This is a genomic window from Shewanella sp. SM95 (assembly GCF_025653595.1).
GTDB classification, from domain to species: Bacteria; Pseudomonadota; Gammaproteobacteria; order Enterobacterales; family Shewanellaceae; genus Shewanella; species Shewanella oncorhynchi.
On sequence record NZ_JAKKSE010000026.1, the window covers coordinates 1 to 57,671 of the forward strand.

The window sequence follows — 57,671 nt, forward strand, 5'->3', positions numbered from 1 at the left end:
CGCTGTTAAGCCATTCAAACTCAGTTTGCTTCTTGAGTTCGGTCAGCTTAGAGCTTGCCGTGTTGTAGTTAACCTTTTTGCTTTCGTTGTAGAAAGCGTCGGTACGCCATTTAAGGATCGCGTTGTAAACGAAACGCACACAGCCGAAAGTCTGCGCAAGCAATTGAGCCTGTTCAGTCGTTGGGTAAAAGCGTTGTTTAATAGCGATCTCTTTCATAGTTCACAAGAATACAGTTGTTTTTGTGAAAGTAAATATTAACATTAACCAATCGGGTAGTTTTTGCTCCTTCGGAGCAACCGCTATCCCTCCTCGCCCTAAAGGACGGGGTTTCTCGCGGGATTTAGATGAAAGTAAGAGATTAAATAATTTAGACTGAAGACGTGATGTGATGCAGGCTATTTACTAAGTTAGTGATTAAAAATTTCAATTTTAGCAGACTTGCCCCACCCCAGAAATCAGCACAACTTGCGCACGTTACGACACCAGTGGCGAGTGATACACGAATAGAATCACGAATGTGCTTAGCTTTGAAATTCACCATTGCATTCCATTCCGGCGTACATTTCACCGAATCCGAGCTAAACATTAACGCTAAACGTAGCTCAGCCGCAGGGTATTCATCGTTCCAAAATTTTTCGTTGAAGTAATTACCGTTAACCCCGACTTCTAATCGAGTGTCACCGGCGACAAACTCAAGATGCGAGTCGTGCTGAATTACAAAGACTGAGCGATTCAGTAGTTGCTCCAACACAACAGTGATCATAGCTTTGACATCTTTTGGCGTCGCAGAATCAACAATCTCAGAAAATCTTGAATCTCTGAGAGTTTTCTCTTCGCGAGCTCTAAACATCATCACTACGTTTTGCGCACCAGAACTTCCCATCTTCAATACATCCATCTTAAAAATAAAATAATACCAACACTTGCTACTACTGCATGATTTAGCCCAATTCGTTGCGCTCTACCCAATGGCCAAAATGGTCTAATTCCGGCCGGAGTCACCGCGTCCCCAAGTAAATGACTTAAATAGCCAATGACTAGGGCTTGCGATGCGATAGAGTCAGCTTGATGGCTGGCTAAAAGCCAGACCATTAGCCCAACAGCCCACAATGAGTGAGTGATACCACGATGTGAGAAGAGCGAAAGAATCGTTGATATTGGTTTAATCCTTCTTCCCAATTTCGACTCAGGATGATCTATGTCAGGTAATAACGACGCTATCGCCACCACGGGTAACATCAAACACGCATCTACAACACCGATTACTGTCTCAGGGGCATAGGAGTTGACGATAGCAGCGTAAACGCCCCAACAACCCACTCCTAGGCCCACATGAGCAGCATATCTCATCGGGTCACAACTTCCGCAGCTGTCACATTTCCCACAGTCGGAGAAGGTTTCACTAACGCTTCAACTTCTGAATAGGCCTTTTGCGAGCGCTCGTCAAAGCTGCGCTCGTTTAGTTCAATCATACGCTCCAGCTTGTCGTAAGGCAGGTGTAACAGCATATACACTACGTACAGCCCGTTATCGACGCGAACTTGGGTGTTAACGTGGTTATAGCCAACGACTTTTGCACGATTTACTAGCTTAACAATTGTTTCATCATTCAACTGATTAGTGCGACCATTGCGCACTTCAGTGTTTTGACGCTCACGACCAGAAACTTCCTGCGATACTGTCTTAGCAATCGCGTATTCCGCATTTAAGTTCGCAATATTGCGAGCGGCCATCAAGTTATCAGCACGGCCCATTGCCGTCGCGTAAACGCCATCACCATTCGAAGCAGGAGGGTTTAAGAACCACTCAGGCGCCTCTTCAATAGCGTCGTTCATTTGTTCATTTTTTTGTTCTACTAGCTCTTGTTGTGCTTCGACATAATCAGAAACAGGGTTTGAGCTGCAAGCAGACAGAGCTAAAACAGATAATGCTACGGTTGTTAATTTGTGTTGAGTTTTCATCTAGTAATTCCTTGTTTGTTAAAGTTTACGACCAGAATCATTTCATCACAGTTCTAAAACGTGGCAAATTTGCTGCATTATCTTGCTAAATCAGTTGGTTATAATATTATTTTAACAAACTTGGTGACGTGCTTCTCAAAAGTATCTACCCAATAACGAGAATAATACAGGATAACAAAAAATTGGGTCGATATTTTTTTTAAAACTTGGTCTGAGCTCCTAAATTTGCGAAAAAAATTTTCTGTGAGATAAAGTTCACATAACAAATTTACATCTTGAGGTAAGCATGTCGCGCATTTCGATTCACCCACTATTTTCCGAATTGGCAGTGGAGTTAGGCTGCAACAGTGCGCCGAGTCGTTTGGTGTTCTTGGAGGTACATTTAAGATTAATTGGTCTCGCGCCAGAACAGGTCAATAAAGAGCATTTAAAGCAACTGATTAAGCTCCTATTTGACGAAGAGATTAACCTGCACCCTCATCATTCAGACTTGGCCTTAGTCTCAATACCAGGCATTGCAGAGCCATACCCAATACTCACTGCCCGAGGCTACAACCGGTTGTATAAATCGGATAAAGCTGGGGAATTCCGCGTCAAAGCCATTTCCAAAGGGGAAGAGTTCACTACAGCTAACATTGATGCCATGAGCAAGCCTGAGCAATATCACGTTGCGCACAATGCGGAACTGGAAGGGTTTGCCGCCGTGTACAGTGATAATAGCAATCTGCTGTTAACGGGGGTTATTTCAGTGGATGAAGTAGAAGATGTGCTCCACCGATTCCACCGCTGCAGTTTGTCGTTGGCAGAAGTCGGCGCAGGCCTCGCGTTTAATCGCTTATTCAAGGTCAATCGTGCATTTAAAATGTCACCCGCCACCAGCGCCTTTGCGGGTTGGTTTTCGATGGCAAGAGCCGCGTTAAAGACCGTTTATTCAAATTAACTAGCCAAAAAATCCAAAAAAAAACGACGAAGGGATGCCTTAGCATTCCAACGTCGTTTTACACTTTAGTGCAGATCTTGCTTGATTAAATCCACCATCAGTTTATTGCCTGCATACTGAAAATAATCGAGCCAACCTGCCACTGAAAACGATTCAAAACTGGGAGTGTTCCATAGTCCCCAGATATTTAAATCGCATCCACGCTTAATAATATCCTCCAACTGACCGTGCGGTTTCCGGTGAACAATATTAAGCATTTTTTCAATTGAGATCGGTTCTATCGATGATTTCCCGTCATCAATTGAGATTAAATAAGGGCTTGTGGGGTAACCTGCATTGTGCCAAAAGCTCACATATACAGGGTTTACGCCAAGTCCCACAGGGATTAACACCGAACCGCCTTCGCGCAGCTGCCACAAGAACTGCTTGATACCTTTGTCAGCAAACCTTGTAAGCGTTTCGAGATCGACCTTTAAATCATCTTTATAGACAATCGGCAGGTTTAATCGATTCGATTCAGATGTCATAGAAGCGAAAACAGTATTAATTTCTGATTCGTAATTCATGGTGCTCACTCCAAAATTTAAATGGGTGAACGCCCTAGGGTCGTTTCACCCTAGGGTCTTTGTAACGGCGTAACCGTTTTACATTGTTAAGTTAAAAAATCGAGATTATCGAGATTGCAAAACCTATGGTGCCAAGAACAAGACCTATTGCGCCCATTCGCATAGAAATACGAATGTTTAAGTCTTGATGATCCCAAAAATGTTTGAAAATCTCTAACTGCGTCGAATCAGTCACCTTTAAATTGACAGGATTAGTATGCAGCTTTAATCCCAACTGCTGAATCCCGTCGTAATCTATCGCTATCTGATTCTTCGTTAGTGAAAGATTTCCCGAATTACCCATTGCATAGCGCAGGATCCAGAACCCATTGTCGAGGTTTTGGATCGTAACTGGCTTTTTACGCATAAATCGCTTAGTAAGCACTTGACGGCGAGAAGGACTACTGACGATGTTATAATTGCACATTCGAACAATCCCCATACCACCTTCGTCTTCCTCTGTTAATCGAATAACTTTATCTACTTGCATAACTCACTCCGAATGGATTAAGAGTGAGCAACCCACAAGGGTGATTGCTCACCCAAGGGGTAATAGAAATTAAACTTCTAAGGTCACGTCAGTATGTGCTATTGCACAACACACAAGCACATGACCGGCTTTGACGCTAACTGGCTCTTCTTTATAGCTTACAACTCCATTAACTAATTTGGTGCTGCAAGCCCCGCAGTAACCGCTTCGGCATTCAGTAAAAACAGAAATACCTTTAACTTCAAGCTGCAAAAGAAGAGTGGAGTTATTATCTGACTCAATTGATATAAGCATGACTTGCTCCTTTTAAAGTAAGCCACACCCGTCGGGTAAGGTCTTACCCGATAGTTATTAATCGTGACTAAAGATCGTTGATGAAACAGATGTGCCGGTTGTATTCCGATTGGTACGTAAGCTCGTCAGGGGCGTTGACGTAAACCACGTCCCCTTCGGTGTAAGTGCATAACATGAGAGATTGAGGGTTAACCCATAATCCTTGGTACTCGTCGCAATACTTCCGCTCCCATCCACTCTTAAGTGAGGACTCAAAGTTTAATGAGCCGCCGAACGGCCAGAAATCTCTGACCATCGTAGACCCATACATACTTAACTCCGGTTTTGCTCTGCCCTTTTGGATACGCTTCTTAATGAGTCGGCGTAACCATCGTTTCTGAGCAATCTCCTTACTTGAGATATATTTCTGACCTGTTTTTCTGAACCAATACAGGTCGCCATCGATACTTTTTAACGACTCATTCAGTTCGTTAATGTTTAACAATGACGTTTTCTTGTTTGCATGAGAGTTATTAAACATGTGCTAATCTCCCTGCGTTTTGACCGAAGCTCACAATCCCGTTCCAGCTAACTTCTTCAGTGAGTGGCAATGGAATGGCTTGAGGTTTCGAAGACATTGCATAGCAGAACTCAATAAGCCCGATGTCATCACGGCTAATTGACTTCAATGACGTTGGTTTTGCTTTCGCAATACGGAAGCCCCAGAAGCACAAATTCATGAGTTCTAGTTCATCCTGAATCTCAAACGGAAGTAGGTTCCCTTCGAGTTTCACGGTCTCAACAGCTGCAAGTCTCACGTCGCCTGATTGTTTTATCACATATAAACCAATGTGATAAACATAGAGCTTAGGGCGACGGTCAATTTCAATCCCCTGTAAAGTGGCATAGGCCACGATTTTTTTAGTGCTTGTTTCCCAGGCACCTACTACTAAATTTTCCATATCTCACTCCAAATTTAAAAAATGCCCGTAAGGCATAAACAAAAAAAGGGGGAGTTATGGCCCGGAGGGGCAAACTCACCCCCAAGGGTTAAATTTTGATGTTAAGCTGCAACTGCAGTATTAACGGTATTGGTTAAAAGCGTTGTTCCTACTGATTGCATCAAGTCTTTAAAAGCTGGGTATATCACCGATTGCCCAAGGATTTGATGCGCCAGTGTGTCAGACAATCCCTGAATGACTTCAACGGGGATCCCCTTCACGCGGCAATGCTCAACCGGTGTGAACAATCTTGATAACGCGGAGTCAACTGGATTGATGATGAATGGCTCAGTGCTACGGCATTTCGCGTAGTCCTTGCCTATCACACCACAGCCATCGGAATCTGCTGTCAATAACTGACGAGCAAACCCCTTACCTGCCGCTTTATCGCGCTCTTCCTTCGCCGCCAGATAATCAAACGGCTTGTACCTGTCGCTATCGTCCGGCACCGCATCCAAAATATGCCCTAGACTGGGCTCTGGAAAGCGAGAAGGCATAAGTGAATAGATGTCAAACTCTGACATATCAATTCCCGACGACAGAGCGACAACGGCTAAGCGTTTACGACGTTCTAAAACCCAGCGGCCACCATCTAATGTGGTTTCGTGGAGGTTGTACCCCAACGAACCCAGCACAGACCTGATGACTGTCATTGATGAAGTATTGGCGTATTCGACCACATTTTCTATCAAGATAATCGCCGGATTTAACACTTGCGCGAACTGAAGAAACGAGAAGAACAAAGCGCCTGCCGAATCGTGAGATTCTGCGAACTGGAGCTTCAGTTTACTTCGACCGCTTTTTGATGCGCCGACGCAAGGGATACCTCCTACTAGCACATCGACCTCCATATTGCATTGCTGCAAGTTCACATCTTGAACCGGAGACTCAATCACAATAGAACTGCTATCCCACAACTCTGGATTGTTGGTCAGGCTCGAATCGAGGTACTGGGACTCTAGCTCAACAGCGACAGCTATTTTGCTGGAGATCCCCGCCGACTCTAATCCATGATGGACAGCCTTATCTAACACGCCACCGCCATGGAATAACGAGGCCACTTTCAATGACTCACCATTTTGCAGGCGTGACATTAATCGTGATTCCCGACTCTTAACCCGCTCAGATTGATGATGCGCTGAGATAATGATTACCCCTGCTTTAATCAACACTCTGAGTTTGCTAATGCCTTCAAAAACCTCTGTAATCGCTTTACAGGTTAAATCGATAATGGGTGTGATATTACCGTTTTTACTGCGACGGCTTACGGTGTACTTACCCTGTTCATCTGCCGCTAAGCGGATTTCATTTCCGTTTGCGTGAATAGTGTAATTTCGACCTGCATCCCACCCTTCTCGTGATAGCTTGGAACCCTCGACCCACACGCGAGCGCGGCCTTTGGAATCTCCAATTTTAGTATTAATGATTGTTGCCATGTGACTCACTCCATAAATGCCCGTAAGGCATAAAACAAAAAAGGGTGAGCTATGGCCCTAGGGGACATTACTCACCCCAAGGGTTAAATTTTGATGTTAAGCTGCAATGGCAGCATTAACTGTCTAGGTTAAATTGCTAGTGAAGCTAAAAAGCGGTATATCGCGCTAAAGACGATAGATATAACTGCCACTTTGAGGATGTAATTGAAGTTGAAACTTGCCTTAACAAGCTGATTCAATAGCACATACGAATTAACGACCCCAATTAAAACGATTAAATCCTCTTTGGTTGCATTAAAAAGCAGTACATATCCAAAAAGCCCAGTTATTAAAAAAGAAGCATCGAGAATCGCAAAAAAACGCTGCTCTCGACGATCTATAATCTCGCTTTTACTGCCACCTTCTAATTTACTCATAGCGTGTCCTCACTACTGATTAAAGGTACACGCAGCCCAAAGGCACTTGTGTACCCTTGGGGGTTAAATATCGACTACAAAGGCTCTTTCACTAAGCGGCGCTGGGCTCGCTTGAAAGGTGTCAAACCATTGTTGTTTCGAATTTACGCATTTCGGCTTGAATCAATTTAAGATTTTCATAAATCGAAGCGGCTAATAATGCAGTGCGGGAGGCATTCTGATGAAACTCCAATATCCTGTCTTGATTGACCACCTTCTCTGCATCTTGAAGATGCTCCGAAGATGCCCAATTCATAAGGGATATGTAATCATCAAAGTCTGCTCTCATTATGATGTTGTTCAGGTTCTGGATTGAATTAACTAATCCAAAACCTGTCAGGTTTTCTATATCATCTACAACGATGACTTGAGACCCTTTTACATAAAGGATGTCTTCCATCCCCTTGTAAAACAGCACGATTGTTTGACGCTTTTGGTTTATCAATACGTCCAAATGTGGTGCCGTCAAAGCCACAAGTTGTTTTGCTTCTTTGAAACTGATTTTCTGTAATTGCATGACTCACTCCAAAATTTTAGAAATGCCCGTAAGGCATTAAAATAAAAGGGTGAGTCTGCCCCATGGGGACAAAACTCACCCCCAAGGGTTTAAAAATCAAATTCGATAAGGTTACAGCACTTCCTGTACTCGCAAATAGAGGTCTCTAACGCGATTTTTAGGTATGGTACCGATGATCACTTGTTTGCCATCTTTGACAAAGTATTCCGGTGTCACAGGAACCCAGCGAGTTCTTCCGAGGCAAAATTTTGTATCTTTGTCTAATTTTTCCATCTCGTGACTTCTAAAAGTGAGCTCTCCCCGGTGGTTTTCGTCCACTCGTTGACTTGTGCCGTAAGCCAAGCGCAACTGTGTACCAGACGGGTCTGCATCAACAACTAAAACAGGACGGAATTTGGGGCCTGGCCGATTAGGATGTTCATCCGAAGGGAACCAGGCAAATAGAATGACCCCAACTAGGGCCGTAGGGTTACTCATAGGAACCTCGACCTAGTTGTAGGAAATAATTTGATTGAATTATGGTTTGCTGAATACCCCATTTCTCGCTAAGAAATCCTCAATGGACTCTCCTGCGATCGATGGCGAACAGTCACTCTGCATTCCTGCTGAAACGAAACGTAGAACCAATTGCTCAGTTGTAATACCGAGCTGAGAAGCTTTGGCCTCCAATTCTGCAAGAAGAGTGTCACGATCATCAAATCGAATTGTGATTGATGGCATGTTAGATACTCGTATAAAAAGTTTACTTGAGCATCGTAGCACGTTCTGTTGTAACATGAATATTCTCCTGTGGAACAACTAAACATAATTAGCTAACTCAAAAGATTCTTGAGCCATTTTCAGTGAAGTGGCATCAATCACCCTTGCTGAGTTCTCACCATCACAAATGAATTTTTTCATAGCGGATACCTATAAAGTTAATTAAAGGGAATCCGCCCTAGGGCAAAATTCCCTAGGGATGGTTAATCTATGTTGATTTATATTTATGCGGCTTCTCGAATGTAAGCACCAGAAGTCCAAGCGCTTGTCGCGATTCGGACTTCATATTGCTCACTTAACTCATCGAAAAGTTTTGTACTTGCAGAAGCATGATGGAAAAGAGCCAAAGGATTAAATTCCCAAGGTTCTGACCAATTCGCTTCTTTGATTTGTACGCTGATAGCGATGTAGCTACACCAGCTGGTTAACAGCACTTTATAAAAGCCGTTTTCAGCGATAATTTCTCCATCTCTAGTGCGAACATTAAATGTTGGCTCAGTGAATGATTTCGGTAAAAGAGACTGAACTGTCTTTTTTACGTTCTCAATAAACCACTGAGTCTCGTCGTGCAACTCCCAAGGTTCCCAAGCTTCATCAAATGGTAATTCGATATGTACGGTACTTGCGTTTGCTAGACAAAAATGACCTGCGCCCATAACTCACTCCTAAAAATTAATTAGTAAAAAAGTAAAATGGTGCGCAGGCCTTGAGGCTATGCACACCTCAAGGGTTTTGGCTTTAAGCGGTACTTAAAGCATTGTTAGACCTTAACGTAGGTTCGACGGGCTTTCGCCAATACATGACCGCAGTACAAGAATCATCAAGTACATTAGTCATGCAAAATCCAACTGTATTTAAAGTAGTCGATTTACGACGGTCTTAAACAAGGTTGGAAGGGTTGCTCGGTTAGCAGTGAGGCCGTTACCGAGTAGTCATCAAAGTTGGCCACTCGGTAACGGCCCCGCGTTGGCAGGGCTTTGGAATTAACTATCAAAGGGAACCCTGATAGTGATACCTGCGGGGGGTGACTTCCGGCTAAGAACGTATCCAAGCACTTCACCGCAATCGGTGTGAGAGCTTGTGATCATTCGCTCACCGTCTGTCTCAATGAACCGCCATACGCTACAGGATTCCTCCTTTTTCACGCTGGGGTGCAGGTAGTTTTTTCCGTTGATGTGGATTTCTTCTCCTGTAGATTTCTTGCTCGGTTTCGGCTGAAACTCAAGGAAAAAGCTCACTTCATCAACGTAGTTCGTTGGGCAGTTTGGAAAGCCGTTTTGACTCATATTCACTCCATTAGTTTATAGAGTGAGGGCTTCCCATTGAGGGCTTTCGCCCTCGCTGTGTGTGGTATTTAGGTGTTCATCTCAAAGTAGACTGTTATTAATCCACTTTAAAATGAACACCTTTTGTAAGGTATTCATTTACGACTCAAGCCGCTGTCGGTTTTGATAGTTGATTGTATTCATCAAGCCAATCAATGCCTTTCGAACCCGCTGGTATTGCTTGCTTGGGGAAAAATACCCGAGCCTCAACACCATGCGATTCTAACCGCTTCCTGAGATTTTCCGCTGCCGCCTGACCTGCGCCAGAAACGTCTTTATCAGCAAAAATGCTGACTCGTTTTACACTCGATGGAATGTGAACAGCTTCTAACAATCTATCGCTGTAACACGCCCACGTCGGTAAACCGGACATCTCTCGCACTGCCAGAGCAGTCTCAATGCCTTCAGCAACAGCCAAGTGTTCCCCAGGATGATAATCAAGGCGGATAGCTCCACCTCTTATATCACCTGGTGGCGACATAATTTTTTTTACGTCTTCCACATTGGCCTTATTACCTTCGGGTGTCAGGTAGATCCGGTGCAATGTCAGGGGCTTGCCTTCTTTATCGAAATAAACGCCTAACATCGCTGGAGTCCAGCTTTTCACCAATTTCCCATCGACATTGCTGACGTTCAGACACGATTTAATTCCGCGCAGTGTATTGGGTAAGTCAGATACATCTAAACCGCGTTTAGACAGATAAGCCTTCACATAATCAGCTTCCATTGCGTGAACGGATTTTGACCACACCTTGCGTAATGACTCGGTACGTTTTGCAACATCTTCCGGAGGTAATGTGTACTCGGCAGGTTTGCTAGAACCCGATGCCACGTACTCAGAATCTAATTTCAGATTAGCCAAACGACTGATTTCATCGCAGGCCTTCATCTTCGGTAGATCAAGTACGTATGCCACCGTATCTATCACATCCATGTAACCAACCCCGTTGAGGTAAGTTGAACCATTGGATGCAATTCGAAACACGGTTGTCCCACTCCCCGTCCGAGGATCAGGTACTTGAGATGGTTTCTTGCGTAGCGCTTCGCTGAGCGCCGGAATTTTGCCGTAAATATCTAACGGATTAACGCTAGACCGAATAGCTTGGATTTTTTGTATTGCGTCCATAAATGCTCCTTTACTCAGGGGATCTTTGATACCCACTAACTAGAGAACGCATCAAAGATCCCCCGAGGGAAATCTAGGACGAACACACAGAGAGAGCGATTGCAGGGAAGCAATCAAACTGCGTATTCATGCGCTAAATGGCGCACTTCTCCCTAGAGGGGAAGTACGCCCCTCTAGGGATTTAAAGTGTTAAATGTGTTGCTTAAGCAACTGCATTAACTGTTTCGGTAACTCGTTGACGTGGTCGATACAGGCTACTTTAAGGTCTTTAAAACCAGTAAACCTTACGTCCACCTGACCAATGATGACAGGCAAAACCACAACGCCATGCTGAGCTAACCAATCGAGAGAACCAACCACTTCCTGCGGAACGTCCGGTTGACCATCGGTAATCACAAACATCACCTTTTTTTGCGATGACTGTAAAATGAGCTTGCTGCCCATTTCCATCATCGCACTTCCAGTACTTGTGCCGCCGAGCTCTACATATGGCAAAACCGAAGGTGTCTTCTTCAGAGCAAAACCTTTTAGCTCCAGATAAAAATCACCAAACAACGATAATGACGTCAAAACACCACTCTGTTTTTCAAGAGCCTGTGTCATTGCCATTGCCGCCTTTGTTGCTACATAAGAGCGGTATGTGTCGTCCCACGGATACCCCATAGAACCTGAAGCATCAAGCAACACACCAACTGAAAGGTTTGCCGCAATATCACGACGGATATTTTTAGCGCCAGGATTCCCCAGAAAAGCATCGACCAACCGATCCTCGTCTAACTCCCCAAACTGTGTCACGCCGGATAATTTCATGTTTCGTTGTCGGAACATGACCTTAACAGCATTGGCGACAGCGCCATTCACCTGCAGATTTGCCGCAGGGAAAACATTGCTTGGATTACCACGCAGCAACTCTTGCACTGTGTAAGGAACGACTTTGATTGGTTCAGGAACACGAGAATAGTTACTCATATCTTGCTGATATCGGTGAGCCTCTAACAGTTTGCCAACGTCCAAGTCCTCGAAGGATTGCTCCAAATCGATTTCATTGAACCCTTTGCTATTGCTAAGAGCCTTCCCGCTAGTATTGCCGTTGCTTTTACCTTCAGCATCACCTTCAGCATCACCTTCAGCATCACCTTCAGCATCACCTTCAGCATCACCTTCAGCATCACCTTCAGCATCACCTTCAGCTTCACCTTCAGCTTCACCTTCAGCATCACCTTCAGCTTCAGCTTCAGCTTCAGCTTCAGCTTCAGCTTCAGCTTCAGCTTCAGCTTCACCTTCACCTTCAGCTTCACCTTCAGCTTCACCTTCAGCTTCACCTTCAGCTTCACCTTCAGCTTCACCTTCAGCTTCTTGCTGATTAGCCTGTTGCATTGCCGCAAGCTCTAACAGAAGGTTTTCTGCCAACTCACGCACTTCTAAGGTGTCTTTCGCCGTTTGTGCAAGCTGTGCGTATTTCAAACACAACTTATCAAGCTCCAGTGTTACCCAATCAAATCCAGCTAATGCTGGTTTGATCGCAGTAATCCCGTTTTCAAGGTTTCCGACTAGAAGTACGTAATACAAAATGTCGTCGAGACAGTTTGTAAACTCACGCTTGGTAATGATGTCTACCAATATTCTTCGGCTTGATTGATAAGACTGTATTGCGCCAGGAAATTCCCTGATATTGCGCAAGTCGATTCTTATGTCCTCAAGCACGTTGATTGCGTTTTTCAACGCTGTACTGGTCTGCTGCATGACGTTTCCGATTGCACTGAAGTTGGTGTGATTGAGATGGGCCGACTCGTGAAGTAACGAGCAAACCATCTGATCCCACGGGCCAACCCCAATGACAATTCTTTTACCGTTGGTGTAAGAACTGCCACCAGCAATCGTGACGTTAACGCCTTTGCGAGTTAACGCATTCGACAGCATCGAGAATGACGCTTGTTCAGTATTTCTTTTCATTTCTCACTCCAATTGCACCCGTAAGGTACAAAAAAATGGGGTGAGAAAGCCCTTGGGGGCGTACTCACCCCCAAGGGTTAAATTAAGCATTCGCAGCTGTTAGCGATTGCGTAAACATTTCAGCTAAATGCAGCTTGCCCAACTCATTAAGCGCTAGACGCTCTTCAGGAGTTGAAGCGGCTGTAAACACAATCTCAAACACCTCCTGCATCGTGAAGTCAGGCAACAACTCCCACATTACCGCCCAATCAACTAAAACACGAGTTGATAGTGCTGATTGAATGCAGTGCTGAGAATTGCCGTTGACAGCATCGGTGTTCATCGCATCACGTACCGTTTTGGCAAATTTCGCCATCGCAAGACGAATACGATAAGACAGCTTAGTCATATCACCGAGAATATCTGTATCCACAGAAATTGCTGGATATTCAAAGCCAATCCAAAGGAAGCGACGTTTAACCGCCTCGTCCATATCGGATGAAATAGAACCGTAACGGCCAGACATGTCGGCTATACCTGGGGTCTGACACGTTGCAATTACTCTAAAGAGCGGGTGAGGATTTACCACCTCGCCAGTTTTCTCAATCGCAAGAGGTTTGCCCTCGAGGATTGGGTGAAGACTAGCTAGCAGGTCGAATGAGCCTTTATCCAGCTCGTCCAGCAACAGAATACCGCCTTCGCGATACGCTTTGACCACCACGCTCTCTTCAAAAACGGTTTCACCATTTTTGATACCAATGTTGCCCTTCAGCGTTTCGGGGCGCATGGTTTCACTCACGGATACTCGGTGCAGAGATAAGCCAAGAGAAGCCGCAAGAAACGCGACAAACTCCGTTTTACCCGTACCTGTTTCGCCATAACAAGCCAGTGACATGTTACGACTCTTTCCGAACATCCAAGTCAGCGCAATGAGCAAATTACGCTCGTTTGGTCTGTACTTGGGGTTCACTTTTGGCACGTTAGCCATACCTTCAAAAACAGCGACCATTTTACCGCTTAAAGTTGGGCATAATGGGAATACTGTTGCACCGGATACTTGTTTAGCTTTAATAGACATAACTCACTCCAAAATTTTAGAAATGCCCGTAAGGCATTAAAATAAAAGGGTGAGTCTGCCCCATGGGGACAAAACTCACCCCCAAGGGTTTAAAAATTAATTAAAAAACGCAGCAAAAGCGGCATCTAACTCGGCACTTAATTCCGAGTGCTCCACTTCTTCAGTCACTTTTGCCGTTGTAACTTCCGTTTCACCACTGTCTTCTGTGGATCCGCGTAACGCATGTAGCAACTGAGCGACATCTTCATCAATCTCAGCCATAGGCTCGTTAACAATTTCAGGCTCAACCATCGCTTCCAAGCCTAGTTCGTCGTATGACGTTAACAGAGTTTCAAGCGCGGTTTTGTTGCTTAATGACGTTAGTAACAGCCGTAACAAACCTAACGATTTGCTATCCAGTTGCCCATTCTTAGGGAACGAGTTGCGCATCTCATTGAGACATGCCGCAAGTCCGACCCAAGTATCAGAAAGAAAACTGAAGTTCGCCGCCTTTGCTTCCATATCAGCAAGGAATGAAATTGCCTTTTGACCAATCACGTCGCCGCGACCAATCTTATTCAACACATCCTCTGACAAATCCGCAAATTCTTGAAGCAGCTTTTTATCCAAGTGAGTATCAGCAGCAGCCGATTCATCATCGGACATAGAACCGATAACGATAGACATTGGTGGGCTCATGCTCATATAGAAGCGTGATTCCACGTCACTGACAGTAGGCGCATCACGGCGAATGAATCTTGCCGCTTCAGGATGTGCCGCACACTGGTTATCCAGCAGCTCTTCGTAATCTTTCACGAAGGCTTCTGCTTCCTCATTAAAAGCACGCTGAATTGCTTCAAAGCGAATTTTTAAGGTATCGAACTCACTCTCAGGGACTAACCACCCACCCCAAACAGGAATGCCAGCAGTATCCATGAGTCGCTTAGCTCTCATGTAATATTTACTGACGAATTTGAGGGCTGATTTATCAACCAAGAACTTACGAGGCTTCTCTGTGACTTCTGACACGTCCCCACCTTGATCATCAAATACCTTTGATGATTTCTCTGACTTCTTGCCCGAAAAGGACGAGAAATCTAAAGACAGATGGAGACCTTTTTGGCCTTGCAATGAAGCAATTTTGGCCTGACGTGCAGCGATGTTACCTGCGGTATTAAATTTCATGACTCACTCCAAATATGCCCGTTAGGCATAAAAAAAGGGTGAGTCTGCCCCGGGGGGACAAAACTCACCCCAAGGGTTAATAAATTGATTTGTTCACCAGCTGCAGCAGTCAAACTCCGTTAGCGTTTTATGGCTCGGATTCTACTGATGCAATTGGATATGCTGGAGCGATACTGACTCAAAATAGTGCCAATGATTCGCCCCAAGAAATAGTCTGCCAAACGCCTTCGCCATTTCGCAATTGCGATTGCTGCTTAGTGCGTTTTTTAGACCAAGTTTCGTTGTTGAGCTTTATTCTGGCATTGACGATTTCAACTGGGTCAACGACGTCTAAGACACCATCCCTCAGTAAATCACAATCTAAACCAGCATAACGACAAGCAACTAGAAACTGCTCTGAAAACACCCAGTCAAGAATGTCTTCCGCTTCAGTCACCGAATCTCTCAGTAACTCCAGATTTGCAGAAATGATTCCGTCCCAAAAAGCGCGACATTGTTCAGCGCTCCAATCAACAGATTCATGAATGCCTAATTCACCCAACGATTTCTCGCGGGTTTGATATTTTTTAGCCATACCCACTCCAAATAAATAAGTTGCGGGTACGGCCCTTTAGTGGGCAGAACCCACAAGGGAAAAAATGCTTAACGCAGCATCAAAGCGCCCTTTCGGGAGATTGTGATGGTCAAACTAGATGCTCTAGTAGACGCACCACAACCAAACAACAACTCGGCAATTAAATTCCAGTTTCGCGTAGGCGATTGGAATACTGATGTTCAGCGCTTAATTGGGAGTTGTTGTGAGGAAGCATGGAGTGGTACTAAGCAAAATAGGCTTGAAAAAACCCACTTTGGTTAGTTGTGCCAATCAGCACCGGCACTGATTGGCTGACACGTCCGTAAGACGGTCTTACTAGCCGGTTAGATAACACCTAGAGTTTCCTCTGGTGACAGAATGTTTTGAGATTTTGCCCAAACTGATAAACGCTCAGCCAGTTCGCCATGATCACTGCTGCTCACATCAAAACCAACCTTGCTTGATGTAATAACAACACATTTTTCAGACGCGGTAACGAGCACATTCAGATCAGAATGAACAACTCCCACTAAACGCTGCGCGTTTTGAAGGAGTTTCAAAAAGAAAGCCTAAGCTACCTTTTTAGGCTGGTTCCCAGCCTGAATACCTAACGCCCAGTTTAAGTTAACTTGCGCACTGGCTACATCACGGGGCTTCTCACAACCACATTCGCATGAGTGCCAGCGGTCTGCTAAGGATTTCTTCTTCTTAGCTCCGCAGTCTGGACAGGTTTGACTTGGCTTAACTTGCTTTGTTGGTACTTCAACAAATTCGCTACTAGCTTCTTCCGCTTTGTATCGCAGCAAATTAAGAGTCATGGCTGGCGCGGTGTTCAGAATTTCCCGATTCAGACCAGCCTTTTGTTTCACCATTTTTCCGTTTTTCTCGACAGTACCTTTGGCACTGCGAGTCATGTTCTTAACGGTGAGTTTTTCGGTGGCGATCAATGCCGCCACTTCAACTAATTTTGCAGTTTCTTTATGAGTAAAATCGAGTCTTTGACGGGCGATTTTCTGGTGGAGTTTGGCAATTTGATGCTTTAATTTTCGCTGGGTGCGAGTGCCTTTTTTCGCTAACGCGAGGTCACGTTGTAAAGAGGTTAATCGCTCTTTGCTGTTTCTGAGGTAACGGGGGTTTTCGACTTGCTCAAAATTACCATCCTGATCGATAGTCGAAAAGTAATGAGAAACACCCCAATCCAAGCCAACAGCTTTAGTGCCACAGTTTCTCTCAATGGTGTCATACTCCATTGAAACTGAAATGAACCACTCACCATTCTTTCGGATGATTTCGGCAGTTTTCGGCTTGCCTCCTGTGTTTCTAGCTTTACCTCGGATCTTAACGATACCAACATCAGCCAAATAAACAGCACCATGCTTTTTTTCTTTCAGGTTGAGCTTCCAACCATCACCATGAGCCTTGTAGCCCCAACCTTTAAAGCGTTGAAATGGTTTAAAACGTGGGAATCCAGCTTTCTTATCACCTTTTTTGAGCCGTCTAAAAAAACCGTCAAAAGCCAGTGCAACACGTTTTAATGTGACTTGCTCACTCTGAGCATTAGCATTGAAAATGCCATGCGCTTTACGATTATTACGCCACAGAGTGTTGATTTTGCACTGTTCGTGAAAGTTAAGACTGTAATTAGAATCACGATATGTTTCGATGCGATCACGTAAAGCCCAGTTGTACAACTGGTGATGGTGGACAAACAAATCCATCAGCGATTCTTCTTGAGAAACTGATGGTTTCATTTTATATGTAACTTTACGGATTGCTTTTTTCATAACAACTAATTATATTTAGTTATTATGAAAAAACAAGCCATAAACACGCTGTATCACAGCGTTTATAATATTCACTATCATTTAGTTCTTGTAACTAAATATCGTCATCGCTGTATCACGCCAGAGGTTGCCGCGTACTTAGAATCTCAGTACAAAAGGTTGTTAAAATCTTGGGATTGTGAGCTTTTGGAGTGCAATGGTGAGCCAGATCACCTTCACCTTTTAATTTCTGCTAATCCCAAGATGCAACCAAGTAAAATGGTGAACAGTTTAAAAACTGCTACATCAAGACTTGTGCGAAAGGAGTTTTCCGAACACTTGGGTGAGTTTTACTGGAAGCCAGTTTTTTACAGCAGAAGTTATTGTCTGGTTAGTTGCGGAGGTGCGCCACTTGAAATCGTGAAGCAATATTTAGCTCAGCAGGAAGGATTTGATTAAAGCCACCACTTCGTGGTGGTGCGCCTTTCACCACCACCTAAATTAACTCGCTTTGGCTCATTAGATTTAGATGGAGCACTTGGCGCTATTGGGTAGAAAATCGCAGATAGTGTAGACATAAGTAAAATTCCTGTTTATAGAGTGTCGCTAGTGCTGTCTATTGCGAAAGAGCATTAGTGACACCCCATAAACAGTCCTAGAGGACGCTTAAGTGATGTCGATTTACAGTGGTTAATTTGGCATTACCAAACTAGGCCCAATCTCTCTAATACAGGTCTAACTAAAAACAGATAGATAGTCATAAAACCCATAAAGATTGCCGCAAATACGATAGCGTCCATAGTCTCACTCCAGTTTTAATAAAATAAAAAAGAAAAGGGGTGAGAACGCCTTTTAGGGCAATTCATCACCCCAAAAAGGTAGGTTTGTTAATCAATGTAACAAGTTGAATAGATTCCGTTTGGCCAAGCGTGTACGTGCGCCAGAGTCAAGCAAGGCATACGTAAAACTGTCTTGAAGCTCTAAAGGGAGTCGATTCATTAGTTCTTTAAATGTCGCAACCATCTCTGATTTCAAAGATTCAGCCGCAGATAAATAAAGGGTCCCACACAACTCACCAGCTAAATCAGCATGGAATTTGGCGTTTTTTTGAATTTTTGAATTGACATCACGAAACGGAGAATCGTTAAGCAAGGCAATCTGAGCTGAAGCAGTTTGAATCTCGCCTTCAGCGTCACAAAGTGTGATTTTTTGATTAAGGGTGATCTGATGCAGAACACTCTCGGCCGAAAAAATACTATTCATAGTTCACTCCAATAATTAAAAATTGGGTGAACAATCCCTGTGGGGGAATATTCACCCACAAGGGAAGATATTTAGAAAATCTAAACATCTGGTTTCAGGTCGCTAATCTGAATTGAGTCTGAGTCCGAGGCTAACGGAGACTTTTGGTTGCTGCGTAGCAACACCTTTTGAACTAAACGCCGAATCTATCTAACTGAATTTTTCAGTGATAGATTTTTCGTAAAGAAATGGAAAGCTGATATTCAGCGAGCCAGACGTTTAGGTGGGAGGTTCGGTTGCGCAATTGCACTAGGAAATCGTTATTTCCTAGTGAAACTGGAGGTAAATCAGAAATAGCTAAAGCCACCGATACGAAAGCCATGAACAGGTGTGTACATCATGGCCCTGAAAAGAATGCCTACTGAAAAGTAGAACACTTAGAAAGGCGAAGGTCATCCGCCTGCTTACACATTATTTTAATTTCGTAAGCTTGTCAATCTGTGTTTATCGGTGTTACAACAATTAGACTTTTCCACCTTATGCGGCGTCAAAATCGTCGTCATCGTCTTCATATCCAGACTCCAGCTCTACAACCCTTTCATTGTTAACCTCGTACAGAAACTCACTGGGCTCACTGGTGTAACTCATAGTGAGCGACGAGATAGCGCGAGTCATGGCCACATACATTAATCGACGTTCTTCCGCTATCTTACCCCCTGCTAACGCCTCTTTGCTCGGGATGGTTCCTGTGTCGCTCCCCACTATCCACACGTTGTCGAACTGCAAACCTTTTGAAGAGTGCATAGTGATCAATGACAGCTTAGGTGCGGCCTCTTCTGATTGGTCTTTGCGCTTTTTGCTGTCTAACGAAGACTTCAGTTGCGCAATACTTTCGCCCAGGCTCTCCCAGTGACGTCCAGCAATGACATCACCGACGACTTGAGCATGTTTTTGGTCGCGCTTATCGAGGTGTATGACTAACAATTTAACGATAGATTGCATGTAGGTTCGCTTCGCATCCTCACGCCCTGCTGGTATGTCATGCCAGCCTTCAGCTAATGAGTGGAACTTTTGCAGGTCAGCATGATGACCAATCTCCGCATGTTTAAGGCCGCCAAAGGTCGTTTTCGCCGTCCGGCATAAACCTATAATTCTTGCCGTTTCCGCCTCTGGCACTGACAAAGCCGCCAAAGCCCGATGTAGGGTATGGTCATCATGTTTGCCTGAAATCACAGAGGCAATTTGAATCAAGCTGTAGGGTGCAACGCCATCAAAAAACGACTTACCGCCGCGTCGATTGTACTCAATGCCATGACCCTGAATAACCGTTTCAACGCGGTCAAGGATGGCATTGTTCCTCGCAATTACTGCCCACGTATGAGGCTCTTTGCTCACCGCATCTAAAATCCTGTTAAGCTGGTTATCCATCGTGCCAGACTTAATGATTTTGACAGTCCCTTGCTCTTCCCTAACCGCATTCATCGGCTTATCAATCCTATCGGGGTTATTGAACTTAATCAGCATCCCCGCTCGATTCAGGATTTCCTTTGAGCATCTAAAGCAGTCTCTCAGCACGTAAGCATCTGCGTTAAACTCTGACTGAAAGGCCACCATATTGTCGTATCCTTGACCACCCCTGAACGAGTAGATAGCTTGATCGTCATCACCAACGACCACCAGCTTTTTACCAAGCAGCGCGTGTTCACGTAGCCACATGTATTGCAGTGCATCGGTATCTTGAAATTCGTCTACCAGAATATGCGTAGCCGACACAGGGGGGATTTCCCTTTGCGCCAGCCAGCTCACGGACAGTTGGCATACGACGTTAAAATCCGTCTTGCCCTGCTTAATAAGCATATCTTTGTAAAGCTCGTACAAAGCAACTTCTGTGTCACTATACTCTTTTGACAGGTCTTGGCTTCGGCCCATTTCATCAAACAGCCTAACAACGTCCGGCACCTTAAATCTGAACTTATCAATGAGGTCTAAATGGTCAGCTTCATTGAGCACCGACTTAACGAACAGCATTAACTCATTGGCCATTAATAACCGGCGATTAAGTTTGCCGCGAGTCATCGCTAACGCAGTTGAATGAAAGGTACTGATAGTTACCCGTTCCATAGCTCGTGGGGTAAGGGCGTGAAGCATTCGCTCAGTGAGCTCAACACGAGCCGCATCCGTGAAGGTGAGTAAATGGACAGAATAGGCGCCATCTCTGGACAGTAAACGCTTAGTCAGCTCTACCAAAACATAGGTTTTGCCGCTTCCAGGTAATGCACAAACAAGGGTATTGTCGTCACGCTCGATGACTAACCCCTGATCTTTTGTTGAGCCCATTTAAACTTCACCATTAAATTTATGTGTTGTCCGAATGATAATTTTCACAGGCAAAACAATCAACCTTTAACCACTCATATTATATTTCAAGAAATTTGCCAAGTATTAAGCCTGTGTTAACATTGTTGGTAATTCTATCAGGAGTTCACCATGAAAAAGACCTACTCACTTGCCGCTGTTCTTGCTTGCACCGCATTGTTCTCTGGTTGCGCGTCAACACCAACTGACAAATCAGCACCTAAAACAGTCTCTCAACTCGATATTCAATCAGACGATTCGTTTGCTCTAAAAGTGCTAAAAGCAGCTGGAGGCGATAAAAACACTCAAGACACTGAACTATCTGCGGAAGATTGGCATAAGGTTAATGGTGCTTCAGGCTCTGTCATGGCGATGAATATGGCTGCAGGCACTGCTGGTATTGGCGCATTCGGTGGCAGTGGATTAAGTGGCGGTTTAATGAATGCAGGCTTGTTCTTTCTCGGAACTACGAACAAAAAGCCTTTAGCAAAGTTTAACCTTATTCAAGTGATTCCTGCCTCAGATTTGGTAGGACATTCTCAGCAATTAGCCGACTATTTAGGCAAAGATGTTGGAACTGAATATAAGATCGGAAGTGTAAAAATTGGGAGCAAAATGACTCACCCAATGTTTGTTAAGGATTCTAAAGCCCAGTTAGCGCCAAACAAGAAAGAAGCAGGTTGGGCATGGTTAACTTATGGCGTCGCCACCCCAGCGACATCATTAAATGCTGAACAGGCTTCTTCCTTATTTGATCAATCATTTGATGTTGGAGACTATTTAGTAGTTACAACGTCAGTGAGCACTTGCGGAGAGCTCGTGCTGCTAGATAAGTTAAATGCTATCTCGACCACTTATCCAACTTACCTATATGTGCCTCCGGTGGATGCTGTTGCGAATAGAGACTGCCCCGATGCTGATAATTTGAGAGCAAAATATCAGCAGGTAATCGACCTGAATAAAAAACAGACCCATTTATTCATCAAACCTAAAGCCTAACAAAAAGGCCGTTACAATAAACGCTGTAACGGCCTTTGTTTTTATACAGGACAGCTCGGCGGTCTTGGGAAACCTGAACAATCTAAGTTAGTCGCAGGTGATGCGTTCTGGAACGCTTCTCGAACTTTAACACCAGTGTCAACCCCTAACTGATTTTTAATCCTGTCATCGGCACTATCTCGAGCTTCTCGGTTAACCACAGCATCTTTACCCGTCTTTTCCATGTCTGGTTCAGGGAACATACCTGATTCAGTCATCAACCCTACCCATTCGCTGAAATCCACTTTACCCAAGTCGATATTTGCTAACTCGTCTAGAGTCAATCCGCGACACGTTTCGTTGTCATGCCATGACACCGGATTTTGACCTAACTGAACAATTACTTGCTCCATAATTATTCTGGCCAAGGTACTCTTGAAACAACAATACTCGTTATGGGCCTTGTCGGTACATATCCCTAATGTCTTTTTACAAGGAACCTTACGGACAAAGAAACACTTTCGTTCTTTCAGCTCTGTACCCATTTTTAGCTCATCGTCATCACAGGCCGTCAATATCGTATAAAGCAATTTCAGCATGTTATAGATGGTGTAAAGCATCATAACGAAAGAAAGTGCTGCGACGAGGTTGCTGACAATCCCTTCCATCGCTTGAGCACCTGCTTCCTCCCCAGCCATCTTAACCCCAAGCGCTTCGGCGCCAGCTAGAATCGCTTCTTGCATTGCCTCTGGCATCACATCGTAAACCCATTGATAGATTTCTGTTTTTACCGTATCGATTGAGGTAGCCAAATCCGTAAAAAAGTCAGTAACAACGGATCCAGCTTCTCCTGATACGGTAGTTGTCGCATTACCTGCTGTAGCAGTAGCTTCAGACGAAAAGGATTTACCTAGATAATCCCATGCACCTTTTGCAGCCTCTGTCGCTGGTTTGGTTGCATCAGACACCCAATCAACGGCATCACTCCACCCACTCTCAACCATGCTCCATCCTTTTTTGGCATATTCTCCGCCCAGATATTCGTTCACCCAAGCGTTCTCACTGGATACCGCATTTTGCCCTGCCTGAAAGGTCATCAATGAAAGTTTGAACAAGTTAGACGTGGTATCCGTGCCTTTGGTAGAGCAGCAATCGTTCACCTTGAGTTGATCCCAGCTACATTGTTCGACACTGCCCACGAAAACCTGGCATGTATCTGGATTAGTTGGGTCGGTACACGACGAACCATTATCTAACTCGTTAATCGCCGCGTACATCGCAGCGGTTTGAACAAAGTCTGTATTGGTCTCTTTAGCTTTTGTCTCGCAATTTCCATCAACGCAAGATGCATCAGTGAAACAAGTATTATTCTCCACGGTTTCGGTTTTAGTTATGACCGAACCGCTTTCGCAGCGATACGTGACATCCCAACCAAAACAGGTATTCGTTGCTGAATCTAGCCAACCTTCCGCACACGTAGAGGATTCAATACTGCACTTTTCATCTGAAGTGTACTGGGTACATTGGTCACCCATTGTGCGAATGTCAGAATAACCAACTGAACCACCATTAAGCGGTAATCGATTTCCCTTGAGAGGATCACACACATAATCTTCCATATGTGCGTACATGCAAGGGGTAAGACCATCATCACCCTCATATAAGGGGTCTAAGTTGACCAGTGCAAACATATCCTTGGTTTTTTCTAGTGCATCGAGCACTTGTTGATCCGAGGTAATATCACGAAGCACTTCCCAATGAGCCAGATAGAGTGGCGCATTCGCACGTTTGGTCCAATCCTGTGAGGTATTTCCTCGACCAATGATAATTCGACGCTGCTTTAATGAGTCAAAGTCTCCACCGTACATCTGCTTAGCGTTAAATATCTGACCATTTTCATTGTAAAACCGAGATGTCAGACCATTGTTAATTTTTACAGCGAAGACAGACCATTTGTTCCTCTTGGGTAAGACGTTTACAAACTCTGTCCCGTACATTCCTGGGCCACTATAGATACTGTGGGTTTGGAATCCGATGCCTTCTTTACACACCCATAGACCGTCATCGTTTTTATTATCGCCCTCGGAGTCAGTGGTGCCAACTATGTTACCGCAGTTTGAATTAGTCCCATTTGCCAAACTTGGTTCAAAATCCCTACGCATAACCATTAATACTACGTCATTTGGCCCGGAAACTGCCTGAACACCCGGAGCTCCTTCAATATCCGATAGATTCAGAACACCACCGTTGTTGATTAACTCTGAATCTAACCGAGCATCGCATTTCCAATCAGAAGCCGTACAAAAACTGTCAGGCGTTGACAACGAAGCCTCGCATCCTTCTGGCGACTCAACAATGTCCTCAACCCAGTTAGCAAGCAAGTCCTGGTCAAAATTAATGGTTATACTTGTATAGCCCTCCCCCAGGTTTTTTACTGATAGCAGCTGCTCGACTGTCAGTGTGCGATTTTTTGCCAATGCAGTTTGAAACGGCACAGTCACATCAATAGGGGTAGCACTGGTGGTATTACCGACATCGGAGCAAGACTGTCCATCAAGAGGAAACGTAGAAGACTGGTTCAGAATTGTGTCGTTGACTGACAATTTGAAATAATCGTCGTACCTTGATTTACCGATTGTAGCGGAAACAATATTTATTCCGTCAAGCAATCTGAACGATGTTGCATTGCGATAAACTTTACACGTACCGTCTTCATTGTCCGGCAGAGCATTATCAGTTTCATCACCCAAAATTATTGAAATACAGCGCTTACCGCAATAGCCAAACCCACTTCCAAAAATTTTATTCTCGTTAGGTGGCGTTAAGATTCGTTCTCTATTACAGCTTGAAAGATTGTTTCTGTTTGGCTTGAAGCATTCTTGAATCGTATTTTTAACCAGTGAGTCATCGATAGTAGTTTTGGTGACAGTATCAGTCGAACAATCTCCGAAAAATTGTCCTCCACTACCATTAAGAATGTTTTGCTGTTCCTGTGATCCAGATTTAAGGAATGAAGCATCCTTTCCAATAGTGTGTGGCGGGTTCTTGTTTTGAGCATCAAGCAAGGTTAGATAAGCATTGGCACTATGATCTTGCGCATCATTCGTTTCATCTTGATTTGCCCCAACAACGGGCTCTGACTTTCCATAAGCCGTGTTTCGCTCAACGGCCTCTTTAATCGATTTTTGTTGCGCCTTTTCGTCCTGATAAGTACCTGTTGCAGATACGTTGTAACCGTTATTGGAGTCAAGCCCGAGCATATCAGCATTGGTCATATTAGATGTGGTCATATCTGTTTGACCAACATTCCGGTAATTAAGCTTAATATTGTTAGTTGTACCTCCTGGCAGCTCAATGGCGCCTACCGCGGATTTGCCAAAATCGCGGCCCATCTGCATAAAGTAATCAGGATCTGATAAGTTTCCCTTCGCCGTAATACAGGTATTGCTGTAGGGATCTAACTCTTTTCCTGCTGGGCAGCTGGTTACTGTACCTGACGTGCTCACGCATGAGCCATTCTTATACGACGTTCCTGCTGGGCAGCTCGGGGCCGTCCCAGGTGAACACTGACCGCCATCTTGGTAATAGCCGGACGGACAACTTACCGTAGACGGGGTTGTTTGCACTTTCACACAGTTGTCATCACCGGCAGGGGTGTAACCCGTTGGACAGGTGGAGACCGTACCTTCGTAAAGAGTGCGCTTACAAGTAGATTCATTCTGCTTTTGCCAGCTTTGGTCAGGCAGTGACACAGTGACTGTCTCGTCTTTTTTACAGAGTCCGAGGTCTACATAGGTCTGGGGACAGATTTGCTCAACCTTTTCAGAGGCTCCGCCCTCATTTGGACACGTTTTTCCCAATGGAGTTTGTAGCTTAAAACAGATCCCATTGCTATATGTCGTGTACCCACTGGGGCAATTCGCTAATGAGGATGCGCTTTGCCTTGCAGAGCAATAATTGGGATACAGTGGGTCTTGATAATTCCACGATTGCTGGATATCGAGCCAGTTAGTCCCAGTGGGGCAACTGTTAATCGTTGTCCGGGACTCATTTTTGGCGCATGTTTGTAAGCCATCAACAGTGGTGACGGAATAACCAGCTGTAGGGCATGTCACTACTGGCGCTGCATAGGTGTACTTAACACAAGTGCCATTTGAATAGCTCCACCCTGTTGGGCAGGAATACTGAAGAGATACTGGCAATGGGAGATCTGCAAATGCAGGGCTACTTGTGAGAAATAGCGCCAGAAAACTCATAGTTAAAATATTGAATAAGTAAATGCTTCCTATTCCGTAAGAGATTGCCTTTTCCCACCACGTAACCAGTTTATCTTCCATTGTTATTGAACCCTCACACAGCAATCGGTGTATCTGAAAATTGAATAAACCGCGTGTTGGTCTTTTCCATTACCAGGAGACTTTCTACCTGAACCCCACCAAATCGTAGGCCAACCGAGAGGGTGACAACATTCATCCCATGAACCATCTAGGGTTGATTTATTTTTATCTTCGCTGTTGTCGTAATTGCCAGTTTCAGGATTTTGTAGATCCTCAATATTAAAAGCCTTCGTGGGTTTCACAGCTGATGCTGCTGCAGGATTAGCTTCAGGAGACGGATACATCATAGAAATTTTGTACTGCGCCTTAGGGATCATTGGACTGTACTCGGCGTTACACATCGCCTCTTTACCGTAAGTTTTTCGCGCTAACCCCCTGCGATGTAGCGCAGCAAGTGAACGAGTCGTGATTAACTGAGTATTGCGGATAAAATCATTGTCGGCCCCAATAAAGCCGGTTAATGGATACAAGGGACCATCTAAACCAGCGCAGAACCACAGTGCCTCGTTAGCACTGCCGCTACTAGCAGTGATCATCCCATCGGCAACACAAATGGCGCGGCCAACAGGATTCGCAATAGGAATTGCGTCAGGAGTGAACAGAAATGATAGCGCCGAGTTTTCGTAGGTGACATCGAGAATTGACATGTACGCAATATCGAGGTCAAAGTAACCAGGGGATGTGTCGCACTCAGGCAACAAGAAAAGACCTAACATCTTGAAAACCGGATTGATGATGTAGTTGTAATGTAAGAACGATACCGTTTCGGCAGATTGAGTATCAGGGTTGGATGCCCTCCCCCGCATCGTCATGTCATTTTGTAGCAAGGTTCCACCTAGCGTTGGACTGCACCATGGCGTTGCAGAGACTTCAACTAAATGATCAGGTGACCAGTAACCCAGAGATACCCCAAGCTCCGGCACACCCAGAGCATCCGAACATGAGCATAAACGACTCGAATTAGCCCCTTTAGGCACATTGTCCGAGAATCCGGCGAGATTAAAAGGTAGCGTACATGACCAGCAAAAGGAGTTAATCAGGTTTGAGAAATAGCCAGCATCGGGGCAAACCGAGTCCGGCATACTGTTCGCACTCACATTTACGGACATCATGGAAGCCAGAAAAACTGCTACTTTTGCGAACTTCTTCATCATTTGGCACCGCCATTTGGAGCTACTAATAGTGTCGGTAATCCCGCATTACTCAGAGTTCGTTGACCAATCTCAGTGACGCGGATTTCTCCCTTAAACAAATCAACTAATGCGGGTAAATGCTCAAGCTGAAAACGAGACACCATCGTCGGTTGCATCAAGTACAAGCGACGGCCTAGTTTTGTCTGCAACTGGTTAAATTCGGTTAAATCGCTACCGGCTGGCAGAGCTGATAGCAGCACGTAAACTTGCTTGTGCTCAGTCACGGAAAGTACATCATTCATCCACGCCAGCTGACGCTCACTGGTTGGGTCAATCATGAATAAGCGGGTTTCCATTTGGAGTAATGCCGTAGGATCTACAACATCACCGGCCTTGGCAAAATACTGGCCATCCGGCGTTGTTTGGTCTTGGGTAAAGCGAACACGCGGGTCAATTTTGTAACGCACATCCTCGTCTTTAAGGCTCTCTGTCAACTGAACCTCTTTACGGTTAACGAATCGGCTAACGGCCTCGTGCTTTTTCTCTTCCCAATCTACTTTTTTGAGCTTCTGTTGGATAAGTTCGAGCATGTCCATCTCAGTAATATCGTAAGTGTCTGACAACTTCCCGAGCGAGCCGCTTTGCAACAAGCCTTCGGACTGCTTAACGAAATCTTCTAATGACTGTAGCCCTGTCGCGGTAACCACTTTGCCACCGTTGCGATACACCATTGTTGGCGCTACTTCGACTGCATAGGTATTAAACAAACGAGGGTCGATGATAACTCTTGGAGTCACATCTAAATCTGCTTCATCTATCGCTCTATGAATGGCGTTGGAGGCATCACGCAGACTTTCAGATTCATCTTTCAGGCCTCTAAATACGACTGTTGTTTTAACTTGGCTTTGAGATGCTGCTCTCAGCGCTGATTTCAGCGTGTATGCTGGCATACCGAATGAAGCGAAAATGAATACCTCTCCGTTTGCGGCTATCTCTTGCTGCACAACAGGCGTGACAGGTTCTGGCTTTGGCAGCACTTGATGCCTGATCGCATCGGCCTGCTGGGTGAGCATTTGTGCTTGTGAAATGTAAGATTGCTGCCCCCAAGCAGCGGGGAGGCCACCTTGGGGCTGCTGGGTATTGTTCTGTCTCATAGCCTCGATTTGGCTGCGCACTTCATCCATTTGGCGCTTAGCATCCAAAATGAACTGCTGGTTATCATCGGCCGATACCGCATTAAAGTTGATAACTGACAATGTAATCGCCGCGAACGCACTAACGAGTGACTGCTTATTAGATAATGAGGTATGCACGACCAATCACCTGTTGAGTTTTGATGGGACCAAAAAATCGACTGTCATAACTGCCAGCTAATGTGCCTAGCACAAAAAGCCTGTCTTTTTCGACGGTCCGAGTACCTGTTAGCGTTCTAGTGTCGATGTTTAGTGCCTTCGCCGCTGAGTCGATGGGCGCCGGAAATTTGTGGCTATTGTTGGACACGCTAAATTGGCCCACCTCGACACGATCCCCTTGCACACCTGCCACCAGCTTTATGATGTTAATCCCCGCCGGAAGAATGTCCGTCTGATGGGATTTGAACATCACTAGCTCACCCGTATTCACCTGTTTTTGTTGTGTATCAACGACGAACACTGAGCCAGGGATGCACTTATCGCTGTTAAACACGAAGATCAATTTGTAGCCATGACTGAACCACGTCACCGCCGCTGCGATGACAGCTGCAATGCAGAACGGAAATAAGTAAGTATGACGCCAGTTAGCTTTGTCGAACTTGAACATAATACACATTTATTTAAACACAAAGTTCATGCATATTACTAGACAGCGAGCAGATCAGCAAGAACGAGTGCGATGATGGAATCTACTGCAAACGATTTAGAATTGATTAGGAATCAACTGGGAGTTGATGTCTCTACACTTAAACCGATTAGTATTACTGGCTTGTCTCTTGACGAGTTAGAACGCATATCTACACATATTGAGTGTGGAAAGAGTTTTGTAAATTGCTGTAGAACACATTCAATTTTAGGGGCTGATGCCATCGTTGTACGACCATAATAAAGTTTGATAAAAATTATGGGTGTCATGAACGGTAATACCGCTATTGTTTGATAATTTATCTGAGGACGAATTTCAGTTTCTCATAATTAAGTTTGATCATTTTCAAACTCTCTTTTGGACAAAAGCGTGATAGAGCCGTTGCTCTAACTCTTCAGTTTCGGATTAAAATTTTTTAAGGATTTAACGCCGCAATAAAGGGCGAGCGCTAGCGAGTCCAGCCCACGCCTTTTGTGGGCGATTTTTAATTGCCTTGTGTACGCCCAGCATGGGCATGAACTAATGAGGTGAAAGTCCTCTGTAGGAAGGTCACCGTTCAATAACATACTGTTATTAAACGTTAACTACTAGCGAATGGCAAGGGCTTATCCGTGAGGATTGGTCTGGAGGAAGCCGCTAGCAAATTTGCGAGCTGATGAACAAGAACATCATATGAGGCGTAGGCTAGAGGTGAGTTGGCACAAGACGACGAAACCACGTGATCTAATGGCCACCGTAAATGATGCAGCAGTGCAAAGAAAGTTCATGCTCTTATCTGGGGAGATCTGCTTAACACGCGATCGGTCAATAACCAGTCAGGCTCTGGTTTATAAGTGCCTTGGCTTTTCAGTATCATCGACTGAAAAGAGCGAACCAGATGAAAACCGATAGCGCATGACGGGGCAACTCGGCATGTGATTAAGCAGAAGTCAGCAGACGGCATAGTAGCCCAACGCCCATCGTAATGGTTGGGATATGGTGAAGGCCTGAACATTTAGAAGAAGGAGGAGTCTTGTCAAACTTGTCGATACCCACTACGTCGCCAGACGATTACTATCAGCAGCGTATTGATCTGCAACCGGCCTTCAACAGCGATTTATTTCAACAACTACTCGAACCTGAGAATTTACACCGAGCGTGGCGTCAAGTTAAAGCCAATAAAGGCGCGGCAGGCATCGATGGCATGACCATCGAAGCCTTCCCGCTCTGGATGCAACAAGGCGGCTGGCAACAGTGTAAAACTCAACTTGAGCTAGGTGAGTATCAACCCTCAGCAGTCAGACGCGTAGAGATCGACAAACCCGATGGCGGTAAACGCAAACTAGGGATCCCTAACGTCATTGACCGTGTGATACAGCAAGCCATTGCTCAAATTCTCACGCCGTTGTTTGACCCTTTCTACTCGGCTAATAGCTTCGGCTTTAGACCGAACAGGAATGCCAAACAAGCGGTACTGCAAGTAAGGGATATCATCAAACAGAAACGCAAATTTGCCGTCGATGTTGATCTATCCAAGTTCTTTGATCGAGTAAATCACGACCTGTTGATGACTCAATTGAGGATTAAGGTACAGGATAAGCGTCTGCTGGCGCTTATTGGTAAATACCTGCGTGCTGGCGTGATGATCAACGACCAATTTGAAGCAAGCTTCGAAGGCGTGCCTCAAGGCGGCCCACTCTCGCCATTACTCTCTAACATTATGCTGGATAGTCTGGATAAAGAGCTGGAAAGCCGAGGGCATAAATTCGCCCGCTACGCGGACGACTTTATCATTTTGGTAAGGTCTATTCGCGCGGGGGAACGGGTACTAAAGAGCATTACTCGCTACCTTGCCACTAAGCTAAAACTGGTTGTTAATGAACGGAAAAGCCAAGTGGTTAAGGTAGGTCAAAGCAAGTTCCTAGGGTTTACATTTAACCGCGGGAAGATCCAGTGGCATGCTAAAACATTGCACATTTTCAAACAAAAGATGAGGCGACTAACGAACCGAAATTGGGGCGTGAGTATGAGTTATCAGCTGTTTAAAATGCGTCAATACATGCAAGGTTGGATCAACTACTTTGGCATAGCCAATGCCTACCAAGGATGTGTCGATTTAGACCATTGGATCCGTCGTCGTGTTCGTATGTGCTACTGGCGTCAGTGGCGAAAACCACGGACTAAGGTACAAAACTTACTTAAACGTGGCGTTAGGATCCAAGCAGCTGTTGCTTGTGGTATTACAAGTAAAGGCCCTTGGCGTAGCTCTAAAACACCCGGGATACAGCAAGCGCTGAATAATGACTATCTTAAGAAAGCAGGTTTATGTTCACTGAGAGATGGATGGATTGCAGTTCATTATCCTAACCAGAAAGTGAGTTAGGCGTTCTAAATGAACCGCCCTGTGCGGAGCCGCATGCAGGGTGGTGTGGGGGCTGGAGGCTAGATACCTCCGGCTACCCGATTAGGCGATTTTAAAGTCACCTGTTTTCTTTGTGAAATATTCGCAATTTGATCTAGCGGATCCGACAATGCTTTTATGCCTATATCGATTTGCCCTTGATCATATCCAAGATCCTTCATGACTTTTATTTGTTGTTCTAGTAGATCTAGCTTGGCGGAGGCCACCTTTACTTCGTTCATCTCGTTATCGTGACGAAGTTGGGTCTCCTTTGCTTCTCTATCCAATCTATTTTGATAAGTTAAATCTTTAATCAATCCTCTAACTTGAATAATAATTTTGTCCAGACCGAGAAGGTTGAAATCGCCAGGCGAATGAATTTCTACCGACTTTATCTGCAATCTTTCCTCTATAGGAATTCTTGACAACGAACCATAAAGCGCATTCTTTAACTTAACTGGGCTCTTCTTCTCTCTTATGTCTTCTAATACGGCTAGTCGGTTATATAAAATGTTCAATTGATGAAAGAAGGTATAGAAATCTTCCACTGACCAATCTTCTACAGCATAAAATCCAATTTCATCGATTTCTTTTTTCATTCACTCTTCCGTCTAAATTTTATGAGCGCCTAACGCCTGTTTAAGAGCCAAAGTCAATTCCTGCGGAAATTAACTCGCCGCTTTCACCTCCTTTATGAGACTCAAGATAAACCTTTTTGCAAGCATGGTCGGGATACCGCCCAAAACCAGCGCTACTAAGGTGAACCCAATCATATCATCATTTCTCTCGAGGAAGGCGATCGTGAATAAAAAGGTCAAGATCGTGCAAAATCCAGTGGCCTGGAGGAGTTCCATAAGCAAGGGCTTAAATTGCATCTATTAGTTCCTTGTGTGTGGGGGGGAGTAATGCCTAACGCCTTGCTAAGCGGCTAAGTAACAGTTGTCCTTAGTCGCGAAGCGATGGCCAACTGTTACGCGTCCGTTTGAGCAACTTGTTAAATAGTTTTTGAGCTAAATAAACTATCAAAATCAGGGTGATTAATGATTTTACCTATTAGCTCTTGTACTGTTGGTAGGAAAGATTTTGGCATATCCGAGCCACAAGCAATTCCCCCCATAAAACTAGCGCTGTATTCTCGCTTGTGATGGATACTAAAACTTTTACCGCTTGCATTGGAGATTGTTAAATCAAAAGTCCAATGAGCATCTGTTACGCCAGAGCTAACATCTGTATCATTTAAATGCCCCTTAATCAAGATTTCAGAATCTTTTGAATAAGCACCAGCCATTTTCAATTCTTCTATCATTGCATCTTGAATATAACCTTCAAATGAGCGTCCATCAGTCATTTCTACGTTATTGGCTAATCGGCACTGAACCTTGTAATTAGTTTTAGTCGCAGTGAACTTATCAACGTTTAATTTGTTTTGAAATGTTTTTATTTTAATTTGATTGTCAGCTGTAGCCGTATATCTATCAACTGGGATTGCACACCCCGTCATCAATAATATGATAGATAAAAAAAGTCCTAATTTAATTTTACTCAAGTGATTTACTCCATAGTTAGTTGAATCTATTTAACATTTTATTAGTGCGCATGCGCGTTTACCTCGTTGGACCAGTGAAAACGCGCACAGTTAACTACTTGTATTGCAAATAACTTATCAGCTTCTCTTCAAATATACTATCTGGAAAAACGCGCATGCGCGTTTTCCAAACCTATTATCTCAAATCGCAAACACATAACATATTGATATAAATTAATTATATGAATTAGCACACGTACAAACGCGCAAAATTTTTTCACTATTTTCCTTGATATCCGGGAATTTCAAATAATACTGTATAAAATAACAGTATTTAAGGACGAGGGTTATCATGAGTCTAAAAAGCCCATTTCTAAGCGGCCTTCAAGAAGAAATGCGTATGCGTGGTTACAGTATTAGAACGGAAAAAACCTATCTCTATTGGATCAAGGCCTTTATTAACTTTCACGACAAGCGTCACCCTGAAACAATGGGAACGGAAGAAGTTACACAATTTTTAACCTTCCTTGCCAATCAACGAAATGTGGCCATCAACACACAAAAAATTGCACTTAACGCATTAGCCTATTTGTATCAGAAGCATTTGCACCATGAGCTTGGGGATTTAGGTTTTTGCTATGCCACTAAACAGAGACATTTACCGACAGTGTTATCCCCATTAGAAATCTCACTAATACTAAATGAACTTGATGGCCGCGATAGGCTAATAATAGAACTACTCTATGGTAGTGGACTAAGAGTTTCAGAATGCCTCAGGTTACGTATCCAAGATATTGATATTGAGAGAGCTTCGCTGACCGTTAGAGACGGTAAAGGACATAAAGATAGGCAAACCATCCTCAGCCATAGATGCGCAGAAAAGCTCACTACATATATTGAAAAGGCTATTAAAATTCAACAGAATGATAACCAGCAAGGGATAGGTCCATCTCTGCCAAATGCATTAGAACGTAAGTATCCCAATGCGTTTAGGCAACACGGGTGGATGTTTATTTTCCCTTCCAGCACAACCTGTATCAATCCTTATACAGGAACACTTTGCAGGCATCATTTACATCAAAGTGTTATTCGTAAAGCGCTCGGGAATGCCGTGCGTAATATTCAAATGAATAAACGCGTCACCTGCCATACGTTTAGGCATAGCTTCGCAACCCATTTACTTCAAGCTGGTCGTGATATAAGAAGTGTTCAAGAGTTACTGGGCCACAATGACGTTAGTACCACACAAATCTATACACATGTACTTGGCCAACATTTTGCGGGGACAACTAGCCCGTTAGACACATTATAAATGTCAGAGTCCTTTCGAAACTCAGAAGCATTACTAAAATTTGGTCTACTTACAGCTTGTAGAGTTAATTGTCAGTAGCCCCGATAACGCGCAATGGGGCAAAAATGTGCTAACTCTTAATCCGCACATTCACCAAAAGAGCCAAAAAATATCAAACTATTATATAAATGATCAAACATTATTAAGAATTATCAAACTATTATATAAACGCACAATCGTTCAGGGTATCGTCATTATCGCTATCGGGGATGACGCCATTGCGCTTGAGCATCGATGGTTGAAACGTAGTGATTACTACTTAGACCCGACATTTTGTTTCTTTAACAGCACGAGCAAGCATGATGACACATGCGTCTTGGGTTACTATCAACAAATTGAAATCGATACTCAAGTTGGTGCTAACGATTCACTGTCTGAAATTTCAAGCCTTTTAGTGCATACCTTGGCAAAACAACGAGCTACCGCCTAAAGCTGATTTCACCTTTTCCTTTGCTACCCACTTTACCGAGGCCTCAACCACCTCGGTTTTTTTATGCGCCGATTTCACCGTTCCAAAAAAATCCCGCCGAGGGGGCGGGATTCTCAACAGGATCAAAACTAATTAATAAGAGTAGCTTTTCTCAATTGAATTTGAGTAAGCGCCAGAGTCATCCACGCCTCTAGCGATAATCACAGCACTATAACCAGTTGACTTACTTACGTAAATATAAGAGCCAATGTAGGGTGATACTTCACCGTTAATGTTCCACTCGTATTTCGCCATCTTACCATCTTCGTCAGTACATATCAGATCGAGTCGGAGAATGTTGGAATAATTGCTTTCCTTCACGTTACATTTGGGTTCTACGTTTTTGGCAACGGGGATTTCCATTTCGTACTCCCGTTGGATGTTGAATACGGATGTCATAACCGCTTTTAGTTTGTGAACACCCGCTTCAACACCACTTACCATCACCCTCAGATTGGTAGGCTCCACCAGCTTGCCATCTAGATACCAACTAACCGTGTTGATTCTGTCTAATGGATGTCCCATTTTGCCTGACAAGTTTGCTATCACGGTTAATGGCTCGCGCATCATAGTGTTGCTATAACGTGGCTCAATGCTCAACTGGGGCTCCGGCGCTTGGTTTGTGCCGATATAGCTTGAAATCACCTTAGCGTTTCCTCTGTTATCGGTGACCGTAGCTTGAACATTCTCGGTTCCCGCTTTCGTCACATTGAAAACCACTTGCTTATCTGACTTACGAACCACTTCAAATGTCTCAGGGATTTTCCATTCTACTGAGAAAGTCACTCCTGAATAGTAAGGAGGGAGATCTGTCGGTGTGTTAATCAACATTGAACCAGAAGTTGGGGCGTAACTACTGTTCGTTTTGCTGATGATCTCAAAAGATGGGAAAGTATATCTCCATGCAGCAGGCGTTAACCGTTTCAGGTTTTCTGTCTCTGCCTGATACCCCTCTGCCCATGCTCTGACTTGAAGTGTAACCAGCTTATTAGTGACATCTGCCGCTGTTGGGGTGTAAGTAATAGATGGTGATAGAGTTTTAGTACCGTCCGGCAAAGTCCATTCTGTAATGATTGGAGTACCTGCGGCAGTATCAGCTAAGGTAGTTGTCACATCTAGTGTGTAGGGTACACCTTCTTCCATCGCCTTGATTACTGGCAACGACATTCTCACAGGTTGTAATCGTGCAGCTCGTACAATCTTAGTAGCCTTCGAGAATCTAGCATCACCAGCCAGCTCAGTATTCACGTAAGCAGCGCGAGCATAAACGTTATAGCGAGTATCCTTGTCCATTGTTAATGTAAAACTATCATCACCATTAACCCAGTTCACAGCATCTAAAGACCATTGGACCTCCGTTGAAGTCAAGTCGATAGATTCGTCATTATCCAGAAGTTTGTACTCACCAGTTTCACCACTATGCAATGCACTAACCCCTTCAATCTTCAGATCAGGTTGCTCGTACACCAACACCTCTTGAAAATCAGTGGTTGTTCTAATTCCACTGTATTTGTTCGCAATCTGCGCTCTAAATTGGTAGATCCCTTTTGTCGATAACAGGATTTGAACAAAGTCTTTGTTAGTGGCAATTTCTTCCCACGTACCGCCACTATCTTTCGACATTTCCCAAGTCACGTCGCCTTTAGCACGACGGTCATCTAGTGTATTAGGTACGTATAGCAGTTGAGCCGCGAATGGCGCTTTACTCGCCATGCGCTTTATCTGGATATCTCCGTCAATAGCCTCACCTTTATAAATCTGGAAAAATGCAGAATTACTCTTAATCGTTTTTTGGTAATCAGCCAGTTTACTATCCACAGTCACAAGAGCCACTAAGCGAGAACTGCCAATAGAAAAGTCCTTTAATGGGATTTCCGCAGATGCCACACCTTCACTGTTAAGCTTTAATGGATCTGTTAGGTTTTGATAGCTAGTACCTTCTTTGTTTCGCGACTCCAATGCAATGACTGCAGACCAATCACCCATAGTATCTTTATCGTAAGTCATTTTTCGAGTTAAGAAGTCCAGAGAGCCAATACTCACTTTAGCAGTGATCGTAGACTGAGTGTTTTGAAGTACCTCGGGGGTTTCTAGCTTCGCTACAATAGTGTTAGCTGGCACAGTCAGAACTTTAACCTTCTTAGTTCCTAACGCGGTTTTGTCCCCGGTGTACTGAGCTTTTAACTCAATATCTCTTGAGGTCCACAAGGCAGATGCCCCCACACTTAAAACTTTACCAATCCGCTTTTTAGACTGAGCAGAGCCTGATTGTGTGTAAGGGTATGACACCTGAGAGCCATCACTGCTGGTGATTGAAAAAGTTAAATCACCGTTAATAAACTCAGCTGACGTGGTGGTAATCACCCCACCATCAACTGTCGTCGTAAAAATGTCAGGTTTAAATTCACGGTATTTAGCAACAGTTACTACTGGCGGCTCCGGCTCAGTCACTTTAAATACTTGCGAACCCACAAAGCTGAGCGCTTCTGAGTTTTTTCGGTTGATCATCCAAACCTTGTACTTAGCCTCGTTAAGTGAGGATGTACTGGTCGCTTTTTGGAACGTACCCGCGAGCACTTGCTGAGAGTTAGACCATTGAGAGCCGGTGCCATCAGGGAATAGTAGCCATTCTATAAAACAGCGATAATTTAACTGACCACCAGCTTTACGTGCCTGCTCAGCTGAGGCATACATGCGACAACCAACCCCCTCGGTGTTTTTGAGTGGCATAGAGACCGCTTGAACACCTCTTCTATAAGTCTGGCTTCTGTCGTCAATCTGCCATTTTACTGGCATATATCGAATTGAGACTTCCTGAACTGATGTGTTACCAGCATTATCTTGGACTACCACGGATAGTAATTTATCAGTATTGGGCTCTAATGGAGTATCTGGAGTTTTGAGCATTTTTAAATACTCAATCCCTTCATCAATACCATCTCCAAGAACTGATTGGCCATCCACTGACGCAGCAATTACCTTCCCCCCACCAGACATGGAATCAACAGCCGCAACGAGAATATCATCAAAGAAATAAATAGGGTCGGCAGCATTAACAATGCCGCCGTTAGTGTTGTAAATCCTGATAGTTGGAGGATTTCTATCGATGTTACTGGACTCACCTACGACACCTTCCCATGTGTTGCTGTAAGCGTCCGTCAACGTCGCGTATGGGATGTAAACGCCATCTGGAAGTGAAGACAGGTCAAACTCGAATGCCCATACATCCGTATGCTGCTCAACGAGCTTAGGGCTCAGCTTAAGTTCTCCCGAAGGTAAGGTAATAACATCGGTAGAGAGAATGTCATTTCCAGCCAGGTTATAGCTTGGTTGTTTAATTGAATACTGTGGATCTGGTTTTAACGTAATAGTCGCCTGTGGATGCCACCACGTACCGGATTTACCCGCGTGAGGGGTAGCTACTGTTAATAGCGCTTTTTCGTTCTCGATAGTTAGTGTCGTGCCGTCTGCAAATGTTTTAGTGATTGGCACCTCGTTACCCGAGGCCACCGCTTGCATCATATAATCGTCGAGTGTCGCGGTCCTGAAGTCCCACGCGAGATTGTATTGCGACTGATATTGGCCATTGATGGTTTTGAAATAGCCATTATCCGAATCCACGCTAATGCTGTAGTTGGTTGAGCCCGTCGAACTGCTTGTGTCGGTGACAATAGTCGTGCCAGCTGTGGACATGGTACATGATGTGCTGCCAATCGGGATGGTACACGCCCCGAGACTCGGCGCATTAACTACTTGGGTATATGGCCTTGAATCGGTCTTAACTTGGACGGTTTTGAGGATGTTTCCCTTGCTGTTGCTGGTTACGTCCGAGCCTAACTGGATACCAGTGGTTAAGTCACTTACGATTTCAACGATGTTTGGGGAAATAGCTTGCGCCGCTTCCACAGTCATCGAGCCTGTTTCAACCAGCACTTTTTCACTGCCACTGCCAGAATAAATACTTACGGTATACCCGATGATGTTATTGCCAGAGTTATTAAAGTAACCCTGAATACCATCGCTGTAAGTGCTTAACCCTGATGGCAAGCTCCACTCCAGTAAACAGAGCATGTTACCTTGGGACTGCGTAAAGGCTTTTGCCGCCGCTACATCCGTCGTTAAGCTACAACCCGCACCGGTTCCTTGAGTTGGTTTGATTTGCACCTGCTGGACGTTAGCCACCACTCCTGAAGGTGGGGTCAAGACGATTTCGGGCATTTTTGCAGACAGTTCACCAGTGATGGTTACACCGGATACAGCTAAAGCGTTAAATGACCACGCCGATTGCGCTAGTATAAGTAGCGCTATAGCGGATTTACTGAAAGTTAAGTCGCGCATTCTGAACCCAACATTTTTTTATGATTACATAGGTTATCAGAATTATATAAATGGATAAATTTATTTACCCCTTTTTTGAGCAATTAATGGGAATTTTGCGATGAATTAATGCACATTAAATTAATCAAATGTGCTTATAATACCAAGGAGATCCCAATATGGGATCTCCTTATGGAGTTGGGAAATTAATTGACTGATGCGGTGAGTTGTAGCGAGTTTATGGCTTGGGAGATTGCGGCAAAGTTATTCACCACTTTGACCATTTCACCACCATTGCGATAAAACAGCGTCGGCGTACCTTGGATGCCCAGTGTACCCATGAGCTCAGAGTTTTGGATGATGGCCATCTTAGTTTCTGGGGTTGGAGTTGCAGTGGCATAAGCAGCTTTAGTTTGCTTCGCCTCTTCGTGCTTCCACACCGCCTCCTTACCGCCATCAATCATGGCTTGGATTGCTGGGACAGAGTTGGCGCTGATCCACGCTAACGGCACCAAGCGCACATCCAACTGTTTGCTTTCAATCTCGGGTTTCAAACGTGCGAGTAAGCTACTGCAAGCACTACAGAAGGGTTCAAAGAATACATAAATCGCTTTCTCAGCTGACGCTTGTTCATAGCCCAGTTGAATGTATTTCGCCGCAGTGAGACTTTGCCAATCCTGCTCAGTGTAAGTTTGCTGAGCAACAGGTGCGCGTTGTGCTCGACCTGCTTGTTGTGGCTGATTCCTATCGGCTTCGGAGATGCCCAGCGTCGTCGCCCACTGCTCCGTTAAGTTGACGCCATTCGCATCCACCAGACCACCAGCAATAACAAAGTCGCCCGTGCTCCAATAAATTTGTTTTTGGCCACTCAGATCCACCAGCCAACCCGTGATATTTTGCGAACCGTCGGTGACACTCCATTTCTGGATCACTTTGTTATTGGCGTTACTGCTTAACAAAGTTGCTAGGGCCGGAGGGCCATCTTTGGCGACACCCGTTGGTAGTGATGTTTTATAGCTGTTGAACTGGCTCACTACCCAAACGAGAAGGGCAAGAGCCAAGATGACAATAAATGCGATGAACGATTTTTTACTTAACGATTGTAGTTTCATACCTTACCCATAAACCATAAAGCTCTTGAGTTAATAAAATTGTGTTGATTCTGACCTAACTTGAGGTATCAATCAACTCAATTGCATCGTTTAAATCATCAAGATTGATTTTGTAACCGAACAAATATCGCTGATTAACTCCCGTTTGCGAGCGACCTGATTTGGTTAAATCGCCAAATCCTCTTAATTTCATGTCCTCAATCGCTAGCGTCACGCCATGAGAAATTTGAGAAATTAACTCTAGCCTATCCTTTGATTTTGGGCTTATTTCAAGGGGTAACAGTAAATCAAAGTACCCTACCCCTCCGTGCCTTGCTAAGCGCCCTCTAAGCTGATGGAGTTGGACGAGACCTAGCCTGTCTGGATTCATCACAATGCAGTGGGTTAACCCTTTAATCGTCAGCCCAGTTTCAACTAATGTCGTCGCTACCAGCACGTTTGCATCACCCGTATTGAGCGCATCGATTGCCGCAGCATTTTCTTCGTTTGTTAGCCCTCCATGCGCCAGAACTACCCCGCTACCATCCGGCAGGACGTGACGATTACTATGGATGAATCGGCACCATTTCTCGTATGCCTCTGTCGCATTCTGAATATCCGCAAATGCCTCACACTTGCTTTCATCTTTAAGGGCGCAAACGATCAATAACTTTTGGCCGCTTTGAAGCGTTTTTAACGCTCTTATTGCCAAGTCTCGACCTGCGTAATGCTCTAACAAACGACTCTCAATACGCTTATCTACGAAGCAATGCTTTAGCTCGTATACCTTCAGCACTCCATGTTTCAGCAAAGCCGCAGTTCGCGGTACTGGGGTTGCTGTCGATTCCAGTAAATGCGCCCCGTCAGCGCAAAAAAGCTCACGCTGTTCTACTGAAAACTTGTGCTGTTCATCCACGACGGTCAGATCAAATGTGAATGGCCACTGTTTGTGTAAAATCGCCGTGGTACCAATCAACATTCGACATTGGGAAATCTCTTCAATGATCTCCCCTTCAATGACTAACGTCGGGCTGATGTCAGGGTAATACTCAGAGAACTCTCGATGTAACTGACGCGCTAAATTCGAAGTAGGCAGCATAATGGCCACTCGCCCACCAGCATCCACAACTGAGGCGGCACAGGTGCCAATCACACAGCTTTTTCCGGTGCCAACGTCACCAATTAACATCATGTGTTGAGATACTGCCGTGGTCATTTGCGCGACCATACTTAATGCCGCGGATTTTTGTTCCTCGGTCATTTGGAATGGTAACGATTTAATGCGGTTATCTATCGCCTCTGACTCAAACTGCAACGGGACACGCTTTACTCCCCACTGTGACGCCAATTTCTTTGCCTCTGCACCAATGAGGACTGCTGCTAACTTACTAACTTGCCGAATCCGTGCGTAACCTCGTTGAACACAATCGGGGAAATGGATCTCCTGTAACATCTGCTCGATGTTGTCACTCGGGGCTGCACCCAGAAATTGCTTTAGTCGTTTGTTACTTACAGCGGTAGCTGAAAGCAGATCTCTAATCTTGTCAGCACACTCCTTGATAACATCACGTTCTGACAGTAAGCGGCTGAGGAAATCGATTACCTTGGGTTCCGCTTTGCTCCTTCCCTTGGCCAGTTCATAGCACACATGCAACCGCCCTAAATCATCGGGGGCAATAAACTCCTGATTTTTTAAAATCAGTTGTTGGTTTTGATATTCCGGTAAGCCATAGACATAGATAGGGTGATGCTGATTAGCCATCGCGAGCCCGTTGCTCAACGATTTTAGGTTTTCAGCTGTGTCGTAAACGAAGGTTTTCAGTCGGAACCCCTGTTGGTCTGTCAGCTCAACAATGATGAAGGGACTGCGTTTTTTAGTGCGTCCTAACTTGATGTCAGATACGGAGTGAATATGACCGCCGAAAAGCGTCATCCCAGAGAAGCCTTGATAGGGATTCAAGTCATATTGAACAAGGCGTAAATCTTTGTATTGCAGAGGCATTACAAGTCCAACTTGCCATAACTCAGTTATGCCAAACTTGGATAATTGCTCTAAAGACGTGTCTGTCATGCCCCAATCCGATTCGTGTTCTATGTCTCCATTAGATCACGCTTCTTGATTGAGGCAAATTTTGAGAATTAGCTGTTGGGACTAGCACACTGCACGAATTCTTGGAATCCCCTTTTCGTCGGCTGCGCTTCTCTTTCGTCACAGCGTCCTAGGAACTCGATTGGCTTATTAATAACCCCCATACACGAGGCCAACGTCCAGTAGCTCCCAAACGATGCGCTATGACCCGATTGATAGTTGTTATATGCCGTGTGAATTAATCGACGAGTAATTTCAACAGGGATCTGATTGCTACCCTCGGTGTACTCTTTAGCAATATAATAATCAATAATCACCCCTTCTGGATTGACTTCGCTTTCAGCGTACTTAGGTGCCTCTAAACTGCCTGGGATCCATTTAGCCCCAGTCTCATAACCATGTGCGTAATAGCGAAACTGGGCCATAGCAACAGCACAGCTTTCAGCCTCATTAGGCGCGGGTGATGCGAATGCTGGCGCCGTGAACGAATAAAAAACAGCCAACATCAAACCTAACACCATACAATTTATATTTCTCAACATGCGACCCCCATAGTTAAAGTAGTTTATACTAATTAATTTTTTTGTACGGCATAGATACTGATGTACGATTACACTCAATCAGGTGTTTCATGATACTCTTCAGTCTAAGCGTCTAAGCGTCTAAGCGGTTAATTAATGGATGATTTATGGCTAACTACACCATATCGGCTAAATCAATAACTGACGCAACCCAAAGCGCTCAGTTTGATTTACTTATCAAAAATGTCCCCGTACCGGAGATCAGGGAAATTTTGAAGCACGACGATCCCATTAATGAACTTTACCGACTTGTTGGTAATGATGCTGCTCTCGCTGCGTTGTTCCTTCGTGTAGCCAATTCAGCTGCATTACCCGTCATTAAAAACTTTGATGATTTAAAACGTTCAATCACCAAACTAGGAACGCTCAGAAGTGTCAATCTGATCATTACCTACATGCTAAGACAACTGTTGCCTAGCTCCGCTTATGACGTCAGTACTCAACTCATAAACTATTCAATCGACACCGCCATCGCACTCGACTACATTCAGCGCAAACCCAGTTCGTATATCACAGGCATTGCGTTATTCGGTGGAGCTATGCTGGTAGCTGGTTACGCTGATCACATGGGTATTAATGTCACAATTGGTGAATGCACAGCACTCAACCAAGAACTACTTCCTGTGTTCATTCGACACTGGTCATTCCCTGAAGAAACACTGCAAGCAATAGAGCTGTATCTTGCCAATGAACATTCGAGTATCACATTAGCGATTTCCGCTGTTGCCCATAAACATCTGTTATCCCCCTTCCCTGGGGTAGATTCGAGCCTCCCTGAGAGACAGCTTGAAGAAGTTGTTTCCAGTATCAACGCTAATCCATTCTTTTAAGTAAGAACGCGAGGCCTGCGAGCAGCAGGCCTAAGATTCATTTTTGGCGTCGAATCGACGTCGCCATGTCCCGACTAGATCTTTTCCTTCCCTTTCAGCAATCATCTGGCAAGCGGTAAACATATCGACCCCCTTGTCTTTCATCATGATTTCAATCTGTTTTTTCTCGTCTGGAGCGGTAGAGTAAGTCAGTGCTTTAGCCCTTGGCAGATATAGCCTGCCTACAGATTTTGTGCCGCCACTGCATAACAGAACTTCACTGAAAAACGGCCTAACCGTCTTGATATTCCTCAGTAAAAGGTAATCCTGCTCAATGAACTTACCCTCTTTATTGAGTCGGGCCAGTTCCTCACCGTTTTGCATGAGGTAGAATAAGTGAGCCGAGTTACTGGCCATCGCGATACCCGCAGGCGACTCGTTGGCATCCTTCATCGATTGCGAAATACACACACCCAGGCTGTTGTACTTACGGAAACGACGCCAACCAGATTCGAGGAATTTTGCCAGAGTTTGAAGAACCTGACGGGTCTGCTCATCTACACCCTTGTTTTCCTTTAAGAACTCCCACGCTTCATCGAGAATAAAGGCTTTCACAATATGCAGTTGATCATGCCTAAACATTTCCTGCTGAATACGTTGAATACACAGCATGATACACACCGCTTTGAGCTGGTCTGAACCGTTAAGTCCGTCTAGCTCTAACACCACTAAATCCTTCTCAAACTGAATGGGCGGCTTGCTAGGGTTGAACATCCAACTGTTTTGGCCACCGCGTAAGTAACACCAAGGAGTCAATTGGTCGCTGATTTGTTGAACTTCTTCTCGGGGATGTTTAGCACAAGCATCAGCGAAATCGTCAATACTGGTTTCCCTACCCTTCTCGTTCCACAGTTGCATGAGCAATACTGACATTGCAGAGTATTGATAGCTGTTACAGTCTCCAAGTGGGAAAGCCATCAACTTCAGGATGTTCAACAGCATTTCACCTTGAGCGCCTAAATAGTTGTTAGCGTCACTATCTACAACGCCTTCATCAGTATCTTTTTGAGATTCGTCGATACTCTTAAAAGGACATAGGTTAAACGCAAAGCGGTTGTCCGGAATAACCTCTACGAACTGTCCTGCGTACAACTCTGTTGTTTTAACGTATGAGCGACCTGAGTCGATGATGAATACGCGGCCACCATCAGGATCACCGTGGATATTACCAAGTGCATCTGGATAACGGTTTTCTCCGGTTGAAAGTAGACCTTCAATCAAATAGTTAGCAGAGACCGACTTCCCAGCGCCAGAGGTTGCGGTTATAAAGATGTTGTAATTGGAGTCTGACTTTAATGGGTCAAAGGTGATTAACTGACCATCACGGGCAATGTATGTCAGCACAGGGTGTCGCACTGCGTTTCCTGGCCACGATGCCACCATAGGAACGAAGAACTTGACCAAGTTACTAGGGAGAAAGTCAAAGCGTTCAATGAAACTACTGACTTCACTTGAGGTACACATTGGCAGACCATTTAGCCAAGTGAAACGGCCAATCAAGCTATCCACGCCAGCTGACCAACTAAAGCCTTCCATGCGCGTGATTAGTTTTTTAGTGCAGTTCTTAACTGACTTTAAAGTCGGTCCCCACATTTGAAAGTTTAAATGAAAGCGGCAATGCTGAGCCTTTTCTCGCTCTAGATAATGCTCGTAGTATTCAAAATCTTGCAGGCCGTATTTCAAAGACGAAATCCAACGAGCCCACGGACCTTCACCTATCTGTTTGGCCATTAGGCGGCGCTTGGAGTAATCCTTAGCGACTTTCTTAGGGCTCATTTCAACAACAAGGTTGATCATGAAATTGCCGGGAATAGCGCCATCATCCCCTTTCAACCAATCGCCAGTCATTAAATGTAACGTGCCTTGGTAAATGGAATCTGGGAACTCTTTAATGCTCACACTTTGAATAAATCGTGTAGAACCATCTTCCGCTTTAATCGCCATATAATCAGAACCATCGACTTTGACCTCAGTGCCAGGTTCAAGCAACTGCGCACGGATGGGCTGAGTAGAACGGTAACAGCCTTGTCTACCATCTACTTTAATTCCACGGCGCCAAACTGCATTCGGGGATGGGTTGTGGATCATCTGCAATCGGTTAATTAGGATCTCAGGTTGCATTTTGGTCGCTACACCAAAGATTTGTTGTAATGACGCTTCATGGTTGTTAGCCATATCTACAAAATCTTCGACTTCCTCTGTAGTCGGCATGGCTTTCTTGATAGGCACCTTGATTGAGGCCCATACCTCGAAGTTGCGAAGCGGTACACCTTCCATATCTCGCGAAGGGATTGAGGTATCAGCAAGCGCTTTATAATAATCAACCATGTATTCGGTCATATTGTCATTATCAATGACCGTATCGAACCGATTACGCTTGCCACGGCAATGTCGGTAATTGTCTAACACTGTTACTAAGTCGTCTGAAGCCACTAGCGAGAATTGCAGCACAGTCCCTTCTGGATAGACTTTTTTGAAAATCGAATCCAGCGTGGAAATCGTATTTGCACCATAACCACCTGACGGTGGACATAGCCACGTTACGCCAAGGTAACCCCCTTCTAAGATGTAACCAAGATGCTCCCCTTCCTCACTCACAAATTCATCTAAGATTGGGATGATTGAGGAATATTTCTCAATGCCTTGACTATTTTTCCAGTTATTTACAGTTGTCATTTCGCACCCGTGTTAATTGCCGTTAGCGCGTAACGCTTCTTGAACTGCTTTTGGCGCTTGGTCCAAAGTGGCCTTTGCCGCTTCTAGATCAGCATTGAAATTATTACGCCCAGGTTTACCTGTCTTAATGCCAACTCCGTTAATTTCGCTTGGGTTACCCCTTCGCTCTTCTTCAATGGATTGCTGACGAATATAAAGCGGAGTGATTTGAGCAGGCATGTTGAATGCTTCACGGCCATAGGTGTATTTACGGGTTTCAATTTCGGTATAGACATAACCGACGTTCTGTAAACGGCCTTTGTCGTCTTGCCATGGAGCAAATGCAACACGAAGCATTTTGGGCGCCTGTCGAACAGCGATAGGCTCTGGTGCGGGTAATGCACGGTTGTTATCAGCCCTAAACATGTAAGCATTACTGACGTCATTCAGGGTAATTGGTTGGCCGTTAGCGTCCAAGCCATAGCCGGATTGATTGGCCATTGCGCCGGAGATAGCCACTGACTTCTTAGGTACGTTACAGTCAGGGCAATCTTCATCGCTTGCAGCTGCTCGCCGCGCTTTTTCTGCCTCAATGCCGCCTGGTGTATCAGCCAGTTTCAGAATTTCTCTAGTGGTGGTACAGGGTAATCCGCTGTTTTGAGTGTTCACACAAACCGTAGGTTCTTCACCCGTTTCGAACATCGACTGACATCCAAAAAGAGTTGCCAAACTAACTGCGACCATGCCTAATTTTAATGCTCGAGTAATCATTATTTCTCCGTTTGGGAAATGAAATCAGTTAATGAATCGGGTAATCCGACGTTGTGCAGTCCGTGTCCGTTAACGAAATAGGGTAAACGACGGATCTGTAGAAATTGAGTAACCCCAATCGTGGTGGATAGCTTTTTAATGTCGCAGTTTTCGAGGGTTTCTGGGGCTGTGGTGAAATCACTGTTAACTAGCAATCGTAGGGATTCACTTTGGTCTTTGGCGCACCACAGCTCCCTAGCTCTGATCGCAGCCTCTTTACCATTCACTATTGGGGTAAGCAGTAACGCGATTTGCTTACCTTTAATCGAAAGGAGCTTGTTAAATAGGTCAGCGTTTAACTTCGATAAAGGATCTACAAATACAACTAGATCGGGCTCTGTTTTTTCTAAATCACCAATGTAATATGCAGCCATATCCTTCACAGAAACCCCTAAGACCTTATCAATCTTGGCAAGCCATGCCGCCTTTGCGTTGGCTTCAGTTGCTATAGGTGAACGGTTCCAGCCATCGAATACCTCGCCGCCTTTAACGAGTATCCTGCCATCCGTGGAGGCGAGCACTTGAGTACCATCTCGAGAGACCATCATCACCATACCTTTCACTGGAAGCGCTTGAGACCATACGATGTCGTTTAACATCGAGAAAGCATTCTTTATAAGCTCCTTACCCTCACCTTCCGGCATTTTCTCTGGCTGTGTTTGTGCCTGCTTAGCTGATTTGTTAGCCTCTAACAAAGCATCTAAGCCACTGTTGGCCACAGCCAGCGGATGACACAAACCAAGCAATACAGCTAACGCAATTTTGGTTACCTTTTTACTGATATTCATAGCGCTTACAATTTAAAAAATGTGTTGCACATTTCAGCAGTTTTACCTCCACAAGTCAATTTTCAAGTCATTTTTCGAGAATTTCTTGCGCAATAAAATTTGATAGGTATGATGCAGTCATTATTAAAACAACGAGAACTTATAGCTATAAGCTAAAAGCTCACTCCAATAGCCCGCTCATGCGGGCATTTTTTTTGCTCCATTTCTAGAAATTTGCCTCAATTGGAAGCCGTGTAATGATGGTTGCAATTGAAGAGTTAGATTTTTGGAGTGAGTATCATGAGTTCATTTGATTTTGATTTAGATGCGTTAAATTCTGCTATGAACGCATTTTTTGACCCTGCTAGCGTGAGCACGGTTACCATCACCAGCCAGCAAACCTCAAGCATCATCCCCGCAAGCCTGACGCATTTAGTCAAGCCTGGTTATGTGGACGGCAAAGCGCAATTCTTATCTGACACCGGTGAACTTATCGAAGGTGTTTACTCTGACATTCCAAACGATGTGTATCACTCATTAGATGCCATTAGCTCAAGTCAGGTTAAGTGCTATGCAGATAGCCCAATGAAATACGAACAAGCGTATATCAACGGTAAAGGTAAACAGTTCAGCGCCAAATCCCGCGAGTCCGGTGTTCTAAGCCATGAATTAACACTAGAGGGAGCCGATGTATTTAATGCTCGCAGATTTGCCCTGCTCGACTCAGAGCAATTCCCAGATGATCCAAAGTCATTAACCGAACTTAAAGAGGCCTGCGCAGCCAACAAACTAACAACCAGCGGCACCATTGCCGAATTAATCAAACGTCTTGAGCAAGCCAACGCTCCGCAAAGACCGTTTGAGTCGCGTCAATTGGAGTGGATCAAAGCGAACATTGGTGACGAGTGTTTTGCGTTATGCGATACCGAACTGCAGTCTGCGGTGACCTGTGCTGCAATCATTAAATTACTTCAGGATAATCAACACATCGCTCTTAAGGCGCTTAAGCTACCAGTGTCAAGGGAGATGTTTGATAGCGTTATCGGACTCAATCAAGCCATTGAACGCAACGCTCACGCGAACAAATTTTTAAATCGTAAAAACGGTATGGCGGAGGTCGCATTCTTTACAAGAGATCCTGAGACCGGATTGATGCTTAAGTGCAAAGTGGATTGGTTAACAGCCGTTAAAAATTTTATTGTTCCTTGCGATTTGAAAACCACGCGCAGTGCTAACCCAGCGTTAGCTGCCTACCAGTTCGCAGACTTACGCTACGATTTGCAAGCTGTGTTTTACTTAAAAGTGATTAAGCCACATTTGAAAGAAACCGAGTATGCAGAGCGTCTATTCCCACTCATTACCGTTGAAACGGGAGATTGTGCAATTTGTGAAGTGTTTGAGCTTCACGATGATGATTGGACTATCGCTGAGCAAGATTTGCCAATAATTCTTGAGAATATGAAAAATAGCATTAAGAAAAACGAGTACCGAGGCTACACCGAACAAGGCAAGTCTGTTATCAAATTGGCAAGACGTAAATCTTCTCTGGCTGCAACTAGATAGGGAGGAGAAGGAACATGAATCTGCAACTCAAAGCACTTAAGGCCATTTACGACAAAAAACCTCACTTGGTGGCCAAGTACATCTCAGCAGGGCTCACGGGTAATCTATTGAACTTTAGGGATGGTGTTTTGCTGCGTGCGGCAATTACTTCAAATCAGCCTGAGATTGCTAAAGCGATACTAGATGCCGGAGCAAACGGGTTTGTGCTAAAAGGGGAGGCTTATGCAGCAGCGTTTAAGCTAAACAATCCAGCATTGATTGAAATATTGCGGGACTGGGCGGAACGAAATCAGTTAGAGCTTAACACTATACCAGGGCTGGGCAGAAAACTCGGGCTTGATTCGGTGGAATCACTGGTATAAAAAATTAAAATACATATTACTATCAACACCTTAAACGCTAGGCTGCTTGGTGCAGATATTTAGGTTCTATCTAAAAAACGCACCAAACTAAAAACCTCTTAAGTTGTTGTATTTAAAATATATATCCAAGATTTTAACGCTTGATTCCACCGAATCACTCAAAAAAAACCAGCATCACTGCTGGCTTCATTTTCTTAATGGGCCCTCTGTCTCAATTTCGCGCAACAACGATTAAGTTCCGCCAGTTCATAGAACTTCATTGCAGGAAGTCTGAATGGTTGTTTATTGGTAATCGCGTTGTTTAAGGCCGTGGCTAGTGTTAACATCACTTCTACTGACATAAATACTCCGAATAAGTATGTTTGTTGGTGCATGACAGGTCAGGCTTGGCGGTCGGCCTGTCAGTTTCTTTTTACTACTGGTTTTTAGCTTCTACTAAATCAATTAAGAATTGTTTTAGCTTCTCAAGCTCTTGCTCCGACAACCTTGTCACTTCCACCTTTGTCTTTCGGTTTTGAGTAGATAATCTAGCCCAACGATTGCGGTCATTACCCTCTGCAATTTTATCATTTGCCAACTTCTTGGGTTTTAATTGCTTATCGAAATCTTCAAACACCTTCAGTATCTGACTGTTTTTCTGGCCATCAACATCGAATAATCCCGCTACCGATGTTCCGCTTTCATTTGCATCTATGCGAATGTTTTCTATTGCCGATAGTAAATGCTCGTTCAATAAAACGGAAAGTTGATGCTTTTGAGTAATGTCATAAAGAGCCATAATCTGTGTCGAACTTAAAGCAGAAGGGCAGGGGAACAACTCAATAATTTCATCTGGAATTTCTGTGGCCTTTAGCGCTCTCGTTACATACGAATAAGAAACGTCGAATTGAACAGCTAGATCTCTAAGGGAGAGTTTTTGAGGCTTTTCTTTTTCGTCATTGTTAGCAATCTCAATCTCGTTTTTAGCGAGTGCTTTTTTCATCTGAAAACCAGCATCTCGGTAACTGTACTTTTCTGAGGTTTGGACGTATTTAACGATTTCGTGAACTTCTTCTTCCGTGAGCTCAAAATCAGTAAACAGCACATTTAGACCGGAACCCTCTAAGATTGCTGCCATGCGGCGGCGCTGACCATCAAACAAGTGATAGCCAGTTGAATCTCGTGTTGCCAATGCATCTGAAAATTGCACTTTTGCTATTGTTTCACGGATGCGCAGCAATGAATTTGGAGTTACATCGGCATCGGGACGCGGGTTAAATGGGTGTACAAAAGACTTTGTTTTGAGTTCTTCTGCCGTTAAGTGCTTACGAGTGAATGTAAGAGTACGACCACTGGACAATTTAATTTTAATTGCAGCGGCTGATTCGTTCCGTACATCAGTATTAGCAACGAGTGCAGACTCAGCAGATTCTGGATGTAATTGGCTATTTAAACCAGCAGAGTCAATTAAGGATCTTCCGAAGGGTACGCGTTTACGTGCTTCTTTAGGATTAGAAACCATATTCTGATCCTCTAATTCTTGAAATGTGTTGGAATAGCGCCAAGGTAAATTGGTCTAGTGACTCTCTAGCTTTTTTAAGGGCTTTTGAGTCCCCTGTGTAGCTACCAGGATGTACTGACACAACGGTATCAAATGTTTCTGCACAACGCTTGAAAGCAGATAATTCAGGAATGCTAGCCATCATCATGTCTTCAGCAAAAACAGCGTTAGCAATCATTGAGCTGTTAATATCCTGTTCGCTCTGCGAATACTTAGACATAAATGCCAAATGGCCTTTTAGATTTGTTGCTGCGCCTTCTGCTTCTAAATGATCTAGCATTTCAGGAATACGAGTCACATATTGCAATGTTGAATGCAAATCGACAGTTGATGGTGGTAACGGAGTAACTAAGACGTCAGCTGCACACAATGCGCTTTTTAAAAGTGAGTCTAAGTGTGGGCCGCAGTCGATAAAGATAAAATCGTAATCGTTGATCAGCTTTTCACACACGTTGCGAGATAAAGCCTCAAACGGATTAATATCCGAACCAAAACGCTGAACGCATAGAGCTTCCCATTGTGAAGCAATAAACGCATCTGCGATGCTTGAAGGTATGATGTCTACACCTGGAACTTGAGTAGGTATGACAAACTCATCTAATAGCTCTTCACGGGTCAGGTCTTGAAACACCGCTTGTACAACTGTGTTATCAATAGTGCCAATAGAGTTTTTATGGCTCATGAACATACTGGCTGAGCTTTGAGGATCAATGTCCAGCACTAACACTTTTAAGTCATGCTGGATCATTTCAGAGTGGCAACGTAACGCTTGGGCAATGTTCACTGTAGAAACTGTCTTACTTACACCGCCTTTGAGGTTACAAAGGAATACTACATAGCCGCGTTCAAATTTTTCTCTTAACGCTTTGTGTCCACGATGCTTGTAAATATCGATTACCTGTTCAACAGTGAGATCATAAACCTCAACACTACCGTTTAGTTTTTTATCGAATTTGTAACCGGCAGCTTCCATCTCATTAATCGACTTTTCCACGATTTTACGTGTAAGGCCTCTCAAGTTGGCTAATGCGCCTTTTGAGTAACGCTGGTGAAAGGTGTCTAAACCAAATTCGATTTTGTGCTTAGAAATAGAGTCTGACATTGTATTGAGCATTTTACGTGCTCTGTCAGCAGTGATTTGCATTTTGTCTCTGAAGTGATCATTCATCGAAATTTAACTCCATTTATCAATTGCGTATAAGACTACTGCTAAAAGGTGTGGATTTCAATAGTAAGTGCGTAAAAATACACACCTCATATTGAGTGAGTTATTTTCCGCACCTTGTAGCTAGTTTTTGACTGCATGAGATAAATCCACTGAATAATCCCAGAGAGATTTTCATTATGATTAGTAGGGGGTTTTTTAGTGATATTGTCTAAAATGATCGTAATGCCCATTAGTGCATTGGTTCAGGTCTTAATGAGGGGGTTGATGCTTTTGATCTTAAGAAGATCAAATAAACGATCTATTTGCTTGGGATTATAAAAAAATATGATCTTTTTATTAAGAACTATGAAAGATATAAAGATCTATAAGGAAAATATTACCTTAATTTTTCAGCAACTTAAGATAGTTTTTTAAATAGTTTTTTCGCTTTACTCCTAGATCTAACTCGTCGATTACCCAGATCTAACTCGCTTTACACCCAGATCTAATTCGTGATCAAACTTGAGTCTACTCGTGTAATACCCTGATTTTACTCGTGTTACCCATAGAGTTTATTAGTGTACTTATCCACAACCTAAAAATTAGCTTATTTATTGTACTAAAAATAGGGTTGACTCCCTAAATTGAATAAACTTTGTACTTAAACAATTAGTTTATTCGTGTGACTCATAGAGTTTATACGTGTCGAGACATGTAGTTTACTCGTAATATTTTCAATGTAAGTCCTTGATACATAGGTTTTAAGATTTTTGACTAAATACTCATGTAGTTTGCTAGTGTATATACCAGCAGTTTACTCGTGACTTTCTGTGTATTTTATTCGTGTGCAACCCAGTAGTTTACTCGCAATTGAGTAAACTACTGGAATAGATCTAGGGAGTGATAGGGGAGGAGTTATTTGTTGGTTTCGACGTTTAACAAGAAGTCTAATTTATCGAGGGCTGAACTCTTTAGTTTGGGCCGTTCCGATTCTGTATAGTTTTCCGCTTTTTCAATTGAAATTTTTCGGTAGTGTTTGTAGATATCGTAAAATAACTCTCTACAGCGGGGTCTGTATTTTTCATAGTGTGTTGAAAGTACGTAGTATGCGACGGCCAGCTGCTCGGTCTCTTCCTGTGTAATCTTTTCTTTCTTCAAACGGAGGCGATTTTCTGCATTCATTGCGACTTCCGCTGCCGCCTCGAGATCCATTGGATGCAATTTAATGAATTGATCTATCCAAAGGTACTCGAACTCGATGCTCGTGATTTTGTTGCCAGTTTTATTTTCGATAATGCCATGACGTTTTTTGCCCGACGCATCTGTGTTGAAAAACATCAATTCGTCACCACAGGCTTCTTCTATTTCTTCAATCGACTTTACAAGTGCCTGATTAACGAACACCGATGTGTCCTTCATCGTTTTCTTGCCTGGAAGATAGTTATCTTTGTCGTCAACTAACCCGAAAACACCTTTGAGCGTTATAACGTCTGTTTTATACAACTGCTTGTCAGGTGTTTTGAACCGAGATAATAGGTCATACATCGGTTTAGAGTATTTACCTCGCAGTCGTAGGAATCTTGCTACGTTGACCGAAGCATAACCCTTAGAAGCATCGTGGAAGAAATCTCTCAAATCATAGTTTGGAACCATTGTTAACTTTCCTCGAGCGTATTTCACTGTAGGAAAAAGCACGGATGATTCAAATTCATGAGTTGTTGGGTGCTCTGCTAGAACAGTTCGTTTCTGAAGCCGAAGTGCCACAGGTTTAATTGTTGCAGCTAGGCTTTTGGATTCGACTTCCAGCCAATCAGCCAATCTTGAAGCTGGGATAGAAATTTCGAGCTGGGTATCTTCTTTCCATTCTGTCTTTTGCATCTGGATCAGAAATAGAGCTAGTAGATTTTGCTCATGAGTCGTCATTGAAATGCGACTGTAGATTAAATTGTGGTTCTTTCTATAAGTCTGAGGCAGCTGCGCTTCAGGATGAACATCAAATTTGTCAGTTTTGACCTTTTTCGATGTTGTTGTTACCCCATCTGAACCATTTTGAATCTGCGTGTTGTTTGTTTTATCTGTCATGGCATCCTCCCGTAGCATCAATATAACGGTCACCAAATAGCTATTCCATATTTTTTTCGTGTTTACTCCATATTTTTTTCGTGTCCTACCAATTTTTACAAGTTGACTCCTATATTTTATTCGTGTTTCTCAATATTATTTTCGTGTTTCTCAATATTATTTTCGTGTTTGCACAATATTTTACTCGTAATACACCAATATTTTATTCGTGTAATCCATATAGTTTACTCGTCTTAAAATGTGATTAAAATTCGTCATTCAAGTGTAAGCTGCTGTTCTATATATATTTATTTTCCATGCTGAACAACAGGATCTTTCAAGTAAAAATCTGTATTTTTTTTGCGCAATTTTGTTAAGTTTTTGATTCAGATTTTTTCAAGGAGGAAAAATGATTTGTAATTTGCGTTAGTTGATGATTTTAAATGTAATTTTCTGGAGCAGATAGATTTTGATCTATATATTTGTGTATCAGTATTGATTTTTAGCATCAAACTGTGAAAGCCACTCCAGAGCAGACGAGAAAAATCTATGAGTAGACGAGTAAACTCTGGTGGTCACACGGTATTTATATTGAAATTCTGCGGTGAATCGTGGCAGGGGAGGGGATAGCAAATTTGCGTGAATTGATTCAGGTGCGAATATCGGGCCATCTTTCCCTGATTGCGAGGCATTCATGAAACTATCCAGCTCTAGTCAGTTAACCGATTTACTGTCTTCGTTGTGGCCCGATAACGAAGTTAACGCCTTACACAGTCTGCTTTCATTGTTTGACACGTTAATTAACCACGGTGCCAGAGTTTGCGAGCAGCCAACGCCGGATATTACTCCCGCTCAAAAGGCGTTGTTTGTTCACGCTGTCTATTCAGAGATTTCGAGCGGCAATCTCGACCCAATTGGTAAAGCATTTAGTTTCTATGGTGCCGATGCAGTGCTTACTCACGACAAGCAGGATTTCCGCTTGTGTATCCATGCTGGTGATCGTCAGCCATTAACTGTGAAATCGTATTCGTCATTGAAGTCCGGTACTGGGCTGGACGTGCAGGGTTATCTGTTACAGCTGGCCAACGGTTGTCTAAGCAACAACGTAAACGATCCATTTCATTCTCTTTGGATACGACTAGAAGATCCGAGCCGTAGCAAGCTAATTGCCGCATACGTGCAGATTACTCTGCTAATGAAAGCGATTTCTAAGCGAGTAGGTAGGGCGGTATCACCGTTTTGTGTGGAACTGGTGGCAAGCAATATTTAAATATACAAAATTTGTGCGATTATGAGTCTGTGTTTTAATATACTCGTTAATTACTTCTTTGGAGAGAGCTAAATGGGTTCAGTTAATAAAGTTATCATCGTTGGTAATATCGGTCAGGATATTGATTTTAAAACACTTACTAGCGGTTCAAGCGTAGCAAATTTCAGTGTGGCCACGAGTGACACTTGGAAAGACCAAGCGGGTATTCAGCAAGAGGTGACCGATTGGCACAAGATTGTTGTCTGGGGCAAGCTGGCAGATATTATTAATCAATACGGTGGTAAAGGCCGTCAGGTCTATATTGAAGGCAAGCAAAAGACTCGTAAATATAAAGATGCTAACGGCCAAGACCGTTACACAACAGAGGTAGTCGTGGACTTTGATGGTCAGGTACAGCTTTTAGGTAGCTCACAAAAGGACAGTGCTGGCCAAAGCTCTGGTTACCAGCAAAATGCCCCGCAGCAGCAAGGTTACCAGCAAAATGCTCCACAGCAACAGCAACAGGGCGGTTACCAGCCTCAACCACAGGGCGGTTACCCACAAAATACACAGAAACAGAATTATAACTATCGTCGATAACTCGTAGGGATTATTCAAATGGCCGCTTTTTAGCGGCTTTTGTTCTGTCCACTGGGGCTCATAAAGCCTGCGGCGCCATGCCTTTAACTGGCCGATCCCAATAAGTCGGAGCCAAAATATTTTCAAATATGGGTTTAATGGATTCGGGAGAAAGGCAAAGCGAATTTATGCTTGCTCGAAAGAAATCGATGTTATCCGCAAACATTAATCTTAAATTTTTCAATAGTGCTATATAAGGATGTTTCTGTGAAATACAAGATGTTATCACTGGCCATCACAGTCTCTCTTGCAGGCGCAATCCACGCAAGTGAGTTTCCGCTCCCAATGAGCGGTTTTTTGTGCGTAATTTACAACCATATATGGTGACCGGAAATATTTAAGTAATAGGTTAACAGAGTAAGTTGATTCGTGCCTGGGAACCCCGAATTTTTGCGTGAATTTCCCAATATGAGTTAATGAGCATGAGTCAAATGGCTCGATAATTTTGAGAGGAAAGGGTAGTGGAAATACTGAATATTGCTGACATCAATGTGGCTGAATACGTTGAATACGATACGCCAGAGCAAACGCCTGTCTGGGCATGGATTGAAGAAATCGCGACCTATGGGCATCTGAAGAACCATGACGCGGATAACTGCGGCATTTGGGAGTTCGTTGTGAACACAAGCTGTATTACCGATGAAGATAGTGATGTATCAATCGAAGACGCGCCGAAGGAAATCCAAGGTGCAGTCCGAGAGGCCATTGATAATGGCGCTGCCTATATTCTGTTTCATCAAGGCACCTAAGAAGCTGCCTTAGATTTAATTTAGCCCCATGATAGATTTGGTTCTATCGGGGGTTTTTGTGTTAAATTGCTGATGAAACTGAGAAAAACAAGTGTTGTATTAAGCATATCCAAGCGTAATTCACAAAATCTGTGGATAAAAGGAAGCCTAAATTGACTGCTCCCCTCCCTAAA

General features: G+C 44.0%; 53 protein-coding genes. 12 read left to right on the top strand and 41 right to left on the bottom strand.

Annotated features, from left to right (window positions below; genetic code table 11):
• The 4 genes from L5M29_RS20305 to L5M29_RS20320 form a co-directional block, all read right to left on the bottom strand.
• Positions 1–217 (bottom strand): helix-turn-helix domain-containing protein (locus tag L5M29_RS20305; RefSeq protein ID WP_263169722.1); only part of this gene is annotated, 217 nt, incomplete at its 3' end.
• Between the two features lie 151 nt (positions 218–368).
• The gene (locus tag L5M29_RS20310) at positions 369–884 is read right to left on the bottom strand and encodes a hypothetical protein (RefSeq protein ID WP_140907544.1); all 516 of its coding nucleotides are present in this window, start codon (positions 882–884) and stop codon (positions 369–371) included.
• A 2-nt stretch (positions 885–886) separates the two neighbouring features.
• Complete coding sequence (locus L5M29_RS20315) at positions 887–1,351, bottom strand: metal-dependent hydrolase (RefSeq protein ID WP_037429945.1); 465 nt, start codon at positions 1,349–1,351, stop codon at positions 887–889.
• Entirely contained in the window at positions 1,348–1,962 is a 615-nt protein-coding gene (locus tag L5M29_RS20320; RefSeq protein WP_140907543.1) for an LPP20 family lipoprotein, read from the bottom strand. The genes L5M29_RS20315 and L5M29_RS20320 overlap by 4 nt, the downstream gene beginning before the upstream one ends.
• A gap of 286 nt (positions 1,963–2,248) precedes the next feature.
• Here L5M29_RS20320 and L5M29_RS20325 point away from each other — a divergent pair, with 286 nt between their 5' ends.
• The gene (locus L5M29_RS20325; protein WP_140907542.1) at positions 2,249–2,902 is read left to right on the top strand and encodes a hypothetical protein; all 654 of its coding nucleotides are present in this window, start codon (positions 2,249–2,251) and stop codon (positions 2,900–2,902) included.
• A 65-nt stretch (positions 2,903–2,967) separates the two neighbouring features.
• On the opposite strand, the gene L5M29_RS20330 is transcribed toward L5M29_RS20325, so the two are convergent.
• From L5M29_RS20330 to L5M29_RS20415, 18 genes are all read right to left on the bottom strand, one after another.
• Positions 2,968–3,468, bottom strand: coding sequence for a hypothetical protein (locus L5M29_RS20330; protein WP_226060185.1), 501 nt, complete (start codon positions 3,466–3,468; stop codon positions 2,968–2,970).
• 91 nt (positions 3,469–3,559) lie between these two features.
• A complete protein-coding gene (locus tag L5M29_RS20335) occupies positions 3,560–3,997 on the bottom strand; it encodes a hypothetical protein (protein ID WP_037429953.1) in 438 nt (145 codons plus the stop codon).
• Positions 3,998–4,066: 69 nt separating this feature from the next.
• Complete coding sequence (locus L5M29_RS20340) at positions 4,067–4,291, bottom strand: 2Fe-2S iron-sulfur cluster-binding protein (protein WP_037429954.1); 225 nt, start codon at positions 4,289–4,291, stop codon at positions 4,067–4,069.
• 512 nt (positions 4,292–4,803) lie between these two features.
• Positions 4,804–5,232, bottom strand: coding sequence for a hypothetical protein (locus L5M29_RS20345; protein WP_088212897.1), 429 nt, complete (start codon positions 5,230–5,232; stop codon positions 4,804–4,806).
• Between the two features lie 101 nt (positions 5,233–5,333).
• Positions 5,334–6,707, bottom strand: a complete 1,374-nt coding sequence (locus L5M29_RS20350) for a DNA cytosine methyltransferase (RefSeq protein WP_140907541.1) — start codon at positions 6,705–6,707, stop codon at positions 5,334–5,336.
• A gap of 128 nt (positions 6,708–6,835) precedes the next feature.
• Positions 6,836–7,123, bottom strand: a complete 288-nt coding sequence (locus L5M29_RS20355; RefSeq protein WP_140907540.1) for a hypothetical protein — start codon at positions 7,121–7,123, stop codon at positions 6,836–6,838.
• Positions 7,124–7,244: 121 nt separating this feature from the next.
• Complete coding sequence (locus tag L5M29_RS20360) at positions 7,245–7,679, bottom strand: hypothetical protein (RefSeq protein WP_011711533.1); 435 nt, start codon at positions 7,677–7,679, stop codon at positions 7,245–7,247.
• Positions 7,680–7,790: 111 nt separating this feature from the next.
• Entirely contained in the window at positions 7,791–8,156 is a 366-nt protein-coding gene (locus L5M29_RS20365) for a hypothetical protein (protein ID WP_011711534.1), read from the bottom strand.
• Between the two features lie 39 nt (positions 8,157–8,195).
• A complete protein-coding gene (locus tag L5M29_RS20370) occupies positions 8,196–8,399 on the bottom strand; it encodes a hypothetical protein (RefSeq protein WP_263149195.1) in 204 nt (67 codons plus the stop codon).
• Positions 8,400–8,662: 263 nt separating this feature from the next.
• The gene (locus L5M29_RS20375; protein ID WP_088212894.1) at positions 8,663–9,094 is read right to left on the bottom strand and encodes a hypothetical protein; all 432 of its coding nucleotides are present in this window, start codon (positions 9,092–9,094) and stop codon (positions 8,663–8,665) included.
• A 327-nt stretch (positions 9,095–9,421) separates the two neighbouring features.
• The gene (locus L5M29_RS20380; RefSeq protein ID WP_140907539.1) at positions 9,422–9,724 is read right to left on the bottom strand and encodes a hypothetical protein; all 303 of its coding nucleotides are present in this window, start codon (positions 9,722–9,724) and stop codon (positions 9,422–9,424) included.
• 145 nt (positions 9,725–9,869) lie between these two features.
• Positions 9,870–10,889 carry a toprim domain-containing protein gene (locus tag L5M29_RS20385; protein ID WP_086904913.1) on the bottom strand — a complete coding sequence of 340 codons (1,020 nt, stop codon included), beginning with the start codon at positions 10,887–10,889 and terminating at the stop codon, positions 9,870–9,872.
• Positions 10,890–11,078: 189 nt separating this feature from the next.
• A complete protein-coding gene (locus L5M29_RS20390; RefSeq protein WP_263169730.1) occupies positions 11,079–12,842 on the bottom strand; it encodes a hypothetical protein in 1,764 nt (587 codons plus the stop codon).
• A gap of 82 nt (positions 12,843–12,924) precedes the next feature.
• A complete protein-coding gene (locus L5M29_RS20395) occupies positions 12,925–13,899 on the bottom strand; it encodes an AAA family ATPase (RefSeq protein ID WP_011711538.1) in 975 nt (324 codons plus the stop codon).
• A 96-nt stretch (positions 13,900–13,995) separates the two neighbouring features.
• Entirely contained in the window at positions 13,996–15,063 is a 1,068-nt protein-coding gene (locus L5M29_RS20400) for a DUF3150 domain-containing protein (protein WP_011711539.1), read from the bottom strand.
• Positions 15,064–15,241: 178 nt separating this feature from the next.
• Complete coding sequence (locus L5M29_RS20405) at positions 15,242–15,637, bottom strand: hypothetical protein (RefSeq protein ID WP_011711540.1); 396 nt, start codon at positions 15,635–15,637, stop codon at positions 15,242–15,244.
• Positions 15,638–15,981: 344 nt separating this feature from the next.
• A complete protein-coding gene (locus L5M29_RS20410) occupies positions 15,982–16,197 on the bottom strand; it encodes a hypothetical protein (protein WP_263169732.1) in 216 nt (71 codons plus the stop codon).
• A gap of 9 nt (positions 16,198–16,206) precedes the next feature.
• Positions 16,207–17,421, bottom strand: a complete 1,215-nt coding sequence (locus L5M29_RS20415) for an RNA-guided endonuclease InsQ/TnpB family protein (RefSeq protein ID WP_014610911.1) — start codon at positions 17,419–17,421, stop codon at positions 16,207–16,209.
• 24 nt (positions 17,422–17,445) lie between these two features.
• On the opposite strand from L5M29_RS20415, the gene tnpA reads away from it, so the two are divergent.
• Positions 17,446–17,859 (top strand): IS200/IS605 family transposase, encoded by a 414-nt coding sequence (gene tnpA / locus L5M29_RS20420; RefSeq protein ID WP_014610912.1) that lies wholly within the window; start codon positions 17,446–17,448, stop codon positions 17,857–17,859.
• 432 nt (positions 17,860–18,291) lie between these two features.
• Here tnpA and L5M29_RS20425 read toward each other — a convergent pair whose 3' ends face one another.
• Positions 18,292–18,663 (bottom strand): hypothetical protein, encoded by a 372-nt coding sequence (locus L5M29_RS20425; protein WP_037426830.1) that lies wholly within the window; start codon positions 18,661–18,663, stop codon positions 18,292–18,294.
• A 516-nt stretch (positions 18,664–19,179) separates the two neighbouring features.
• Positions 19,180–20,979 carry an ATP-dependent helicase gene (locus tag L5M29_RS20430; protein ID WP_263148820.1) on the bottom strand — a complete coding sequence of 600 codons (1,800 nt, stop codon included), beginning with the start codon at positions 20,977–20,979 and terminating at the stop codon, positions 19,180–19,182.
• A 150-nt stretch (positions 20,980–21,129) separates the two neighbouring features.
• On the opposite strand from L5M29_RS20430, the gene L5M29_RS20435 reads away from it, so the two are divergent.
• Entirely contained in the window at positions 21,130–21,996 is an 867-nt protein-coding gene (locus L5M29_RS20435; RefSeq protein ID WP_259560882.1) for a hypothetical protein, read from the top strand.
• Between the two features lie 41 nt (positions 21,997–22,037).
• Here L5M29_RS20435 and traN read toward each other — a convergent pair whose 3' ends face one another.
• The 4 genes from traN to lepB are packed head-to-tail and all read right to left on the bottom strand — an operon-like array spanning position 22,038 to position 29,245.
• Complete coding sequence (gene traN, locus L5M29_RS20440) at positions 22,038–26,312, bottom strand: conjugal transfer protein TraN (protein ID WP_263169739.1); 4,275 nt, start codon at positions 26,310–26,312, stop codon at positions 22,038–22,040.
• Positions 26,313–26,314: 2 nt separating this feature from the next.
• Entirely contained in the window at positions 26,315–27,466 is a 1,152-nt protein-coding gene (locus tag L5M29_RS20445) for a TraU family protein (protein WP_181159871.1), read from the bottom strand.
• Entirely contained in the window at positions 27,463–28,758 is a 1,296-nt protein-coding gene (locus L5M29_RS20450) for a TrbC family F-type conjugative pilus assembly protein (RefSeq protein WP_263169743.1), read from the bottom strand. Before L5M29_RS20450 ends, L5M29_RS20445 begins: the two co-directional genes overlap by 4 nt.
• On the bottom strand, positions 28,739–29,245 hold the full coding sequence (gene lepB, locus L5M29_RS20455) for a signal peptidase I (RefSeq protein WP_263169745.1): 507 nt from the start codon (positions 29,243–29,245) through the stop codon (positions 28,739–28,741). The genes L5M29_RS20450 and lepB overlap by 20 nt, the downstream gene beginning before the upstream one ends.
• Before the next feature lie 1,051 nt (positions 29,246–30,296).
• Between lepB and ltrA the strand changes: the two genes are divergently transcribed.
• Positions 30,297–31,646, top strand: a complete 1,350-nt coding sequence (gene ltrA, locus L5M29_RS20460; RefSeq protein WP_263169747.1) for a group II intron reverse transcriptase/maturase — start codon at positions 30,297–30,299, stop codon at positions 31,644–31,646.
• A 59-nt stretch (positions 31,647–31,705) separates the two neighbouring features.
• Here ltrA and L5M29_RS20465 read toward each other — a convergent pair whose 3' ends face one another.
• The 3 genes from L5M29_RS20465 to L5M29_RS20475 form a co-directional block, all read right to left on the bottom strand.
• Positions 31,706–32,263 (bottom strand): hypothetical protein, encoded by a 558-nt coding sequence (locus L5M29_RS20465; protein ID WP_263169750.1) that lies wholly within the window; start codon positions 32,261–32,263, stop codon positions 31,706–31,708.
• Between the two features lie 69 nt (positions 32,264–32,332).
• The gene (locus tag L5M29_RS20470; RefSeq protein WP_263169753.1) at positions 32,333–32,539 is read right to left on the bottom strand and encodes a hypothetical protein; all 207 of its coding nucleotides are present in this window, start codon (positions 32,537–32,539) and stop codon (positions 32,333–32,335) included.
• Between the two features lie 119 nt (positions 32,540–32,658).
• Positions 32,659–33,210, bottom strand: coding sequence for a hypothetical protein (locus tag L5M29_RS20475; protein WP_248085094.1), 552 nt, complete (start codon positions 33,208–33,210; stop codon positions 32,659–32,661).
• Positions 33,211–33,541: 331 nt separating this feature from the next.
• Here L5M29_RS20475 and L5M29_RS20480 point away from each other — a divergent pair, with 331 nt between their 5' ends.
• Both L5M29_RS20480 and L5M29_RS20485 read left to right on the top strand, forming a co-directional pair.
• On the top strand, positions 33,542–34,501 hold the full coding sequence (locus L5M29_RS20480; protein ID WP_014609905.1) for an integron integrase: 960 nt from the start codon (positions 33,542–33,544) through the stop codon (positions 34,499–34,501).
• Between the two features lie 106 nt (positions 34,502–34,607).
• A complete protein-coding gene (locus L5M29_RS20485; RefSeq protein ID WP_263169758.1) occupies positions 34,608–34,970 on the top strand; it encodes a hypothetical protein in 363 nt (120 codons plus the stop codon).
• 132 nt (positions 34,971–35,102) lie between these two features.
• Here L5M29_RS20485 and L5M29_RS20490 read toward each other — a convergent pair whose 3' ends face one another.
• From L5M29_RS20490 to L5M29_RS20505, 4 genes are all read right to left on the bottom strand, one after another.
• Positions 35,103–39,347 (bottom strand): Ig-like domain-containing protein, encoded by a 4,245-nt coding sequence (locus L5M29_RS20490; protein ID WP_263169762.1) that lies wholly within the window; start codon positions 39,345–39,347, stop codon positions 35,103–35,105.
• Positions 39,348–39,532: 185 nt separating this feature from the next.
• Entirely contained in the window at positions 39,533–40,438 is a 906-nt protein-coding gene (locus L5M29_RS20495; protein WP_263169764.1) for a thioredoxin fold domain-containing protein, read from the bottom strand.
• 55 nt (positions 40,439–40,493) lie between these two features.
• The gene (locus L5M29_RS20500; protein WP_263169767.1) at positions 40,494–42,488 is read right to left on the bottom strand and encodes a helicase-related protein; all 1,995 of its coding nucleotides are present in this window, start codon (positions 42,486–42,488) and stop codon (positions 40,494–40,496) included.
• 68 nt (positions 42,489–42,556) lie between these two features.
• A complete protein-coding gene (locus tag L5M29_RS20505; protein ID WP_259216115.1) occupies positions 42,557–43,048 on the bottom strand; it encodes a hypothetical protein in 492 nt (163 codons plus the stop codon).
• A gap of 146 nt (positions 43,049–43,194) precedes the next feature.
• On the opposite strand from L5M29_RS20505, the gene L5M29_RS20510 reads away from it, so the two are divergent.
• Positions 43,195–43,917, top strand: coding sequence for an HDOD domain-containing protein (locus L5M29_RS20510; protein WP_263169769.1), 723 nt, complete (start codon positions 43,195–43,197; stop codon positions 43,915–43,917).
• A gap of 30 nt (positions 43,918–43,947) precedes the next feature.
• Here L5M29_RS20510 and L5M29_RS20515 read toward each other — a convergent pair whose 3' ends face one another.
• Genes L5M29_RS20515 through L5M29_RS20525 form a run of 3 tightly spaced genes read right to left on the bottom strand, consistent with a single transcriptional unit; the run spans position 43,948 to position 48,209 of the window.
• A complete protein-coding gene (locus L5M29_RS20515; RefSeq protein WP_259216117.1) occupies positions 43,948–46,632 on the bottom strand; it encodes a TraC family protein in 2,685 nt (894 codons plus the stop codon).
• A gap of 12 nt (positions 46,633–46,644) precedes the next feature.
• Complete coding sequence (locus L5M29_RS20520; protein WP_263169772.1) at positions 46,645–47,382, bottom strand: TraV family lipoprotein; 738 nt, start codon at positions 47,380–47,382, stop codon at positions 46,645–46,647.
• Positions 47,382–48,209: a hypothetical protein gene (locus L5M29_RS20525; protein WP_218737355.1), complete on the bottom strand. Its 828-nt coding sequence runs from the start codon at positions 48,207–48,209 to the stop codon at positions 47,382–47,384. Before L5M29_RS20525 ends, L5M29_RS20520 begins: the two co-directional genes overlap by 1 nt.
• 279 nt (positions 48,210–48,488) lie before the next feature.
• Here L5M29_RS20525 and L5M29_RS20530 point away from each other — a divergent pair, with 279 nt between their 5' ends.
• Positions 48,489–49,751 (top strand): PD-(D/E)XK nuclease-like domain-containing protein, encoded by a 1,263-nt coding sequence (locus L5M29_RS20530; protein WP_263169775.1) that lies wholly within the window; start codon positions 48,489–48,491, stop codon positions 49,749–49,751.
• A 14-nt stretch (positions 49,752–49,765) separates the two neighbouring features.
• The gene (locus L5M29_RS20535) at positions 49,766–50,113 is read left to right on the top strand and encodes a hypothetical protein (protein ID WP_263169778.1); all 348 of its coding nucleotides are present in this window, start codon (positions 49,766–49,768) and stop codon (positions 50,111–50,113) included.
• Between the two features lie 415 nt (positions 50,114–50,528).
• On the opposite strand, the gene L5M29_RS20540 is transcribed toward L5M29_RS20535, so the two are convergent.
• The 3 genes from L5M29_RS20540 to L5M29_RS20550 all read right to left on the bottom strand — a co-directional run bounded on the left by L5M29_RS20540 (position 50,529) and on the right by L5M29_RS20550 (position 54,882).
• Entirely contained in the window at positions 50,529–51,614 is a 1,086-nt protein-coding gene (locus tag L5M29_RS20540; protein ID WP_263169779.1) for a hypothetical protein, read from the bottom strand.
• The gene (locus L5M29_RS20545) at positions 51,604–52,821 is read right to left on the bottom strand and encodes an AAA family ATPase (RefSeq protein ID WP_259216125.1); all 1,218 of its coding nucleotides are present in this window, start codon (positions 52,819–52,821) and stop codon (positions 51,604–51,606) included. The genes L5M29_RS20540 and L5M29_RS20545 overlap by 11 nt, the downstream gene beginning before the upstream one ends.
• Before the next feature lie 894 nt (positions 52,822–53,715).
• On the bottom strand, positions 53,716–54,882 hold the full coding sequence (locus tag L5M29_RS20550) for a replication initiation protein (protein WP_263169783.1): 1,167 nt from the start codon (positions 54,880–54,882) through the stop codon (positions 53,716–53,718).
• Positions 54,883–55,555: 673 nt separating this feature from the next.
• Here L5M29_RS20550 and L5M29_RS20555 point away from each other — a divergent pair.
• From L5M29_RS20555 to L5M29_RS20565, 3 genes are all read left to right on the top strand, one after another.
• Entirely contained in the window at positions 55,556–56,131 is a 576-nt protein-coding gene (locus tag L5M29_RS20555) for a hypothetical protein (RefSeq protein ID WP_259216127.1), read from the top strand.
• A 72-nt stretch (positions 56,132–56,203) separates the two neighbouring features.
• Positions 56,204–56,710, top strand: coding sequence for a single-stranded DNA-binding protein (ssb, locus tag L5M29_RS20560; protein WP_263169786.1), 507 nt, complete (start codon positions 56,204–56,206; stop codon positions 56,708–56,710).
• Positions 56,711–57,210: 500 nt separating this feature from the next.
• Complete coding sequence (locus L5M29_RS20565; RefSeq protein WP_263169789.1) at positions 57,211–57,498, top strand: hypothetical protein; 288 nt, start codon at positions 57,211–57,213, stop codon at positions 57,496–57,498.
• Positions 57,499–57,671 lie beyond the last annotated feature (173 nt).

Coding starts and splice junctions, on each gene's coding strand:
- L5M29_RS20425 (WP_037426830.1), bottom strand. CDS start 18,663: ATGAATAGTATTTTTTCGGCCGAGAGTGTTCTGCATCAGATCACCCTT.
- L5M29_RS20535 (WP_263169778.1), top strand. CDS start 49,766: ATGAATCTGCAACTCAAAGCACTTAAGGCCATTTACGACAAAAAACCT.
- L5M29_RS20480 (WP_014609905.1), top strand. CDS start 33,542: ATGAGTCTAAAAAGCCCATTTCTAAGCGGCCTTCAAGAAGAAATGCGT.
- L5M29_RS20435 (WP_259560882.1), top strand. CDS start 21,130: ATGAAAAAGACCTACTCACTTGCCGCTGTTCTTGCTTGCACCGCATTG.
- L5M29_RS20515 (WP_259216117.1), bottom strand. CDS start 46,632: ATGACAACTGTAAATAACTGGAAAAATAGTCAAGGCATTGAGAAATAT.
- L5M29_RS20365 (WP_011711534.1), bottom strand. CDS start 8,156: ATGAGTAACCCTACGGCCCTAGTTGGGGTCATTCTATTTGCCTGGTTC.
- L5M29_RS20500 (WP_263169767.1), bottom strand. CDS start 42,488: ATGACAGACACGTCTTTAGAGCAATTATCCAAGTTTGGCATAACTGAG.
- L5M29_RS20520 (WP_263169772.1), bottom strand. CDS start 47,382: ATGATTACTCGAGCATTAAAATTAGGCATGGTCGCAGTTAGTTTGGCA.
- L5M29_RS20470 (WP_263169753.1), bottom strand. CDS start 32,539: ATGCAATTTAAGCCCTTGCTTATGGAACTCCTCCAGGCCACTGGATTT.
- L5M29_RS20465 (WP_263169750.1), bottom strand. CDS start 32,263: ATGAAAAAAGAAATCGATGAAATTGGATTTTATGCTGTAGAAGATTGG.
- L5M29_RS20545 (WP_259216125.1), bottom strand. CDS start 52,821: ATGAATGATCACTTCAGAGACAAAATGCAAATCACTGCTGACAGAGCA.
- L5M29_RS20330 (WP_226060185.1), bottom strand. CDS start 3,468: ATGAATTACGAATCAGAAATTAATACTGTTTTCGCTTCTATGACATCT.
- L5M29_RS20320 (WP_140907543.1), bottom strand. CDS start 1,962: ATGAAAACTCAACACAAATTAACAACCGTAGCATTATCTGTTTTAGCT.
- L5M29_RS20325 (WP_140907542.1), top strand. CDS start 2,249: ATGTCGCGCATTTCGATTCACCCACTATTTTCCGAATTGGCAGTGGAG.
- L5M29_RS20345 (WP_088212897.1), bottom strand. CDS start 5,232: ATGGAAAATTTAGTAGTAGGTGCCTGGGAAACAAGCACTAAAAAAATC.
- L5M29_RS20505 (WP_259216115.1), bottom strand. CDS start 43,048: ATGTTGAGAAATATAAATTGTATGGTGTTAGGTTTGATGTTGGCTGTT.
- L5M29_RS20355 (WP_140907540.1), bottom strand. CDS start 7,123: ATGAGTAAATTAGAAGGTGGCAGTAAAAGCGAGATTATAGATCGTCGA.
- L5M29_RS20380 (WP_140907539.1), bottom strand. CDS start 9,724: ATGAGTCAAAACGGCTTTCCAAACTGCCCAACGAACTACGTTGATGAA.
- L5M29_RS20405 (WP_011711540.1), bottom strand. CDS start 15,637: ATGGCTAAAAAATATCAAACCCGCGAGAAATCGTTGGGTGAATTAGGC.
- L5M29_RS20390 (WP_263169730.1), bottom strand. CDS start 12,842: ATGAAAAGAAATACTGAACAAGCGTCATTCTCGATGCTGTCGAATGCG.
- L5M29_RS20400 (WP_011711539.1), bottom strand. CDS start 15,063: ATGAAATTTAATACCGCAGGTAACATCGCTGCACGTCAGGCCAAAATT.
- L5M29_RS20550 (WP_263169783.1), bottom strand. CDS start 54,882: ATGACAGATAAAACAAACAACACGCAGATTCAAAATGGTTCAGATGGG.
- L5M29_RS20370 (WP_263149195.1), bottom strand. CDS start 8,399: ATGCCATCAATCACAATTCGATTTGATGATCGTGACACTCTTCTTGCA.
- L5M29_RS20385 (WP_086904913.1), bottom strand. CDS start 10,889: ATGGACGCAATACAAAAAATCCAAGCTATTCGGTCTAGCGTTAATCCG.
- L5M29_RS20525 (WP_218737355.1), bottom strand. CDS start 48,209: ATGAATATCAGTAAAAAGGTAACCAAAATTGCGTTAGCTGTATTGCTT.
- L5M29_RS20310 (WP_140907544.1), bottom strand. CDS start 884: ATGGGAAGTTCTGGTGCGCAAAACGTAGTGATGATGTTTAGAGCTCGC.
- L5M29_RS20350 (WP_140907541.1), bottom strand. CDS start 6,707: ATGGCAACAATCATTAATACTAAAATTGGAGATTCCAAAGGCCGCGCT.
- lepB (WP_263169745.1), bottom strand. CDS start 29,245: ATGTTCAAGTTCGACAAAGCTAACTGGCGTCATACTTACTTATTTCCG.
- tnpA (WP_014610912.1), top strand. CDS start 17,446: ATGAAAAAACAAGCCATAAACACGCTGTATCACAGCGTTTATAATATT.
- L5M29_RS20395 (WP_011711538.1), bottom strand. CDS start 13,899: ATGTCTATTAAAGCTAAACAAGTATCCGGTGCAACAGTATTCCCATTA.
- ssb (WP_263169786.1), top strand. CDS start 56,204: ATGGGTTCAGTTAATAAAGTTATCATCGTTGGTAATATCGGTCAGGAT.
- L5M29_RS20540 (WP_263169779.1), bottom strand. CDS start 51,614: ATGGTTTCTAATCCTAAAGAAGCACGTAAACGCGTACCCTTCGGAAGA.
- L5M29_RS20415 (WP_014610911.1), bottom strand. CDS start 17,421: ATGAAAAAAGCAATCCGTAAAGTTACATATAAAATGAAACCATCAGTT.
- L5M29_RS20430 (WP_263148820.1), bottom strand. CDS start 20,979: ATGGGCTCAACAAAAGATCAGGGGTTAGTCATCGAGCGTGACGACAAT.
- L5M29_RS20510 (WP_263169769.1), top strand. CDS start 43,195: ATGGCTAACTACACCATATCGGCTAAATCAATAACTGACGCAACCCAA.
- L5M29_RS20495 (WP_263169764.1), bottom strand. CDS start 40,438: ATGAAACTACAATCGTTAAGTAAAAAATCGTTCATCGCATTTATTGTC.
- L5M29_RS20555 (WP_259216127.1), top strand. CDS start 55,556: ATGAAACTATCCAGCTCTAGTCAGTTAACCGATTTACTGTCTTCGTTG.
- L5M29_RS20445 (WP_181159871.1), bottom strand. CDS start 27,466: ATGATGAAGAAGTTCGCAAAAGTAGCAGTTTTTCTGGCTTCCATGATG.
- traN (WP_263169739.1), bottom strand. CDS start 26,312: ATGGAAGATAAACTGGTTACGTGGTGGGAAAAGGCAATCTCTTACGGA.
- L5M29_RS20315 (WP_037429945.1), bottom strand. CDS start 1,351: ATGAGATATGCTGCTCATGTGGGCCTAGGAGTGGGTTGTTGGGGCGTT.
- L5M29_RS20335 (WP_037429953.1), bottom strand. CDS start 3,997: ATGCAAGTAGATAAAGTTATTCGATTAACAGAGGAAGACGAAGGTGGT.
- L5M29_RS20490 (WP_263169762.1), bottom strand. CDS start 39,347: ATGCGCGACTTAACTTTCAGTAAATCCGCTATAGCGCTACTTATACTA.
- L5M29_RS20375 (WP_088212894.1), bottom strand. CDS start 9,094: ATGGGCGCAGGTCATTTTTGTCTAGCAAACGCAAGTACCGTACATATC.
- L5M29_RS20360 (WP_011711533.1), bottom strand. CDS start 7,679: ATGCAATTACAGAAAATCAGTTTCAAAGAAGCAAAACAACTTGTGGCT.
- L5M29_RS20340 (WP_037429954.1), bottom strand. CDS start 4,291: ATGCTTATATCAATTGAGTCAGATAATAACTCCACTCTTCTTTTGCAG.
- L5M29_RS20530 (WP_263169775.1), top strand. CDS start 48,489: ATGAGTTCATTTGATTTTGATTTAGATGCGTTAAATTCTGCTATGAAC.